This is a genomic window from Caballeronia sp. ATUFL_F1_KS39, from assembly GCF_023630985.1.
GTDB classification, from domain to species: domain Bacteria; phylum Pseudomonadota; class Gammaproteobacteria; order Burkholderiales; family Burkholderiaceae; genus Caballeronia; species Caballeronia zhejiangensis.
Genome location: NZ_JALQDZ010000036.1, coordinates 56,637 through 112,944 on the forward strand (window position 1 = coordinate 56,637; position 56,308 = coordinate 112,944).

The window sequence follows — 56,308 nt, forward strand, 5'->3', positions numbered from 1 at the left end:
GAAAGCGTCCAGCTACCGATCAAAGGCACCTTCCATCCAAGCTTGGCCATGCCGTTCGCGATCTGCGCAAGCTCGGGCCCGATGCCGTAAGTCAGCACCGCTTCCGCACCCGCCTCCTTCGCCTTCAGCAACTGGGCCGTCATGTCGACGTCCTTGATGTTGAACTTCTCCACGGCGACGGGCTTCACGCCTTTCGCGGCAAGCGCCTTTTCCAGATCCTCGCGGCCGAGCTGGCCGTAGTTGGTCGAATCGGCGAGAATCGCGACCTTCTTGAAGCCACGCTTCGTCACCGCTTCCTCGACGATCATCGGCGCCTGAATGCGATCGGCGGCAGCGTTGCGGAACACGTAGTTATCGGGCTGATCGTCGAATTGCTTCGTTACCACCGTGCCGGTCGCGACATTGTTGAACACCGGAATCTTCGCTTCCTGAAAGAAGCGCTGCGATGCGAGCGCTACGCCCGTGTTGATATAGCCGACAACCGCGACAACCTTCTCCTTGTTGATGAGCTCCTGCGCGATCTGCACGCCGCGCTCGTTCTTCGCTTCGTCATCGCGCTCGACCAGCGCGATCTGACGCCCAAGCACGCCGCCCGATTTGTTGATCTCGGCGGTGGCAAGACGCACGCCATCGCGCATGCTGACACCCATGGAAGACGAACCGCCCGTGAACGGACCATCGACGCCGATCTTGATCGGGTCGGCCGCGTGCGCCAACGAGAAAACGCCGAACGCGAGCGTGCTCGCAATGAGCTTCATCTTCATGTGTGTCTCCGTCGCCTGATTCGTTATTTGAAAGTCCCATGCAACGCGGCGAATTTCGCAATGCCTTTTAAACGCATTCCGCGTTATCGATTACATAGACTGTGAGCGAGTTTAGAAAAATGTAAGGATATGACCATATTCGGACATACCCGAAGAGCACGAGCGTTAGGCCACACCCAATGCATCGCAACTGTGCAAAGCCCGGCATAACCCGGAAAAGATGCGAATTTAGACAGCATCCCAAAGCGTTTTCATGGCTTTCGAAACGGAGAAAACAGCGGGTATACGCGTAACGCCAAAGAAAAAAACGCGCGGCATCCCGGAGGATGACCGCGCGTAACCTTGCGCACTCTTCAGGCTATCGCAGCGATGACAGCGTTTGCGCGATGCACTTGTTATCGCGGCGCACCGGTTTCGATCGCGTGCGCGAACTGACGCAGCACCGCGCCCGATGCATCGGTGACGGCCCAGAACGTCATGCCATCGTGATTCCAGCGCGCGAGCGCGTACCCATCGTCGGATTGCGTGACGACCGGCTCCGTCTTCGCTTCGCCCTTGCGCTCGGGAAATACGTACACGTCGATCGGATGCTTCAGGTAGCGATACACGACGACCGCCACCGGCCGATGATCGATGTAATCCAGCCGTCCGCCGACGAGCGCGAAGCCCGGACCCGCCGGATCGATCACCGGCGGCGCATAGTCGATCCGGCCGTTGAACCACGGCTTAACCGTGTGCTTGTCGCTGGACAACACGTCGATCGGACGATCCGACATCAGCGCGCGCACATGGCTCGACACGATCTCCTGCGCGATGGGCGAGCCCGTCGATACGGACGAGACGAGCGGCAGCGCCTGGAACCACAGCATCGTGCCGAGCACGAGCGCCGAGAGCGTCGCGCCCGCGAATGCGCCGCCGAAGAACGGCCACGGCGCGGCAAACGGATTGCGCGAGCCGCGTTTCGCCGGACGCGCCGGCTCGCGCCTGCACGCCTCTTCCTCGGCCTGAGCCCGCACGCGCGCCAGCACTTGCGTGCGCAGATGCACCGGCGCGCGCTGATACAGCGAACCATCGGTAAGCCTCGCATCGAGCGAGGCAATGTCGTTATTTTCCATTTCCCGACTCCTCTGCGTGACCCGGTCCCGCGCGGCGCACGAGGCGCACGCTCGGCTTGTCCTGCCCGCCCTGGGCCGCGCGCACCGCCCCCGCCAGCATCTTGCGGCCGCGCGCGAGCCGTGACATCACCGTGCCGATCGGCACGCCGGTCACGGATGCAACTTCCTTGTAGCTCATGTCTTCGAGTTCGCGTAACACCAGCACCTCGCGAAAGGCGATCGGCAGCGCCTCCAGCGCGCGATGCACCAGATGAATTTCGTCGCGGCGCACGGCGAGCGTTTCGGGATCGGCCGCGCCTTCCTCCGACCATCCCGGCAAGGCTTCGTCGCCGCCCAGTTCCTCGTCGTAGGGCGTCGCGTCGGCGAGTTGCACGCGCCGCCGCCACTCCGTGAACCACGTATTGCGCACGATCGCGAGCAGCCACGCACGCGCGTTCGCCTCCTCGCCGCCTTCGAATCCGCCGAAGAAGCGGAACGCGCGCAGATAGGCTTCCTGCACGACATCGTCGGCATCGTTCGCGCTTCCCGACAGCCAGCGCGCGAGGTTGTACGCGGCGTCCAGATGCGGCATCACCGTCGCTTCGAAGCGCGCGTGGACCGCCTCGGCGTCCGCCTGGCCGCGGCGCCCGGACCTGTCTTCTTTCGACCTGCCTGGCCACATCGCGCGGGTCTCCTTTCCACAATCACGTTCGGAAAACTTCGTTCGGGCGCGGCGGCATCGCTTTTCCGCGCCTTCCCATCCGTTACTCCTCACGCGGGCGCTTTATTCCCGTTTGCAACGGCGACTCAAAAAAATATAGCGGGAATATCCCGCCGCATTCGCTGGTTCGATGGACGGATGCCAACGCGATCCTGCCCGCCGCAACGGGCATCGCCGGCTTCGCGCCCATGCACCGAGCCGCCGTGGGCACGACTTCACCGATTCGAACGACAAGAACCGCGGCCGTCATCATCAAAGGAACCATCATGAAACCCGACCCGAACGCACTGCCGCCCGCGCAGCAACGCGACGAACTCGACGAGCACGGCAAGCGCCGCCGCACCGCACTTTCGTGCATGGCCTGGGCGGGCGCCGGCGTCATCTGGACGGTGAGCGGCGGCGTGCCCGTTTCGCGCCTGATCTCGTCGGCGGAAGCGGCCGAGCAGACCGGCTCGTTTAGCTTCGTGCAGATCAGCGACAGTCACATCGGCTTCAACAAGGATCCGAACACGGAGCCGACGAGCACGCTCGAAGAAGCCATCAACCGCGTGAGCGCGATGGAAAAACGCCCCGCGTTCATGATCCACACGGGCGACATCACGCATCTGTCGAAGCCCGCGCAATTCGACACGGCGACGCAGATCATCGGCAAGTCGGGCATGGACGTGCATTACGTTCCCGGCGAGCACGACGTGCTGGTCGAAGAAGGCAACGCGTTTTTCGACCGCTTTTCCGGGCAATACGGCAAAGGCAGCACGCGTCACTGGTACAGCTTCGATCAGGGCGGCGTGCATTTCATCGGCCTGACCAACGTGATCGACCTGAAGGGCGGCGGCCTCGGCTTTCTCGGCGATGCGCAGCTCGCGTGGCTCAAGGCGGATCTGCAGGGCAAATCGAGCAGCACGCCGATCGTCGTGTTCGCGCACATTCCGCTGTGGGCGTTGTATCCGCAATGGGGATGGGGCACCGACGACAGCGCGCAGGCGCTCGCGCTCTTGAAACGCTTCGGCTCGGTAACGGTGCTGAACGGCCACGTCCATCAGGTGGCGCAGAAAGTGGAGGGAGAGATGCGCTTTTATTCGGCGATGTCGACGGCGTTTCCGCAGCCCGCGCCGGGCGCACCGTCCGGTCCGGGGCCGATGAAAGTGCCATCCGAACAATTGCGCACGATGCTCGGCCTGCGCGAAGTCACGCATATCGCGGGACGCGGGCAACTTGCCGTCACCGATACGTCGCTCGCGGGGGTGCAGTCATGATCGCATCGACGATTGCGCACTACGTTTCGCCCGACAATCTCCGCCCGCTCGCCGGCAAGCTGCTGCGCCAGGCCGCGCTTGCGCTGGTCGTGAAAGGCGTCATCGGCGTGGCGATTCCGTCGGCGTGCGCGGCAGAACCCGCGCAACAGGTCGCGCTGGCGAACGCGCCGACCGTTTCCATCGACAACTTCGCGTTCAATCAGGCGACGATTACCGTGCCCGTCGGTACGAAGGTGACGTGGGTGAATCACGACGACATGCTGCATACCGTCGCCGACGAGGGAAAGAGCTTCAAGTCCGATCCGCTCGACAGCGGCGACAGCTTCTCGCATGTGTTCGACAAACCGGGCACGTACAAGTACTTCTGTTCGCTGCATCCGCACATGACGGGGACGGTCGTCGTGCAATGAGTCGCGTCAGCCGCGCGCCTTCGCGATCGCGGCGAGATTGCCCTCGCCGAATCCGTGATGCCCGCGCCGCTCGACGATCTCGAAGAACATGTCGCCGGGCTTGCGCTCGACGAACGTCTGCAGAAAAAGCTGCGGCGTGCCGTCTCCGAGAATCTCGCCGTCGACGAGAATGCCGCGCGTGCGCAGCTTTCCGATGTCGAGACCGTGGCCCGGCAGACGCTCGTCGATCTCGTCGTAATAGCGCGGCGGCGGCTGCAGGAAGCGCACGCCGCGCGCCATCAATGCATCGACGGAAGCGAAAATATCCGCCGATGCCAGCGCGATATGCTGCACGCCCTCGCCTTCGTGATCGGGCAGATATTGCTGCATCAGATCCGTGCGATAGGTGCCTTCCTCGTACACCGGAATGCGGATCGAGCCGCACGGCGAAAGCGTGACGGCGGAATCCTGCGAGACGTGCCAGTCCGGATGCACCTGATGAATCTCCGAGAAGTGCAGCACTTCCCGATAGAAATCGAGCCATTCCTGAATGCGGCCTGCGCCGACCGTCTGCGTGAAGTGGTCGACTTCGAGCAGGCCCGTGCCGTTGAGATCCGCGCGTGCTCCCGGAATCGGACGAAAGTCGATGTCGTAGATCGATGTCTCGCCGCTGTTCTTGCCTGGCCAGTGATCGACGAAATAGATATGCGAATCGCCGATGCCTTGAATCGCCGGAATCGCAAGCTCGTTCGGGCCGATTTTTTCGCCCTCGAAATCCCACGCGCCGTATTCGAGCGCGCGCTCGTGGGCGACCTGCGCATCGAGCACGCGAATGCCGATCGCCGCGATGCCGACGCCATGCGACTCGGCAAAGCGCGACGCGAACGAATCCGGCTCCGCGTTCAACAGAAAATTCATGCTGCGCTGGCGAAAGAGCGTCACCGCCTTGCTGATGTGCTGCGCGACGGGCACGAAGCCGAGCGTCTCGAACAGTCGGGCGAGCCCTGCAGGATCGGGGCTGGAAAACTCGACGAACTCCAGCCCCGCGATGCCGAGCGGATTGTCGCCGAGGTTCGAATCGGGCGTCGCGCGGGCGGAGGAAGAGGAGTCGGGCTGGGTCATCGGCAATACCTCGAAAATGTACGATCTGGTTCACGGACGCAAAACTACCACGACCTGCTGCTTCCGTGCGACCGGCGGCTTCATCCAAATGGCCGCGACGATGCGCCTAGAGTAGCGGCAGCGGGATTGCCGTGTCAAAGCCGGGGCCGCCCGACGCGTCCCGGCCGATCGTACGCGCCTTCAGGCGGCGAGGCGCGCCGCGCTCATCGACGGACGCTTCGCTTGCGGCGGAAACACGTTCCAGGTGCCGTCGTCATGGCGGAAGAAGATGATCGCGAGCGGGCCGCCCGGATGCTGCGCCTCGATGCAGACGTAGCGCGCGCCGGTGACATGCGAACGGCACAGACGCACGACGCGTGCCGGATGCGCGGCAGTCGGGGCGAGCCATTTGTCGACGGCCCAGTGCAGCGAGTTTTCGGTGGTTTGCATGATGGTCTCCTCGGAATCGATCGGCAAAACGTGAGGTTCAGGCTGCGAGCGCCACATTCATGCGGCGGCGGCGTTCGGCGGCGACATAGGCGCGGAAGAGTCCCGCCACGGCTCTGACGGCCGCGTGGGGATCGATGAAGCACGCTTGCACCTGACGGCTGCGGGCGCGGCCGTCGAGGCACCACGTAACGAAGTGCTCGCAGTTGTTGGTGAGCAGGTGATAGTTGTCTTCGCCGAGGCGGCTGCGGGCGCGGCGCACCGCTTCCATGCCGACGAACTTCGCGGCCGGGTTCTGGCGGATCGTGACTTCATGACCGGCGGCGAACTGCTCGACCGGGACTTCCTCGACCGGGCCGCGATGCAGCGACTTCGCGAAACCGGCATAGTGGATGACCATGCCGTTGCCGGCGTAGATGCCGTGATGTTCATAGCCGGAACGGCGCGTGACGAGTTCGGTGCCGAGCGCGGGTTCGTCGTCGAGCGAGAAGCCGTTCGCGGCGGCTTGCTGTTCGATCAGTCCGATTTGCTGGTTGGTTGACATGGCTGGCTCCGATTTTTCTTTGCCTGGCGCCAGGTGTTTGTTCGGCGCCGGGTTGCCTAGCCTTTTGCATCTTCCTTGCCAGTTTCGATAAGCCATTGATTACGTGTGGTTATTGCGGAATCGCGAGCGTGTTTCGACGGCGTTGTGTTTTTCATGGGCCAACAGTTTTCTTGCGTGTTTGTTGGACCTGCTGCACCAGAATTCGCGTCGTGCGGGCCGATCGGACGCGCGCCGCGTGTGTTGGTTATGCGGCGCGACGCCAACATCGCTTGTTGGCGACGATCCAACGGATGCGATTCGGCACCCTGCCATTTCGTTTGCGCCGATGCCGCCAGAACGCCGTCCCATCGGCGATTCGGACGCAATCTCCGCCATTTGGCGTGCGTCGGCATGGGCCTTGCATTGATCCGTGCGTCCTGCTCACAGGCCATCCCGGAGAAACGACATGTGCGCCTTGACCGTCAGCGATCTCGAATACGACCGCGTGCTGGATCACGCGGCGATGTCGGCCATCAGCGGCGGAGGCGGTGCGCCGTGGGTGTTCGGCTGGATCACGCCTTTCGTGGAGCGTTCATCGGGCGGCGGGGCCGCAGCCGGCGCGATTACCCTGATCGATGTGACCAACAACATCTACGCGGTCACGAACAACATCACCAATAACGTGACGAACATCACGGTCGGCCAGATGGTCAATCAGTTTCAGAACGTCGCGGTCAGCAATACGGGCAACGGCGCGACCCTTACCGTCAGCCCGAATTCGGTCGCGGGGAATCGCGCGGGCTAAAGCGGTGCAGATCAAGATTCGCTTCGGACGCGCGTTGGTACACAATGAGCGGGATCGTCCGCAAGGCCCGCCCGACGCCGCGTCACCCAGCATTCCGGAGGTTGCCGTGACCTTCACCACCGAGTTTCGATGGACATCCGCCGCCCGCACCGACACCGGCTGCGTCCGGCAGATCAACGAAGACGCGCTGCTCGATGCGCCCGAGCGCGGACTGTGGGCCGTCGCCGATGGCATGGGCGGCCACGCGGTCGGCGATCTGGCGAGCCGGATGGTGATCGAGAGCCTCGCGAAGGTATCGCCGGCGAACGATCTTGCGGGCACCATCGCCGCTGCCCGCGCGCGTCTTCTCGACGTGAACGACAAGCTGCGTGCGGAAGCGGCGCGGCGCCAGGTGTCGCGCATCGGCAGCACGGTCGTCGTGCTCGCTGCGCGCGATGGCGCGTGCGGTTATGTATGGGCCGGCGACAGCCGCATCTATCTGCTGCGCCAGGGACGGCTCGTGCAGCTCACGCGCGATCACAGCCACGTCGAGGAACTGAAGGCGCGCGGGCAACTCACGGCGGAAGAAGCGCTGCATCATCCGGCGCAGCATCTGATCACGCGCGCGGTCGGCGCGCTCGATGTGCTCGAACTCGACGAGAACACGCTCGCCCTGAACGACGGCGATACGTTCCTGCTATGCAGCGACGGTTTATCGAACGAAGTCAGCGAAGCCGAAATGATGAGCGAGCTCGCGCCGGGCAATTGCGATGTCGCCGCGCAAAGGCTGCTGGAAATCGCGCTCGCGCGGGGCGGGCGCGACAATATTTCAGTGGTCGTCGCGCATGCGGTCGATTTGATGGCGACGGATAAGACGCAGGTGAATCCGTCGATTTAAAGGCGGCTCAACCGCCCGCCTCCTTGTTCTTCTGCGCCGCCGCTCGAAACTCCTTCGAATGCAGCCCGTGCTTTTTCAAAAGCATCTGCAGATGCGAGCGGTTCATCTCGTACCGTCTCGCAAGCTCGGCCACCGTTCCGCCGGTTTCCTGCAAGCCTCGTTCGAGAAACGCGCGCTCCGCTTCGTCGCTGGCGACGCGCTTCGCTTCCGCGAGCGAGCTCGCCGTCGCGATTCCGTTTCCGCTCGCCGCCGGCCCGCCCATTGCGAGCGAGAGCGATGACTTCGGCCGTATATCGACCGGCAGATGATCGATGTCGGCCATATCGCCCGCAAGACACGCGAGGCGGTACACCACGTTCCGCAACTCGCGGATGTTCCCCGGATAGTCATAGTTGCGCAGAAAATCCCGTAGCCGCGGCGACAACTTCACCGGCCGGCGCTTCAATGTCGCGGCCGCTTCGTCGCCGAAATACGCGAGCAGCAGCGGAATTTCATCGCGCCGTTCACGCAAAGCAGGCAGCGTCAGATGAATGACGCTCAGCCGATAAAACAGATCCTCGCGAAAACGCCCCTCGTCGCAGAACTTGCGCAAGTTGCGATTCGTTGCCGCGACGATGCGCGTATCCACCGCGATGGGCTCGTCCGAACCCACGCGCTGAATTTCATGCGCTTCCAGCACGCGCAACAGCTTCACCTGCCCCTGCAAAGGCAGTTCGCCGATCTCATCGAGAAAGATAGTGCCCGTGTGCGCGCTTTCGAATTTTCCCTTGCGATCATTGCTCGCTCCGGTGAACGCGCCCTTGCGATGCCCGAATAGTTCGGACTCCAGCAGATTGTCCGGAATCGCGCCGCAGTTCACCGAGATATACGGCTTGTCGGCACGCGATCCGTTCGCGTGAATGACCTTCGCCATCAATTCCTTGCCGGTGCCGCTTTCGCCATCGATCAATACCGGCAAGTCCGTCGGCGCGGCTTTTTCCGCGATTTCCAGCGCTTCCAGCAACTTCGGGTTATCGCCGAACGTGCCTTCGAATACGAAGCTGCGTTCGATCAGCGCCTGCCGCCGCGCGCCCGGCGGAAGATCGCGCTTCGGTTCGGCGGCCGCCGCCTGCACGAAGCGCTCCTTGTGCGACAGTTGCATGACTTCGTCGCGCAGGGTGCTCGCCTGCCGCAACAGCTTTTCGATCTCGGGACGCTCGAGCCGCGAGGTCCATCGAAGCGTCGAGCGCAAGATCTCGATCTTCTCGATGAGCCCCGCATACGAAATCGCCGATGACGCGGGCGCGCTGCTATCGCTTTCCGGTTGGTCGAGTATTTTCATGCTGCGCTCAGTTGCTTTTGCACGAGTTGGTAGTACATGCCCTTTCTCGCGACGAGTTCGTCATGCTTGCCCTGTTCGACGATGCCGCCTTCGTACAGCACGAGAATCTTGTCGGCGCGCATGATCGTCGAAAGGCGGTGCGCGATGATGACCGCCGTGCGCCCTTTCAAAATCTCCTGCATGTTGCCGAGAATATTGCTTTCAGATTGCGTATCGAGCGCGGACGTCGCTTCGTCGAATACGAGCAGACGCGGATCGTGATACAGCGCCCGCGCGATACATAAGCGCTGAATCTGTCCGCCCGACAACCCTACGCCGCGCTCGCCGACCACCTGCTCATAACCGAGCGGCATCTTCGCGATGAACGCGTGCGCGTCGGCCATCTTCGCGACTTCTTCGATACGCCTTCTGTCCGGCGCTTCATCGCCGCTCGCGATGTTCTCCGCGATCGTCCCCGAAAACAGCAGGTTGCTCTGCATCACATAGCCGATCTGCGCGCGAAAGAACCCTTTATCGACGACGTTGATATCGTAGCCATCGACGGTCATCTTGCCTTCGCTCGGCGCATAGAAGCCGACGAGCAGTTTCGCGAGCGTCGTTTTACCGGAGCCGCTGCGCCCGACGATCGCAATCAGCTCGCCCGGCTTGATATCGAAGCTGATGTTCTCCAGCACGTAGGGCGCATCGCCTTCGCCATAACGGAAGTACACGCCGTTGAAACTGATATCGCCCTGCAGGTCGGGCAGCATGACGCGCTGCTGCATGTCTTCGGGCTTCTGCTCCGGCTCGATATCGAGCACGTCGCCGAGCCGCTCCATCGCGACGCCCGCATCGTTCAGCAGGCTCCACAAGTTGATGAGACCCATCAGCGGCGCGAGCACGCTGCCCATGTAGGCATTGAACGCGATCAGTTGCCCGATGGTCAGTTCGCGCGCAAGCACGAGATTCGCGCCGACCCATAACACGCCGATGGTCGTCGCCGCATTGAGCAACTGGCTGCACAAGCCCACCACGATATTGAAGCGCTGCGACTTGTATTGCACTTCGAGCGACTTCGCATACTTCTTTTCCCACTTGAGACGCACCGCGCGCTCGATACCCATGCCCTTCACCGTCTCGACGCCGCCGAGTGCTTCCATCAGATACGAACGCGCATCCGTTCCCGCTGAGAACGTTTCGCGCGCGTTCTGCTTGATGCGCGGCGTCGCGACGACCGTGAGCACCATCATCGGGATGACGAACGCGATCAGCAGCAACGTGAGCTTCACGTTGTAGAGGAACATGATCGTGAAGTAGATGAAGATCATCAGCAGGTTCAGCACGGTCGATACCGTCGATTCGGTGAGAAACGCGCGAATCGTGTGATTCTCCTGAAAGCGCGCGAACACATCGCCGGTCTTGCGCTTCGCGAAGAAGCCGAACGGCAGCGAGAACGTGTGCCTGAAGAACTGCGACATCATCGCGAAGTCCATGTTGCGGACCATGAAGTTCGCGAGATACGCGCGTATCGTCGTCATGAGCTGCGTGAACAGGCTCGCGATGATGAGCCCTGCGATCAGCACATGAAGCAGGTTCACGTTCTGATGCACGATCACGCCATCGAGAATGTTCTGGATGATGAGCGGCGGTATCACGCCCAGCACTTGAATGACGAAGGTCGCGAGAAAGAGATGCAGCAGGATCTTCTTGTACGGCTTCAGATAGCCGACGAAACGCAGCCACGGCGAACGCGACACGGCCTTTTGCGTAAGATCCTGCCCCGGCGTGAAAAGCAGACACGTCCCGCTCCAGCCGCGCTCGAACTCGCCGACAGTCATCTTCCTGAAGCCGATCGCCGGGTCCGCGACCCATACGTTCTCGCTCGACACGCCATAGACGATGATGTAGTGGTATCCCTCCCAATGCGCGATGAACGGCATCTCGAAGCCGCGCAACGATTCGAACGTGCACTGCACGCCGCGCGTCGTGAAGCCGAGCGATTCGCCGGCGCGTGCGAGTGAATCCAGCGTCGCGCCGGATGTCGTGACGTTGGCCAGTTCGCGCAGCTTGCCGAGCGTCATGTTGATGCCGTAGTGACGGCAGATCATCGCGAGACAGGCCGCGCCGCAATCCATCTCCTCCGCCTGCTCGATCCACGCGAAGCGCTTGATGACGCGCTCGCCCAGTTCGGGCTTCGTGTGCAGATCGAGCATTGCGGGCAGCTTGCGGCGCTCGGTGATCTTCTTCTGCCGCTGCAATTCGCGCTCGGTGAAGCGGATGCGCTCTTCGAGCACTTCGCGCAGCTTCACGTTTCGCTCGATGATGAAGTGCACGGTCTTCTCGGGAATCACGAGCAGGCGCGTATCGGTGCTCGCGATGGCGGAGGCCATCTGCTCCTGGCGCATCACGCAGGCCTTCTCGCCGAAGATCTCGCCGGGACCGAGCGTCGCGAGCACATGCCGCTCGCCGCCCTCTTCGCGCACGATCCGCACTTCGCCTTGCCGCACGACATAGAGACGCCGGTCGTCGCGCGACTCCTGCTTGAGAATCTCCTTGCCTTCCGCGACACGCTTCACGCCGACGCTGCGCACGCATTCTTCGAGTTCGGCCTTGTCGAGCTTGCCGCGCAGATCGAAGAGCTTTGCGACGAAGCCGCCCGCCGAGTTAATGGCGACATAGCTCGTGACGAAGGCGAGCGCGGCGGGATTCTTCGCGATGACGGGGTCGATCGCCGTGCGCGGGATGAACAGCAGCTCGGTCTTGCCGGAGGAGCGCACCGACGACTCATGGCGATAGTCGCGCAGCATCGCGATATCCGCGAAGGTCTCGCGCTCCTTCTTCACCCCCATGCTGATTTCCTTGCCGTGCTCTTCGGTGAAGATGCGCACGGACCCCGCTTTCACGATATAGAGTCCATCGGCCGCATCGCCCGCGTTGCACACGGTCTCGCCGAAACCGAAGCGCCGCGACTCCGCTTGCGCCGCGAATTGCTCGATTTCCTCGCGCGTGAAGGGCGAAAGAATCTCCACCGACGAAAGAAAGTCGGCAGGCGAATCAAGGCTCGATGGAGCGTCCATGTCGTGTCGCGTTCCGGTCGATCAGCGTGCTTCGATGACGTGTTCCTGCGCACGCGCCATCATCCAGTCTTCGCGCAGCAGGCGGCGAATTTCCGCGGACACGTCCTCGTCGAGCTTCGCCGGATACTTCGCCGTCACCGCGAAAATCTCATACGATGCGCCGTCCGCCGATACGAACGGCCCGAGCAGATCGCCGACCTCCGCGTTGAAGACTTTCGCCTCGACGTCCGGTTTCATCTGTCCGCGCATCACGCGGCCGATCACGCCGCCCGCGTCGCGCGTGTCGGCGAGCGAGTGCTCGCGCGCCATGTCGGCGAAGCTGTCGGGATCGTCGTTCAGATACGAGATCATTTCCTTCGCGCTGCCTTCGGTGTCGAGCAGGATATGACTGACTTCGATGCTGTCGAACTTCGGCGAGTTGAGCTGGAAGTACTCTTCGATCTCGCGCGCCGTGCCTACCTTGTCGAGCATCTTTTCCTGATACAGCGTGTCGGTGATGAAGACCTCGAACTCGTCGAGGCTCACATGCAGCGCATCGAGATAATTGTTCATGTCCGCCGCGCGATGCAGACCGCGAATGCGCCGGAACTGATCGGCGCGATTCTGGATTTCATCGTCGCTCACGGCGATACCCGACTTCTTCGCCGCGCGCACCGTGAGCTTGTCGCGCACGAGCTGCTCGATGAGACTGTCGAACTGACCATTCAACTTCAATAACCTGATGAATTCGCCGACGTCGACCACTTCGTCGTCGATACGCACAATCGCCGTCATATCGTTCTCCGTTCGGTTCCATGTTGAATTGCGCATCATGTTCGCGTTGCGGCGCCCGTGTAACCCCCCATATTTATCCCGCTACATTGCGGAACGGATCCAGCCCGAGATCGATGAGGCGCCGCTCGCGCACGACGATCTCAGCGGTCGCGGTCATGCCGTAACGCAGCGGATACTTCGTGTCCGCGATCTGATAGGAATCGCGATCGAGCGTCACGCGTCCTTCGTAGACGGGTTGCTTGCTCGTCGGGCTCGGCTTGGTCGCGGGCGAAATGAACGCGAGCGTGCCCTCGATCACGCCATAGCGCTGATAAGGAAACGCATTGAACTTGAGCTTCACCCGCTGCCCTTCGCGCAGAAACGCGCGGTCGTGCTCGGCGATCTCGATCTTGAGCACCGGCTTCGCATTGGCCGGCGCGATGCCGCCGAGCGGCGTGTTCGCCTGTATCTTGTCGCCGGGCTGCGTCGATGTCACGTCCGTCACCACGCCGGACACCGGCGCGAGAATCAACAGGAAATTGTCCTTGTCGATGTTCTCGAACTTGATGCGCGCGGCCGCATCCGCGACGAGGCGCGCGGTCTGTAGTTGCAAACGCAACTTGTCTTCGGTGCTCGCGACTTCGCGCATCGCGGCTTCGTATTGCAGACGCAGGCTCGTCGCTTCCTGACCGCTCGTTTCCAGTTGACGCTTGGCCTGCGTGAAATCGTGACTCAGACGGAAGTCGAGTTCCGCGAGCCGCGATTGCTCGACGCGATACGCGCCGTCCGCTTCGAGATAGGCATTGCGTTTCTGATCGACCTGCGCTTCCGCAATGCCGCCGCCGCCCGGCAACGCGAGCAGACGCTGAAAGCGGTCGAGTTCGACCTTCGCGGCATCGCGGGCGCGGCGCGCGTTTTCGAGCGTGCTGCGCGCTTCCTGCAACTGCGCCTTCTGACCTTCCGCGAGCTTGCTCGTGCCTTCGGCCACGCGCTGCTGATGTTGGTGCTCTTCCACATCCATCTGATCCTTGAGCGCGGCGATCTTGCGCTCCATCAGCAGCTTCTTTTCGGGGAACTGCTTCCATTCGCGCTCGGCATCGTCGAGCTTGAGCTGCGCTTCGAGCGCATTGGTCGCCGCTTCGATCGCACCGCGCGCATTCAGGCGCGCGACGACATCGTCCTTGCGCACGGGCTGCCCTTCGGCGATATAGAGATCGGCGAGCTCGCCGTCGATCGGCGCATAGAAACGCCGCACTTCCGATTCCGGCGCGAGCGTGCCTTGCGCCGTCACCATCACGTCCGCATGGCCGACGAACGACCACACGAGCGCCGACGCGACGAGCGCCACCATCGCGAAGACAAGGCCCTGCGTGAGCCGCGCGGGTTCCGCCGTGAGAATCGCGATGCCTTCGGCGCCGTGTTCGCCTAGCGCCTCCGACAGCGGCTTAAGGTGTGCGTCTCTCTTCACTGCTCGTGCCTCCGCCGATCAGACTCAGCTTGGTATTGAGAAGCCCCGGTTCGAGCACCATCCGCAGATCCTGCAGCGAACGCCGTTGCAGATCCGCTTCGGTGTCGATCTCATTGGCGAGCGCGGTCCACTTCGCCGTCGCGCTGTCCGCCTTCACCTGCCGGAAAATACGCATGCCGCGCGTGGCCGCGTCTTCCGCGTCGGACAGCAGCCGTGCCTGCGTCCGGAACACATCCGACACGCCCGATTCGAGCCGCTGCGATCCGCCGATGCCGCCGTTCGTCCGATACTGCTGCCACGACGTTTGCGCCTGCGTCATCAACGCTTGCGCGCGGGCCGTCGCCCTGTCCTTCAACGCGGTGAATTCGGGCGCGACGGCTTTCGCGTAGAACGCGTCGCTCTCGAGATCGAGCGTCTCGTAGAACGACAGCAGCGCGTCTTCGTAGCCCTTCGAGCCGCGCGCCTTTTGCAGCTCGGCGAACTGCGCGGCCACGGCTTTCTTGTGCGCGAGTTCCTTCTGCACGGTCTGCGTCCACGAGCCTTGAGGCAGCTTTTGCAGCGCGTCGATCGCCTGCGCGCTCTGTCCGCGATTCCATGCATCCGCGACGCTCGTGTATTGCGCGAGCACGTCGGGCGGCGGCAACTGGCTCGCGGTCATCTGCCGAAATTTTTCCTGGAACGGCGGCGTCGAGAAATGGGCCTCGCTGACCGAACCCGCGAGCGGCGCGAGGCTCGCACCGTTGATGCTGCGTCGCAAGCCCGCGTAGGCATCGAGATCGGCGCGCACGCGATCGAGACCCGCGAGCCGCGGATACTTGTCCGCATATTCCTTCAACGCCGCGCCGATCGCATCGGGATCGTCCTGGCCGAGATTCTTCGCGATGCTCGCATCGAGCCTCTCGATGGCCGCGAGATACACCGAATCGTCGCTTTGCAGCTTGCGCAGATGACTCAGCGCGAGCGCGTACGGATCGCGGAACTCGGGCACATAGCCCGCGATGCGGTCCAGATCGCGCTGATGTCCCGCCGCGTCCGCTTCCCAATGCTTCAGGATTGCGCCGATGCGCGGCTCGTCGCCGTACATGCGGATCGGCGCTTCGGCGCCGCCACGGCTCATCACAAAACTTTCCAGCTTGCCGATCCATTCGAGTTCGTCGATAAGCGAATGCACGTCTGCGTTGTGCTCGCTGAGCGAACGCATCTGCGCGATGATCGCGTCCGCGTTCGCGAAATCGCCCTTTTTCAGTGCAGCAAGCCAGCGCGGCACGTTCGACTTGAGCACGGCCTCGGTGTTCATCGACGTGAACGGCGCGTCCTTCGGATGCGTCTTCAGATATTCGTTCGTGACGGCCGCGGCCTCGGCGTACTCGCCGTGCTCCATCAGCGATTTGGCCTCACGCTCGTTCGAACCGCTATAGAAAAGCGCGCCGCCGACTGCAACGAGCGCCGTCAGCACGCACGCCACGATGATGCGCGTGCGGCGCGCGGCGCGCGCATCGTCGTTCGCGAGCACACGGCGCAACTCCGACACGAAGAGCCCGAACTTGCTGCGCTTCGCGGCGCGCGCGTCCGGGCGCTTTTCCTCGGCGGGTGTCGGCTGCGCCTCTTCGTTGACTTCATCCTCGCGCGCCGCGGCCTGATCGACGCAGAAGATGTCGAGAAACGAATGCGCCGAGCCGACGAAGGTCGTCTTGTCGCTGTCGGATTCGTCGTCGTGCGATGGCGCGGCGACCTGCGCGACAATTTCCGTGAGCGTCGATTCGCTTTCGTCGCCGTGCAGATGCACCACGTACGCGAAGTGCGTTCCGCCGAACGCGACGGTATCGCCGTTCTTCAGTTCGACCGCCGACGCGCCGAGCCGCTCGCCGTTCACGAACGTGCCATTGGTGCTGCCGAGGTCTTCGACGAACGGCGCGCCGCTCTTGATGAACACATGCGCGTGGCGCCGTGACACGTAATTGACCTGATGCGGATACTCATCGCGATAACGCGAAAACGTGTCGTCGGTCTTGCTGACGAGAAACGGAAACTGCGCGAGTTCGATCGGCCGAAGACCGAGATCGTCGCGCTGCGGCGTAAGCGTGAGGCCGATTGGTTTCGGCGCATTCGGACGCCGCGCGCGCGGCGCGAACTGCACGCGATACGACAGCTTGCTGCCGAACGAAATGACATCGCCGCTTCGCACGCGCGCGGGCGTCTCGCGCACGGGCGTGCCATTTACGGCCGTGCCGTTCTTGCTGGCGAGATCGGCGATATAGACGAACCCGTGCTCGATGAAGATGCGCGCATGACGGCGCGAGAGCTGCGCCACGGCTTCGGGCGGACTCGTATCGAACGGCGCTTCGGCGCGGCCGATAGCGAAGAGATTTTCGTCGATACGGATCTCCGTGAGTCTCTCCGCCAGCTCGCGCGCAAGCTCGCCATGCGGCGCGGGCTTCAGGACGACGTCGAACGCCTCGCCCACGCTCGGCTGCGGATCCGCCACGGAAAAGCCTTGAGCCATGTCCATGTCACGAGGTACGTCCAGCCGCTGCCGCCGACGCGCCAGAGGATTGCCCGGCAACGTCGGGCGCATGGACAAGTTGGACCGCGCCGTAATCGAAGTCATTTGCAGCCGGCGGCTGTTGAGAGTTTAAGTCACGCATCGTCGTAGTCAATCGTGCTGCACCGCTGCATCACGCCATCCATGAGCGATTCGGCACGATCGTTAGCAATTCATATTATTAATTTGGTGCACATTATTCATGGAGTGCTTCACTTCAATCCGTCCTTGCTTGCGCTTTGTACATCGACGGTCGGCCAGCCGCCGCCGAGCGCCTTATAAAGCGTCACCGTGTCCGACAGAATTTGCTGATGGTTCGCGAGCAGCGCGAGTTGCGCCGCGAGCAGCGTGCGCTCCGTCTCGAACACCTGAAGCTGCGAGATCACGCCCTCTTTCAGTTGCGCGTCGATCTGCGCGGCGACGATCGTCAACTGGTCCACTTCCTGTTGCAGCTCGACGCGCTGCTTCGTATGCGAATCGAGATTGACCAGCGCGTTCTCCACTTCTTCGAACGCGTTCATCACCGTGCTGCGATATTGCTGTTCGGCCACCGTCGTCTGCGCCTCGGTCGTCTTGACGTGAGCGCGCACGGACGGATCTAGAATCGGGATATTGATGCTCGGCACGAAACTCAGCGTGAAGATCTTCAGGAGATCGGTCAGTTGAAAGCTTGCAGTGCCCGCGCGTCCAGTCAGGTTGATGGTCGGCAGTTGCGCGAGCTTCGCCTGGCCGACGAGGTCATACGCTTCGAGCACGCGATATTCGGCCGCGATCAGATCGGGGCGACGCGCGAGCAACTGCGATGGCAATCCCTCCGGCACCGGCGGAATCTGCACACGCTTTTGCAGCTTGCCGTCGGGCATCCGGAACTCGCCTGCCGGCACGCCCATCAGCGTCGAGAGCGCGTTGTTCGCGAGATCGCGCGAGCGGCGCAACTCCAGCAACTCGCGCGTCAGCCGGTTGAGTTCGGCGCGCTGCGTGAGCACCTGCGTCTTCGGCACGAGGCCGTTCTTCTGCATGCCTTCGAAGATCGTCAGGATCTGCTGGTTGGTCGCGATGGTCTGCTTCTGCTGATCGATCTGATCGTCGAACTGGAGAATCTGGAAGTACGTCGTCGAGACGAGTGCGACGAGTTCGAGATAACCGGCGCGCCAGTCGGCCTCGGTCGCGCGGAATTCGGCTTTCTGCGCCTGCACGCCCTTCTCCACCGAGCCCCAGATATCGATGTCCCAGCTCACCTGCGTCGCCAGGTTGTACTGCTTCGAGAACTGCTGGCCGGTCGTCTTCTCGAAGCTCGCGCCCGCGCCGAGATCCATCGACGGCAACGCGCCCGCGCGCGCCTCGCCGATCTGCGCGCCCGCCACCTGGATGCGCGCGGCCAGCACCTTGATGTCGAAGTTGCCGCTGATGGCCTTTTCAACCAGCGAGTCGAGATACGGGTCGTTGAACTGCTTCCACCAGTCGGGCCGGATCGTGTCGGATGCGGCGACCTTCGCTGCGTCGGTCTTCGTGAAGGCGGTTTTCTCGGGCGTGTCGGGCCGCTGATACGTCGGCGGCGTCACGTCGATGCAGCCCGAAAGCAGCGCGGCTGCAACCAGCCCTAACGATGGCAACAAGGCTCGCACGATCTCGCTCCCGGTGAACGCGCACCGACGGTCAGTTTCATAGGTGAGAAGCACGGCGCCGGCCGTCCGGTCATTCAAGTAAATCACACGGCGCGCCGCGACTCCATACGGGTTAAGTCACGTTGCGCGCGCGTGCTCTTGAGGCACGTCGCGCGTCGTCGTGACGCGGTCCGGCGACGGATGCGACCCGCGCGCGAACCACTACGCCCGATGCTGAGGGCGGTGTTACGGCGAAGCTCCCCGCGCCCCGCCTTTGCTGCGACTACCTCGATGCTTACCGCACCGATATCCGGTTCATTCCTCGCGACGTTTCGCTTATGCGAGATCGCCCGCGATGCCGAAGTTCACGTTGGCGATGTTCTTCGCGCTCTGCGTCGGCGTGACTGTCGACTGCGACTTCAGCGCTTCGGCGAAGGCGATGTTGCTGCCGTTCTGATTGAACGTCGTCTGCGTCTGATTGATGATCTGCTGCGGATTGAACGGCATCGAGAGCGTCGTGCCGTTCATCGAGATGAAGCCGGGAAACAGGACCGCGGAGCCGCCGCGCACCGCCGACATCGCACGCGTGTCGAGATCTTCGGTGACGGGAAGGTCCTTGATGGTCAGCGTCTTCATTTCCGCTCTCCTTGGGTGCGCGTCGCGCATTCGGTGGTGGCTCGGAGCAACTTGTCTGCTCGCCGCCATTCAATGCACAGGCTGTGCCAATCGCGTCATACGTCATGCGTTTTTCTCTGCGCGCCGTGCTGCATATGGGCTGCGCCGATTTACGCTGCATCTGTCCTTCTAAGCCGATGATGCTGCCCGCCCGACACTTCCGATCTTCACTGTCGGTTGCCCGGCGACACCCGTGCGATTTGCAGGGGACGAACGACCCCCTCCGCGATACGCACGCGGATACGAGTTGGATGAAAGCAACCGGGAAAGGCGCCGCTCGATGCATCACGCGGCGCCCGGACTTACTTGACGTAGATCGTGATCTTTCGGGAATAGACGGGCGGGTTATGCGGTATGTGCTTGTCATCGCCCATCAAAAGCTGAAGCGTGTGCTTGCCCGGCGGCAGTTCGATCATCGTTTCGGTTTCACCGGCGCCGTAGTGCAGATGATTGCGATCCGATGGAATCTCCTGATCCATCGGCGGCAGGTCCACATCGATCAGCAAATGATGATGCCCCGTGTTCGGAAACTTCACGCCGCGCGGCGCGACGCCCATGAAACGCAGCCCGAACCAGACGCGGAACGGCTTGCCCGCGGGCACGGTCTGGCCATCGTTCGGAAAGCCGATGTACGCATACGCGTTGGCCGGCGCGGGCGTCGTCCCGGCGAGTGCATGAGGCGCGGCGAACGCCGTCGCGAGCGTGGCGGCGACGAGGAGCGAACGCGGCAGCGCGAGCGCATCAGCGGATCGTTTTTTCATGTCATGTGCCCTCGGCAAGTGCACAGCTCATTTCACGATGATCGTGATCTTCTTCGAATACACCGGCGGGTCGTGCGGAACGTGGTTGTAGTCGCCCATCAGCAACTGCAAGGTGTGCTTGCCCGGCGGCAATTCGAGGCGAGCATCGGTTTCGCCCGCGCCGTAATGCAGGTGATTGCGATCGGACGGGATCTCCTGATCGAGCGGCGGCAGATCGGTATCGACGAGCAGATGGTGATGCCCCACGTTCGGCAGATCGACGCCCTTCGGACATACGCCCATGTTGCGCAAGCCCATGCGCACCCATAGCTTGCCGCCCGTGATCACGGCCCCGTCCGGCGGCCAGATGATGTAGGCCTCGGCGTTCGGCGGCGCGGGCGTGCGGGCACGCGCGGCGGAAAACGACGAATCGGCGGCCAATGCGGCCAGGGAAGCCAGCGCGCCAAGCACGGTTCTTCTCAGCATGTTATGCACGCCTCTCTCGTTGAAAGGCCTCGCGGATGGGCCAGGGAAATCGCTCCGGGCACGGACGAACGCTCGTGCTCGAGCGCGATGCGGATTACCTGATGCTGCGTCGCTGGTTTTTAGATTAGGACGTAACGTTTAAAAAAGATACGGTCACGCGGGGGGCCTGATTAACCTCATGACGGATACCTCCTTTCAGGGGATTAAGCGGCGTCTGAGCGCGTGCTATCGTTGTTGATGCCGTACCCGAAGCGTTGGCATCGCACGCGAATGCAGTGCGATGCCCTCCACTCAAAGCCGGACGGACAGGGTGTGAACATGTGGCGAACTCTTCTTATCGCGAGCGTTGTCCTGACGATCGGCCAGACGCTCGTCTCAGCGAACGCGGCATCGGTCACAGCGCCGCCCTCTTCCCCGATCTCGACGATCGCACACGCGCCCCGTCATCTCGCGCTCGTGATCGGCAATGCCGACTATCTCGATCAGCCGCTCGCGAGCGCATCGCGCGATGCCGACGACATGAGCATCGCCCTGAACGCGCTCGGTTTCGACGTCACGCGCCGCACGAATCTCGACGAAGCCGCGATGCGCCAGGCACTCGATGCGTTCGCCGCGCGCCTCGGCCCCGACGATACGGCGCTCGTCTATTTCGCCGGCCACGGATTGCAGGCGGGCGGCGATGCGTGGCTCGTGCCGCTCGACGCGCGCGAGCAACGCCCCGCGACGCTCGTGCGCGATGCGATTTCCGCGCGGGACATCGTCGAGCGCATTACGCGGGCGCGGCCGGACGCGGCGAACATCGTCGTGCTCGACATGTGTCTCACCGATCCCTTCGAGACAACGCGCGCGCGGACGTGGACGCTGCCGCCGCGCACGCTCGTCGCGTATGCGGCTGCGCCGGGCGATGCCGCATCCGAAGACGCGCGCAACGGGCGCTATACCGCGGCGTTGCTGCACGCGTTGGGCGCGCGGTCATCGGTGACGCCGGCGGCGTTCGCTGCGGCGGCATCGGATGTCGCGCGGGCATCGCATGGCGCGCAGCGGCCGTGGGTCGCGTCGACGCTCGATGACGGCTTCGCCATCGCCGATACGACGTCGAACATGCGTATAGCGGACGCGACCGCCATCGTGCCTGCCGAATCCGCCAGCATCGTCCGCACGCGCGGCATTCTGCCGAAAGACAGCAACGAGCAGTACGAACTGACGTTCTGGGATTCGATCAAGGACAGCACCTATCCGAGCGATTACGAAGCCTATTTGAAGGCTTATCCGAACGGCCGATTCGCGGCGCTCGCGAAGGCGCGCATCGAGCGTTTGCGCGCAGCCGGAAATGCAAAGCCCGCCGCTTCCGCGCCACCTGCCGCGACCGCCGCACCGGCCGCACCCGCACCCGCACCCGCGCCGAAGCCGACGCCCGCGCCGTCCGCGCCGGCTACCGCTGCCGCGCCTGAAAAACCGCGCCCGAGCACGGCGGCAGCGCCTGCCGCGCCGCCCGCCGCCGTGACCACCAAACCGGCCGCCAAGACGGCGAGCGGCGGCGAGATCAAGGATTGCCCGGCGTGCCCTGTGCTGATCCCGATCGCGGCGGGCAGCTTCACGATGGGCAGCAACAACGACGATCCCGCCGAGAAGCCGCCGCATCGCGTGTCGGTCGGGCGTGCGTTCGCCATCGGCAAATACGAAGTCACCGTCGAGCAATGGAACGCCTGCGCCGATGCGGGCGCATGCACGCGCGTCGCGCCCGAAGGCGAATCGACGCCGCCCGGCAACGCGCCGATGCGCAACGTGAGCTGGGACGACGCGCAGGTCTACGTCAAATGGCTGAGTAAGGTGGGCGGCAAGCCGTATCGCTTGCCGACGGAAGCGGAATGGGAATACGCCGCGCGCGGCGGCACGCAATCGACGTACTGGTGGGGCGATCAGATGAAAAAAGGCACCGCCGACTGCAAGGATTGCGGCGATCCGTACAAGCCCGAAGCGCCGACGCCGGTCGGATCGTTCGCCGCGAACCCGTACGGCCTCTACGACATGAACGGCAGCGTCTGGGAATGGGTCGCCGACTGCTGGCACAGTTCCTACAAGAACGCGCCCGCCGATGGCCGCGCCTGGGACGATCCGTCGTGCAGCGTGCGCGTGATTCGCGGCGGCTCGTGGCGCGAAGGCGCGGCCTACATGCAGTCGGCGACGCGCTTCAAGTACAGCTCGAGCGTGCGGCAATCGCAGAACGGCTTTCGCGTCGCGCGGGACATGGAGTGAGGTCTATCCGCCCAGCGCTTTCAGGATGATCTGCGCCTGCGTGTCCCGCTCGATTTTCTTGAGCAGCGGCAGCGCCGCCCGAAAATCGTCGGGCGTGCAGACTTGCTTGCCGAAGCGGGCGTCGAGCGTGCGCGATATCTGGATCACGTTGGTCGACGGATCGAACACATAGCGCGCGCGATAACGAAAAACATCGCTTGTCAGATCGAGATCGTCGGGCACTTCGGCGACGTGCGTCGTCTTCGGCAGCGTGATCTGCGCGGTTTCGTCGAACGTGCCGCCGATGCACAGATACGGCTGCGTGCGCGTGCGCTCGGCGAGCCAGTTGCGCACCGCGGTCGCGATGCCGCCCGACAGGCTCGACAGCGCGGGCAATGCCGTCGTGCCCGTCGGCCAGACGATGTCGTCGAGCGTGCCGCGCAGCGTCGTCGCGAACGGGCCGCCGGTTGCATCGACGTCGCTCGTCGTCAACGCCCCCGCGCCGCGCAGATTCGTGTAACGGAGCCGGTCCGCCGCGATCTGGTCGCGCCGTTGCGCATTCGCGAGACGCAGGTTGATCCGCTCGATTTCCGCGCTCCATCCCGCGTCCTCGACCCAGTAGGCGAAATTCGCCTCGCCCTTGTCCGCGACCTCGATCTGCAGCCGTGCCGTGCGCGCGAGCGGCTGCGTCGCGGGCGTGCGGGCCAGCGCGCCGGTATTCACGAGCAGCGCGGGCCGGTCCATGTCGGCGAGCGGCAGAAAGCCGAATTCGACGCTCGCCGCCGTGCTGTCCGCGAACACGTTCAGATCCGGCAGCCAGGTGACGATGTGGTTGATCGCGCCCGATCCGTAACCCGGCACCGACGGCAGCGTATAGACCGAACCGAGCCCGATGAGCGCGGGCTCGTTGCGAATGCCGACGGCATCGAGCAGCGCGCCGTAGAGCGCGACGTGATCCTTGCAATCGCCGTAGCGATTCGCGAGCACGTCCGTCACGCGATGCGGCACGGCCGGACTCTGCCCGATGAACATCGCGACGTAGCGGATATGGTGACGCACCCAGTCGTAGAGCGTTTTGGCTTTGGCGCGGTCGTCGGCGGCGTTTTGCGTGAGCGATTGCGCGAGCGCGCGGATCGCGGGATCGGTCGCGCCCGGACCGGCGGCGGCGTCGCGGTAGGCCTTCGCGAAGCTCGCGTAATCGGGAAAGGTCGTGACCATCAGCCGATCGCCGTATTGCGCATAGCCCACGGAGCCGCTTTCGATGCGCGCGAAACGATCGTGCCGGTACGTGAACGCGTAACGCGTGCGCCCGTTCGCCGTGACGGGCGGCTCGGCGACATAGCCGCGCGCATCGGCATAAAGCGGCTTGTCGGCGGGCAGATCGAAGACGAGCGTCTGCTGCACGACGGGCCGCTGCCCCGGATCGACGTAATAGTTGAATTGCCCGGGAATGACCGCCGCCGCCTGGCTCTTGCGAAAACGCAGATGCACGGTCGAGCCGATGCCCATCGCCGGAAAGATCACCGCGCGCAGTTTCGCGTCCTGAAACGTCGGCGCGCCCGCCGAGCGCGGCTCCTGAACGTCGCGGATCTGATCCGGCGAGACGTCGTGGCGCGCGCCGCTCGCATCGATCGAATAGGCCTCGACGATCTCCACCTTCGACACGCTCTTGTCATACCAGACGTAGCGCTGCGCGATTTCGTCGACGCCCGCCGACGTGTTCGCGCGCAGCACGGTGATGTCGTCTTCGGTGAGCGAGCCGTCGCTCGCGACGACGAACTCGTGAACGTCGCTGACGATCGTCGACGGGTCTTCGTCCGCCGCGACCGCCGCGCACGGCCACGCGCACGCGAACGCGATGTAGCACGCCATCCGGGAAATGTTGCGACGTGCCATGTCGAAGTGTCCGCGCCGCGCAAGGGAAAACTCATCGTACAGGAGGACATGGCGGCCGCGCACGCCCGTTCAACCGGATCAAAAGTGCGACGAATCCTGGGACGAATCGAAGCGCGCGACAATTTGTATCATATTGCGATACAATTTCACGATTGTCGCACGCTTGCTTTTCGCGCCCTCGATCCGGCCAGCCAGTGTGACCTTCCACTGACTCTTCCCGGAACGCTGAAAAGTGACGCGTATCGCATTGCTTCGCTGGCTCCAAGGCTTTCTTCCCGCTCCGGTCACGCTGCGCTGGACCGAGCGATTGCGCGCGGGGCTCGGCGCGCTGATCGGCATTGCGCTGACGGGCGGGCTGGCGCATCTGCTGATCGGCGATGCATCCGCGATTCCGTATCTCATCGCGCCGATGGGCGCGTCCGCCGTGCTGCTCTTCGCCGTGCCCGCGAGTCCGCTCGCGCAGCCGTGGTCGATCATCGGCGGGAACATCGTGTCGGCGACGGTCGGCGTCAGCTGCGCGATGTTCGTTCACGATCCCGTCGACGCTGCCGCGCTCGCCATCTGTCTCGCGATCTGCGCGATGTTCGCGCTGCGCTGCGTGCATCCGCCTTCGGGCGCGGTCGCGCTGACCGCCGTGCTCGGCGGGCCGTCGATTCACGCGCTCGGCTATGGCTTCGTGTTCGCGCCGGTGGCGATCCAGTCGGCGGCGCTGCTCGTGTCGGCGATCGCATTTCACGCGCTCACCGGGCATCGCTATCCGCACGGCCACGCCGCGCCGAAACCCGCGGTCGCGCCGCCCGGCGCCGACTCGTTCACGCGCGCCGACCTGCAGGCCGTGCTGTCGCGCCGCAGCGAATTGCTCGACGTCGATCCGGACGATCTCGAAGCGCTGCTTCGCGAAGCGCAGTTGCAGGCCTACGCGCGCCGGTTCACGGAGTTCACGTGCGCCGACATCATGTCGCGCGCGATCGTCTCCGTCACGCCCGAGACGAGCGCGCAGGCGGCGCTCGCGCTCATCGACAGGCATCAGGTGAAGGCGCTGCCGGTGATCGACGCGACGCGCCGCGTGTGCGGCATCGTCACGCGCGCGGACCTGGCGCCGGTGCGCCGCGACGGCATCGGGCAACGCGCGCAGCAGGCGATCGAGCGGCTGATGCGCGGTCCGTCGACGACGCCGCCGCTCGTCGCCTCGCTGATGACAACCGACGTCTGCACCGTGAAGACGAGCACCGCCATCGCCGATCTGGTGCCGATGTTCGCGCACTTGGGGCATCACCACATTCCGGTGGTCGGCGCGCACGATCAGCTCGCGGGCATGATCACCGAAGCCGATCTGATCTCCGGCCTCTATCGACAATCGTTCGCGGGCGAGCGCAAGACCGCCTGAGCGCGTCCACTGAAATCCGATGAACACTCCGCGCAAACTCGACAAGCCGGACTTCGAGCAACTGTCCGAATTCCGCTATCAGATGCGGCGCTTCGAGCGCTTCTCCGAGCAGGCCGCGCAGAACGAAGGCATCACGCCGCTGCAATATCTGCTGCTCCTGCACATCAAGGGCTATCCGGGCCGCGAATGGGCAACGGTCGGCGAACTCGCGGAGCGGCTGCAATCGCATCATCACGGCGTGGTGGCGCTGGTCACGCGCTGCGAGGCGGCCGGGCTCGTGCGACGCGCGCAGAGCGAAGAGGATCGCCGTCAGGTGCGAGTGCATCTCGAAGCGCGCGGCGAAGAAGTGCTCACGCGCCTCGCCGCGCTGCATCGCGCGGAGATCAAGTCTCTCGATGGCGCGTTCCGCGTGCCGCAGATCGATTTCTGAATTCCTGGAGCGCCTTCATGGACCATCACAAACGTGACTTTTCGGTCAACGACCGGCTGCTGAAGATATGCGGACTCGCCGCCGTCATCGGCGGCATCGCCACGCTCGCGGCCGTCGTGCTCCTTGCGCTCATCCATCTGTTCACGAACCTGTTTTTCTTCGGCACGCTTTCGCTCGAGGACAACTCGCCCGCGCTCAATACGCTCGGGCCGTGGGTGATCGGCATTCCGGTGATCGGCGGACTGATCGTCGGCATGATGGCGCGCTTCGGCTCGGACAAGATTCGCGGACACGGCATTCCGGAGGCGATCGAGGCGATCCTGTTCGGCAAGAGCCGCATGTCGCCGAAGGTGGCGATCCTGAAGCCGCTGTCGTCGGGGATCGTGATCGGCAGCGGCGGGCCGTTCGGCGCGGAAGGCCCGATCATCATGACGGGCGGCGCGCTCGGCTCGCTGATCGCGCAATGCATCGACGTGACCGCCGCGGAGCGCAAGACGCTCCTGGTCGCGGGCGCAGCGGCGGGCATGACGGCCGTGTTCGGCACGCCGGTCGCGGCGGTGCTGCTCGCGGTCGAACTGCTGCTGTTCGAATGGCGGCCGCGCAGCTTTCTGCCGGTCGCGCTCGCTTGCGCGGTCGCGGGCTTCGCGCGCGCGGCGGTGTTCGGTACGGGCGCGCTCTTTCCGCTCGAAACGCCGCCGCCGCACATGATTTCGCTGCTTTCGTGCCTCGTGGCCGGGCTGTTGTCGGGCGCGCTGGCGTCGGGGCTGTCGGCTGCGCTCTACAAGCTCGAAGACCTGTTCCACAAGCTGCCGATTCACTGGATGTGGTGGCCGGCGCTCGGCGCGGTGATCGTCGGTATCGGCGGATATCTCGAGCCGCGCGCGCTCGGCGTGGGCTACGACGTGATCGGCGATCTGCTGCATCAGCACATCGCGATTCAGGTGGCGCTGTCGATTCTCGCCGTGAAGGCGATCATCTGGGTCGTCGCGCTGGCTTCGGGCACCTCGGGCGGCGTGCTCGCGCCGCTATTGATGCTCGGCGCGGGCCTCGGCACCGCGCTCGGCGCGATCCTGCCCGGCCACGACACCGCGCTCTGGCCGCTCGTGTGCATGGCCGCGACGCTCGGCGCGACGCTGGGCGCGCCGCTCACCGCGATCGTCTTCGCCTTCGGCCTCACGCACGATGCGAACGCGCTCCTGCCGCTGCTCGCCGCGACGCTCGTCGCGCACGGCTTCGCGACCGTCGTCATGAAGCGCTCGATCATGACCGAGAAGATCGCGCGGCGCGGTTATCACATCTATCGCGAATACGGCGTGGATCCGCTGGAGCGCCATCACGTCGATGAAGTCATGACGCGCGACGTGCTGACGATCGACGCCGCCACGCCGCTTTCCGACGTGCTCGCGAAGCATTTCGGGCCGCAACAGGTGCATCGGGCGTATCCGGTGGTGCGCGAAGGCGTGCTCGTCGGCATGCTGGACCGGGCGTCGCTCGCGACGTTGATCGGGGCGTCGCCGGTGGCGCAGTCGGGCGTCAGCATCGGCGATGCCTTGCAGCGCATGGAGCACGGCGCGCCGGCGTTCGCGCTGCCGGGCGAGCCGTGCCGCCTTGCCGCGACGCGTCTCGCCGTGCATGAACTGGAGCGCCTGCCGGTAGTCGCGGACGAGGCGTCGCGGCGGCTCGTCGGCATCGTGTCGCGCAGCGATCTCGTGAAGCCCGCACGCGCGCACTTCGACGAGGAACATCGGCGCGAGCGCTTCAGGGGCTTTCGGCGGACGGCGCCGGCGCTGAAGAAGCACTGAAGGATACGAGGTCGGCGCAGAGATCGGCGAGCGGCTGCGTCCAGTCGCCCAGTTCGGTCTGACGATAGAGCCGCATCGACGGATACCACGGCGTGAAGCGCTGACAGTCGAGCCAGCGGCTGTCGCAGGCCCGCGACAGCAACACCCGCACCGGCCGATTCAGCGCGCCGGCGAGATGCCCCGTGCCTGTATCGATGGTGACGAGCAGATCGAGCTTCTCCAGCACGCGGGCCGTGTCGCCGAAGGTCGAGAGATGCGGCGCGATATCGGTCACGCCGTGGCGGTTCATGATCGCGCGTTCGTCGTCGCCGAGTTCGCCGACTTGCAGCGAATAGAACTGACAAGCCTGATTCGTCAGCAAGGATTCGAGCCGCTGAAGCGGCATCGAACGATACGGTTCGTGCCGCACGCCGCTCGCGCTTCTCCAGATCAGGCCGATTTTCGGGCGCGTCGTTTCGACGTTCAGCAGCGCATTGGCGTCATCGGACAAACGCTTGGCCGGATCGATGGCGATGCGCGCGGCGGGATTTTCCATCGGAAAGTATGGCGAGCGTTGATAGCGCGCGTAGAGACTGAAACCGAAGGTCACGCGATCGCAGCACGCGAGTTCGGCCGCGCGCTGCTCTTGCGTCGCCATCGACAGCCTGACCTGCTCGCTCTGTCGGAAGACTTCCTCCCAACCCGAAAATTGCTCGGAGACGATCATGCTCGCCCCTTCGCGCAGCAGCGCGTCGATGTAGCGCGAGAACTGCACGAAATCGCCGAAGCCGCCCTCCGCGGGAATGAAAATTCGCTTGCCCGCGACGGACTCGTCCATGCCGAGCAGCTTGTCCGGGAGCGCGCCGGCCCAATCGGGATCGGATTCGAGAACGAGTTGATGAAAGACTTCGGCATACGATCTGCCGCGGATCGTGCGATAGCGTTGGTTCGCCTCGTGAAACTTGCCGAGGGCGAACTGCACCATGCATAGCTCTTCGGTCAGCGCGTATCGATTGGCCTGCGAAAGCGGCTCTTCGAGTCCGAGCTTCAGGAATTTCTCGGCTTGCGCGTGCATCCCGAGAAAGCTGAGGTCGACGCCGAGTTGGGCAAGCCAGCAATCCGGGTTCGCCGACGCGGCGAGTTGCGCGGCGAGCGCACAGGCTTCGGCGGCGCGTCCTGCTGCTCGCAAAGTGCGGATGAGGTCGAGCGGCGCCATGTCTCGTATGTTGTCGATATCGGCCATGCTGATTTTTTGTAGGAAGGCTGCGGGCGGGAGGCGGTATGTTAGTTCCCCGATGCATCGCGAGCGCAAAAAAGCGTCAATCCAAGGTAGATGTATCGGCCCAATGGGGGAAGGCACTTTGCGTCAAAAGGCGTTTCGGGAAGAGAAAGAATCGTGGGTTGCACTGGGCTGTGCCGATGAAAGCATCGGCGTCGGATTGCGCGTTCGCTGACGAACGTTCGAAACGGATCGCCCGATGTTCTCTACTATGCAAACTCTCCCGCTGACATCGCCCCGCCCATGCCCAACCGCCGCGCTTTCCTCCGCCTGACCGCCGCCGCGCTCGCCACGCAGGCATTCGACACGGCACAGGCAGCCCAACCCATGCACACCCGCCCGATCCCGTCGACGAAAGAGCCTTTGCCCGTCATCGGCTGCGGCACCTGGCGCACCTTCGACGCCGGCGACGACCCCGCCCGCCGCCGCGAGCTCGCCGAGGTCCTGCGCGCGCTTTTCGCCGCGGGCGGCTCGGTAATCGATTCATCGCCGATGTACGGCTCCTCCGAAGCCGTCGCGGGCGCGCTGCTCGCGCAATCGCATACGCGCGACAAAGCGTTCATCGCGACGAAAGTCTGGACCGACGGACGCGAGGCCGGCATCGCGCAGATGGAGCAATCGCTGCGCTTGTGGCAGACCGATCGCGTCGATCTCATGCAGATTCACAATCTGCTCGACTGGCGCACGCATCTCGCCACGCTGCGCGACTGGAAAGCCGCCGGCAAGGTCCGCTACATCGGCGTCACGCATTACACGTCGAGCGCGTTTGCGCAGGTCGAGGCGGTGCTGCGCTCGGAGCGCATCGATTTCGTGCAGATCAACTACGCCGCCAACGACCGCGATGCCGAAGCGCGCCTTCTGCCGCTCGCCGCCGAGCGCGGCGTCGCGGTCATCGTGAATCAGCCGTTCGGCGGCGGATCGCTGCTCGCGGGCCTGCGCAACCGGCCGCTGCCGGATTTCGCGCAGGAAATCGGCTGCACGTCGTGGGCACAGCTCCTGCTGAAGTTCGTGCTGGGCAACCCGGCCGTGACCTGCGTGATCCCCGGCACCGGACGCCGCGAATACATGATCGACAACGCGCGCGCGGGCATCGGCAACTATCCCGATGAAGCGATGCGAAAGCGCATCGCCGATGCGGTCGCGTAAGGAGATGAGCATGAGCGATCCGTACGACCTGCAGCGTTTCGTCGACGCACAGGAAAGCGTCATCGACGACGTGCGCGCCGAGCTTTCCGCCGGCCACAAGCGCACGCACTGGATGTGGTTCGTGTTCCCGCAGATCGTCGGCCTCGGGCACAGCGCAATGGCGCAGCACTACGCGATTTCGTCGCGCGACGAAGCCCGCGCCTATCTCGCGCATCCCGTGCTGGGCGCGCGGCTCGTCGAGCTGACGCGTATCGTCAACGGGCTGCAGGGACGCACTGCCGGGCAGATTTTCGGCTATCCGGACGACATGAAATTCCATTCGTCGATGACCCTTTTCGCGCACGCCGCCGACGATCCCGCCGTCTTCGAAGAAGCGCTGCGCCGATATTTCGACGGCCAGTCCGACGAGGCGACGCTTTCCCGCCTGACATGACGGGCATGGCCGTTGCGCTTCGGGAAACGTCGACTTTTTCCGGGAGCGCAAGCCATGGGCCAAGCCTTCAAGCTGCACGATCACGTCCGCTGGAATACGCCGCAAGGCGAAACGACGGGCCGCATCGTGCGCATCGTCACCGAGCGCGCGACGCTCGACGGCCACACGGTCAACGCATCGCACGACGATCCGCATTTCGAAGTCGAAAGCGACAAGAGCGGCAAGCGCGCCGTTCACAAAGGCGACGCGCTCAAGCGGATCTCGCATTGACCGCGCGCACCGCACGTTCGCACTATTGCAGTGCGCGCGACGCCACCTGACACCGTTCCTGCAGAAACCATGATAAACGTTCAAACTTCTACCGCGCTGGAAGCTTGAATCGCGCATTTCAATTGAACCGGATTGCCCCAATCCTTTGAGGAATCGAACCAATGAAATCGAAACTCGTGGCACTGCTCGTTGCATCGTCGGCACTTGGCCTGACTTCCACGGCATCGTTCGCCCAAGTCGCAGGCACGCAGCCGCTCGGCGTATCCGTCGAAGTATCGACCGCCATCATCGATGGCTGGAGCATCAAGAAATCCGTGTTGAACAAGCCGGTCGTCAACGAACAGGGACAACGCGTCGGCGTCATCAACGACATCATCGTCGCGCCCGACAAGTCCGTTTCGTTCGCGATCATCGCCGCTAACAAGTTCCTCGGCGTGGCGCGTCACGACGTCGCGATTCCGATCGAGCAACTGGACGTGAAAAACGGTCAGTTCGTGCTCGCGGGCGCGACCAAGGAGGCGATCAAGGCGCTGCCCGAGTTCCAGTACAACAAGGTGAAGGCGACGCCGATCCCGCGCGCGCAATTCGAGCATCATTGATTCGCCGTAGTGCCTGACGGGGCGGCCGCGCGCCGCCTCGCCCGAACTCAACCGGAGCCAGCCGATGTTCAAAGCCCTCATCCTCGACAAACAGGACGACCGCACGGTCGCGTCCATTCAGTCGATCGACGAAGCCCGACTCGCTTCATCCGGCGATGGCGGCGACGTGCTCGTGCGCGTCGACTTCTCCACGCTCAACTACAAGGACGGACTCGCGATCACCGGCAAGGCGCCCGTCGTACGCACCTGGCCGATGGTGCCGGGCATCGACTTCGCGGGTGTCGTCGAGACGAGTTCGCATCCGGATTACAAGCCCGGCGACAAAGTCGTAATGAACGGCTGGGGCGCCGGCGAAACGCATTGGGGCGGGCTCGCGCAGAAGGCGCGCGTGAGCGCCGCTCATCTGATCGGGCTGCCCGCGAACATCACGACGCGCCAGGCGATGGCCGTCGGCACCGCGGGCTATACCGCGATGCTTTGCGTGCAGGCGCTGGAAAAGCACGGCATCGGCGCACAGGACGGCGACGTGCTCGTGACGGGCGCGAACGGCGGCGTCGGCAGCTTCGCGGTCGCGATTCTGGCAAAGCGCGGCTATCGCGTGATCGCGTCGACGGGCCGTCCCGAGGAAGCCGCGCGGCTGCGCGAACTGGGCGCGGCGGATATCGTCGAGCGCGCGACGCTTTCCGAGCCGGGCAAGCCGCTGCAGAAAGAGCGCTGGGCGGCGGCCGTCGATTGCGTCGGCAGTCACACGCTCGCGAACATCTGCGCGAGCCTGCGCTATGGCGGCGCAGTCGCCGCGTGCGGCCTCGCGCAAGGCATGGATCTGCCGGCGTCGGTCGCGCCGTTCATCCTGCGCGGCGTCGCGCTGCTCGGCGTGGACAGCGTCTACGTGCCGCGCGAGCGGCGCATCGCGGCGTGGCGGGCAATCGCCGATGAAGTGCCGGTCGCGACCATCGAAAGCGTCGCGACGACGATCCCGCTCGCCGATGCGCCCGACGTCGCCGCGCGTCTGCTGCGCGGCGAGGTGAAGGGGCGCGTGATCGTCGACGTGAACGCCTGAAGCGGCGTCAGAACGTGCTCCAGCCGTCGGCGGTGGCGGGCTGCGCCACGGCCGCTTGAGCGACGCGCGGCGCGGGTTTCGCAACCGGCGTGCGCGGCGCGTGCGCCACGCGCGGCGCGGCCTGCGTGATCGCAGCCGCCGCGCCGTCCACCGTGAAGAACGCGACCGCCTCGTTGAGCCTGCGCCCCTGCTCTTCGAGCGACGTCGCGGCGGCGGCGGCTTCTTCGACGAGCGCGGCGTTCTGCTGCGTGACCTCGTCCATCTGCGTGATCGCGAGATTCACCTGCTCGATGCCGCGCCCCTGCTCCGCGGACGCCGCCGCGATCTCCTGCATGATGTCCGTCACGCGCGCGACGGCCTGCGTCACTTCGGCCATCGTCGTGCCCGCTTCGCTTGCCAGCAGCGAGCCGTCGCGCACCTTGCCCACCGAATCGGCGATCAGTTCCTTGATTTCCTTCGCCGCCGTCGACGAACGCTGCGCGAGGCTGCGCACTTCGCTCGCGACGACCGCGAAACCGCGGCCCTGCTCGCCCGCGCGCGCCGCTTCCACGGCCGCGTTGAGCGCGAGAATGTTGGTCTGGAACGCGATGCCCTCGATGATGCCCGTGATATCCGCGATCCTGTCCGAGCTGTCGCTGATGCCGTTCATCGTGTTCACGACTCGGCCGACGACATCGCTGCCCTTCTTCGCGATATCCGACGCGTTCGATGCAAGCGAACTCGCCTGCTGCGCGTTCTCGGCGTTCTGACGCACCGTCGACGTGAGCTCTTCCATGCTCGCCGCCGTCTCCTGCAGGGAAGCGGCCTGCTCTTCGGTGCGCTGGCTCAGATCGGTATTGCCGGTCGCGAGCTCCTTTGCCGCGCCGCCGACCGCGCCGCTGCTTTCGCGCACGCGGCTCACGATGTCGGTGAGGCGCGCGTTCATCGTGGCGAGCGCGCGCAGCAAATCGCCCGTTTCGTCCTTCGTATTCGCGACGATGCGGCTCGTCAGATCGCCGCGCGCCACCGTCTGCGCGATGCCGACCGCCTCGCCGATCGGCGCCGTGATCGAGCGCGTGACCAGCACGCCGCCGATCACCGCGAAGAGCGCCGCCACCACGCATAGCGCGATCAGCACGTTGCGCTGCGTCCGATAGCTCGCCTGATCCGCGCGCACGATTTCCTCGCGGCGCGTCGCGGTGTAGGCCGCGTAGTCGTCGGTGGCCTTGACGAGTTGCGCGAGCAGCGGACGGCACTCGTCGTCGAGCGCCGTCACCGCTTCCTCGTGCTTGCCCGCGAGCGCCAGCCCGGCGATCTTCGTCGCGACGGGACCGTACAGCGCCTCCACGCGCATCATTTCGGCGGCGAGACTCTTCGCCTTGTCGCTCGTATCGCTCGCGCTGGCGAGCATGTCGTTGAGTTGCTTCAGGCGCGCCTGCACGTCCTCGTGGGCGCGCGTGGCTTCGGCTTGCTCGAGTTCGATATCGGACGGTTTCGTGACGAGCACGAGATTGCGCGCGGCGATCGCGCGGCGGTCGACGGCCGTGCGAATCTGACCGGCGACATCGGCGCGCGCGTTGATGCCGTTGACATAGTGCGCGAAGCCGTCCGTCGCGACGGACAGCGCGCGCAGCGACATGCCTGCCACCAGCACGACCAGCACCGCCAGAATGCCGAAGCCAGCGATCAGCCTGTTCTTGATCGTGATGTTCTTGAGGTTCATTTTCAGGGTTCTCTCAGGGTCCGTTCGGGGGACATACGGCGTCCGTGTGATCGCTTCGCGCGGCATACTGCTACGCGAGCGAACGATCGAGCGCAAAAGATGCGCGACGCTCTAAAGCTGATTACGGCTCACGATTTTTGGACTGAAGGGAAAAGATGCAAATAGTCTGCACTTTGTCCACGACGTTCGGTAATACCGTTACCATACAGATGCGCGAAGTTAGGTAAGCATTTCATTTTCTTTCCACGAACTTCTACATTCCGATGCCCGAGATCCTCGATCACCGCACGCCCGGATTCGCCGATGCGCTCGCGACGCTTCCGCCGACGCCAACCGCCGGTCTCGCCACGAACGAACGCTACTGGGATGCGGTGCGCGCGCTGTGGCGTCACTCCGACGAGCTCATCAACCTTGAGAACGGCTTCTGGGGTGCGATGACCGAGCCGGTCAAGGCGATGTTCCATTACTGGACCGAGCGCGTGAACCGCGAGACGACGCTTCTGATCCGCCCGCATCTGATGTCGCTGTATCAGGGTTTGCGGGAGCGCGTCGCGATCGAAATGGGCTGCGCGGTCGAGGAGATCGAGCTGACGCGCAACGCGACCGAAGCGCTGCTCGCGCTCATCAGCGGCTACAACCGCCTCGCGCCGGGCGACACGGTGCTCTACAGCGATCTCGATTACCCGTGCGGCAAGGACGCGATGGAATGGCTGCGCGAGCGGCGCGGCGTCACGCCCGTGCGTATTACGATGCCGGAGCCCGCGACGCGCGAAGCGGTGCTCGACACCTACGCGAAGGCGCTGCGCGCGCATCCGCGCACGCGGCTCGTGCTGTTGTCGCACGTCTGCTTCGCGACGGGCCTCGTGATCCCGGTCGCGGAGATTTCGGCGATGGCGAAGGAAGCCGGCGCGGACGTGATCGTCGATGCCGCGCATTCGTGGGGGCAACTCGCTTTCGACGTGCCCGACTTGAACGCGCCGTTCGCCGCGCTGAACTTGCACAAGTGGATCGGCGCGCCGCTCGGCTGCGGCGCGATCTACATCCGGAAGGGACACGTCGCGTCGATCGATCCGTATCTCGGCGACCGCTCCTGGCCCGCCGACGATATCCGCGCGCGCGTGCACACCGGCTCGCCGAACTTCGCCGCGTGGTTCACGCTGCCGTCGGCGCTGGACGTGCATCGGCGCATCGGTGCGAAGGCGAAGGAAGCGCGTCTGCGTGCGTTGCGCGATGCCTGGGCGAAGCCCGCGAGCGAGCTTCCCGGCGTGCAGATCCTGACGCCGCACGATCCGTTGATGACCGCCGGCATCACTGCGTTCCGCCTGAACGGGCGCGCGACGAAAGCAGGTTGCGATGCGATCGTCGCCGCGCTGCGCGATCGCTTCGGCGTCTTCACGGTGACGCGGCCCGGCCCCGACGCGGGCGAAGTCGTCCGCGTGACGCCCGCGCTCTTCTCGCGCATGTCGGATGCCGAGCGTCTCGTCGAAGGCATCGCGGCGCTTGCGCGCGAAGCGAAGTAAGCGTCAGCGCGTCACCGGCCGTGCGTCGAGATGCTCGATCAGGCGTTCGAGCGCGTCCGAGCACGGCGCTTCGACTTTCAGCGCGAGGAGCGCGTCGGCGCGTGTCTTGCCGATGTTGATGGCCGCGATCGGCTTGCCGCTTTTCGCGGCCCACTCGCAAAAGCGATAGCCCGAATACACCATCAGCGATGAGCCGACGACGAGCATCGCATCGGCGGCTTCGAGCGAGCGTGCCGCGTCGTCGACGAGCGCGCGCGGCACGCTCTCGCCGAAGAACACGACGTCGGGCTTGAGCACGCCGCCGCAGCGCGTGCAGCCGGGCACGTCGAAGGCGGCGAAATCGAGATCTTCGATATGCGCGTCGCCGTCGGGCACCGCGGGCGCCGTATAGCCGACGAAATCCGGATTCGCCGCTTCCAGCATCCGCTGCACGGCCGCGCGCGTATGCCGCTCGCCGCATTCGATGCAGCGCACTCGCCCGATATTGCCGTGCAGCTCGATCACATCGGGATTGCCGGCGCGCGTGTGCAATCCGTCGACATTCTGCGTGACGAGCCGATGTACCCGGGAACGCGCGGCGAGCGCGCGCAGCGCGTGATGCGCGGCGTTCGGCTGCGCGTTCTGCACGACCGGCCAGCCGATGAGGCTGCGCGCCCAATAACGCCGGCGCGCGTAGTCCGAACCGAGAAAGTCCTTCAGCAGAATGGGCGTGCGGCCCGTGCGCTGGCCTTCGCGATCGCGATAACAGGGAATGCCCGATTCCGTGCTGATGCCCGCGCCCGACAGCACGAAAAGCCGCGGATGCCGCTCGACGAATTCATGAAGCTGCTGCACTTGCCGTCCTTTTTTCGCTTGTCCGAGCGATTTGCTCTGGTGGAAATATAAGGCGAAACCGCCCGCGCCGCTGGCTGCGCATCCGGCCTTACCACTTTTTCGATATTGAAATTGGCTTGACCAAATCGGCGCGCATCGTTAGATTGACGGACGCCCCACTCCAACGACATATCGAGACATCCAGCATGCTGACCGTCATCTGCGAAACGCCCGGAACCCTGAAAGCCGAACAGCGCGAGAAACCGCAGCGCGCCGACAACGAAGTGCTGCTGCGCGTGAAGCGCGTCGGCGTGTGCGGCACGGACCTGCACATCTTCACCGGCAATCAGCCTTATCTGTCGTATCCGCGCGTGATGGGCCACGAGCTGTCGGGCGTGATCGAGGAAGCGGACGCATCGAGCGGGCTGAAGGCGGGCGACACCGTCTACGTGATGCCGTATCTGTCGTGCGGCAAGTGCATCGCGTGCCGTCAGGGCAAGACGAATTGCTGCGTGAACATTCAGGTGCTCGGCGTGCATCGCGATGGCGCGTTCACCGAATATCTGAATCTGCCCGCGCAATTCGTCCATAAGGCCGAGGGCGTCACGCTCGATCAGGCCGCGATGGTCGAATTCCTCGCGATCGGCGCGCACGCCGTGCGTCGCGCGGACGTGCAGCCGGGGCAGCGCGTGCTGGTTGTCGGCACGGGTCCGATCGGCATGGCGGCCATCACCTTCTCGCGGCTGCGCGGCGCGAACGTCACCGCGCTCGATACGCGCGAAGACCGGCTCGCGTTCTGCAAGCGCGAACTGAAAGTGGACGCGACCGTGCAGATCGGCGAGCAGGACAAGGAACAACTGTCGACGCTCACGAATGGCGAATTCTTCGATGTGGTGTTCGACGCGACCGGCAATTCGCGCGCGATGGAACGCGGCTTCGAATTCATCGCGCACGGCGGGAAGTACGTGCTGGTGTCGATCGTGCCGGATCGCATTTCCTTCGCCGATCCGGAGTTCCACAAGCGCGAAGCGACGCTGCTCGCGAGCCGCAACGCGACGCCCGAGGACTTCGAGACCGTGCTCGCCGCGATGCGCAAGGGCGAAGTGCCGACGGATGCGCTCAACACGCATCGTCTGACGCTGAGCGATGTGCCGACGCAGTTCTCGTCGCTGCTCGATCCGAAAGCGGGCGTCGTGAAAGCGATCGTCGAATGCTGACGGGTTGAATCAGGGCGCGCCGCGTACAAAGCGCGGCCGTCCTTGCGCGTCGTGCCACGGCTCGGCGCTTTTGCACCAGATTTCGTACTGCGGCGGATAAAGGCCGGTTTCATCGAAGATGCCGGTCGGCACCTCGATTTCGTCGACGCCGTCGAACGCCAGATAGACCGGCGATCCGCACAGCGGGCAATGATGCCGCCTGCCCGTCGCGGAGCTCGCCCACGCGACCGTGTCGCCCGTCACGGCAAACGCATGGCGCGGAAAGATCGCGTAAACGCCGAACGGCGCACCGTGGATGCGCCGGCACGTCATGCAGTGACACAGATTCACTTCCTTCGGCGCGCCCGCGACGCGCACCCGCACCGCGCCGCACGCACATCCCCCTTCGTGAAGCGGCTGATTCATCGGGTGAAGTAGCCGCGGTTCTGCATGCATTCGCTGTAGGCGCGCCAGTAGCGCGTCATCGGCGGCTCGGGCGGCGGCAGCGGCGGCATCTTCATGTCGCCGCCGTAGATCGCGTCGGATGCGCCGGATGCGCCCGCCGCCATCGATGCGGGCATCGCCGGCATGCCGGGCATCGCGCCGGATGCGGGATGCGGCAAGGCGGTCACGCCCGTCGCGCCGGACGCACCCGACGCGGCGATCGCCGCCGATGCGCCCGATGCAGGCGCCGCCGCAGACGCCGCGAGCGCACCCGATGCGCCCGCCGCACTCGCCGGCAACGGCGGCTCGACCGGACGCGGCGGCGTGAGCGTGCGCGTGTCGCGCTGCGCCTGAGCGTCGCGCGATGGCGCTTGCGACTCGCGCGCCATGTTCACTTTGGTCGTCTGATTGGCGTAGCCGTAGCAGGCGGCGTTATCGATCGATTGCTGCCACGCGCTCTGGCTGCGGCCTGGCACGGTGAGCGGCTGTTGCGCGAAGGCGGCGCCACACGCCGCGAGCAAAACGAATCCCGCGTAAGTGGAAGGTCTCATTGGCTTGCAGTTCCCCGATGCGGTTTTATTAGTCGTTGCAGTTTCTTGCGCCGCTCGGACACACTTCGAGCGACGCGAGTCTGCGCCGGGCCTGCTGTCAAGGATACCGCGCCCGCCGAACCGTCCACGCCAGAAGCACTGGCATCTTCCGCCAACTTTCAGACGATGCGCGGCGCGGCGCACATTTGCCGCGATGAACCGCGCATCAGAACTTCATGCCGACGCCAAGGCCGATCACCCACGGATCGATCTTGAGCGAGCCGAGATCGGCGCCGCCCGCCGATGCGCTCGTTCGCATCCAGATCTTCTTCACGTCGGCGTTGACGAACAAATTCTTCGCCACCTGTACGTCGACGCCCACCTGCAACGCCGGGCCGAAGCTGCTGTGCTTGATCGACACGGGCGTGTCGCCCGCCTTGAGCTTGTCGTTGTAGAAGTACGTATAGTTCACGCCCGCGCCGACATACGGACGCACGCGCCCCGCGTGATTGAAGTGATATTGCAGAAGCAGCGTCGGCGGCAGCACGCCTACGCCGCCAAGCCCGCCGATGTTCGACGTCACCTGATGCCGCGACGTGCCGAGAATCAATTCCACACCGATGTCATCGCGGATCATGTACGTGAAATCGAGCTCCGGCACGATCGCGTTGTTGACGTTGACACCGAGCGTGCCGAGCGTGCCCCCCGCTGTCACATCGGGCTGAATGCTGATCGCGCGCAGGCGAACCAGCACATCGCCGGCGTGGATGCCGCCCATCGCATCGCTCGACGATGCATCGCCTGCCGCCTGCGCCGCGCCCGCGAACAACGCCGCGCATGCCATGACGATTGCCCCGAGACCCTTTCTCATTTTTAGCTCACTCACGTTAAAAGTGAGAATTGTCCGAGCGAGGGTCGGTCGCGCCTTTGACCACAATCAACGCGCGCCAGACGCGCGCCGCCTATCGCGGCAAGCCTTGCGCGCGGACAAGCATGCTTTACGCATCGGCGGGTCTGCGACCGCGCGCCACTTGCGGGCGGGTCCGCGCCTTGCTGAACGAAGAGAACGTGCAGAACAAAGGGAGGAAGCAGATGAGACCCACAATCGGCACACTCGGGCGCATGACGGGGATTCTGCTCGGCGGCACATTGGCCGTCGTGGCGAGCGCGCAGCAGGCGCCGCAAAAACCGAACAAGCTCGATTACGACAGTACGCCCGCGTATCAGGAGAAAAACGTGACGCCGCCCGCTGCGGCCGCCGCGAATGCCAGCGATGCGCTGAAGACGCGGCCGGGCAAGACGTCATCGGGCAAGGGCGCAGCGCCCGACCGGCCGAACGGACTCGGCTTCGACTCGGGCGCGAGCGGCATGAGCAAGAAGCAGTAGATCACGCGTCGGCCGGCTTGTCCGGCCACGGCCACGTCGAATAGCGCGACGGCTTTTCCGCTTCCGCTTCCGCTGCCGGCGTGGCTTCGTGCGCAGGCGCCGCGCTCGTTGCGACTTCGGGGAGATCCTCGCCGAACCACGGCACTTCCTTGCGCCGCTCTTCCATGTAGGCGTTCCAGCCCTTCGCGTTGTCCGCGAAGAGATCGTGCTTCACGGTGTTCGCCAGCATCGGGCGATTCAGCGTTTCATCGAGCAGCGCTTTCGGCCAAACGAAAAACGCGCCCGATGCACGGCGGATGAAATCGCGCGGCGGCATGGTCGCGTCGACGAAGCCGAGCAGCGTGAAGCCCGCGAGCGCGTCGTTGCCCTTCACCGCTTCGCCGATGCTCGCGTATTCGTCGGCGCATTGGCTCAGGCAAAACACGGACTCCAGCACGTCGCCGAGATGCAGCAGCAGTGCGCGTCGTTCGTAGGGATCTTGCGTGGCGGTCTCTTGTTTCGTCATTCGCTGTTCCGATATGTCGAGGGTGGATTCTGCGGCGCGCGCACTGTCGCACGGGCCGCGTTCATCTCGAATTTTAGCGAACCCGGCGTCACGCGTCGGCGCGCCAGCGCCCCGATCACTTCACAAAGCGCGTGCGAAAGCTCAGTCGATAATCATTCGGCGATACACCGAGCCGCCGCGTGAACACGAGCCGCATGCGGTCCGCCGTGCCGAAGCCGCAGTCGTAGGCGATGGTTTTCAGCGGCGTGTCGCTGCTTTCGAGCATATTGCGCGCCGCGTCGACGCGCGCCCGTCCGACGAACTCGTGCGGCGTCAACTGCGCGAGTTGCACGAAGGCGCGCGCGAAGTTGCGCTCGCTCATGCCCGCGACGCTCGCCATGCGCGCGACGGACAGCCGCTCGCCGATGTGCTCCATGACGTACGCCTGCACTTTCGCGACCGGCGACGTGTCGTCGGCGGGGGCGCTCAGATACGGGCTGAACTGTGATTGTCCGCCGCGCCGCTGCGCGCTTTCATCGACTCACATTCCGGAGCTTCAAACATGAGCGAAATCATCGCAGGCATCAGCATTCCCGACAGCCAGATGGCGCGCGAAGCCACGCAACTCGTACGCGATACGGAACCCGACCTGCTCTATCATCACTCGCGCCGCGTGTTCCTGTTCGGCGCGCTCGCGGGCGAACGCAAGCGGCTGAAATACGATCCCGAACTGCTTTATATCGGCGCGATGTTCCACGACATGGGCCTCACCGATGCATACAGCAGCCCGCACGACCGCTTCGAAGTCGATGGCGCGAACGCGGCGCGCGATTTCCTGCGCGGGCATGGCATCGGCGAAAGCGAGATCGAGCAGGTGTGGGATGCGATCGCGCTGCACACGACGCCCGGCATTCCGCAGCACAAGAAACCGGTGGTCGCGCTCGTCACGGCGGGCGTCGAGATGGATGTGCTCGGTCTCGCCTACGACGAGTTCAGCGCCGATCAACGCCGGCTCGTCGTCGCGGCGCATCCGCGCGAGGCGAACTTCAAGGAAGGCATCATCGACGCCTTCGCCAAAGGGACGATCGCCAAGCCGGAATCCACTTTCGGCAACGTCAAGGCCGATGTCCTCGCGCTGAAAGACCCGAACTACAGGCGCCTGAACTTCTGCAGCATCATCCTCGGATCGGCGTGGAACGATCAGCCGCACGATCATGCGACGTGCCGCAATCCTTCGCATCGACACGCGTAGTTCAGCGACAAACGCGATACGGACCCATGTCGACGTGAAAGTGCGTCTTGTGCAAGGCGTTGTAGTCGGGGCCTAATGTGGTATCGAAGGCATGACACGCGCCTTCGTGAACGCGGCGCAGGAACTGGCCGTCGGGCGACGCGGCATCGTCCCAACGAGCGAGCGTGATGCGGCGTCCGTCATCGAGCACGAAGCCGGTCAGATCGATGGCGTTCGCGCTCGCGTGCTGGCTCAGCGCCGCGTCCTGCTGATGATTCACATTGCGGCAAGCATAACTTCCGACATGCTCGATGCGCGCGATGCGCTCGCCATACGTATCGAGCGCGGCCGCCTGAAGATATTGATGCTCGAAGTAGGCGATGCCGAGCGCGAGCGGACACGTCGCGAGAAACGGCGCGCTGAAGCGCACGTCTTGCGATTGCGTGACGCGTACGACGCTTTGGAGCGCGCATCCGCCCGGTCCGGTCGCATCGGCCATCTCGCGATAGACGAGACCCGAGCGTGCGAGCGCGGCATCGCAGCGTTGCGCGTCGTGCATCGTGCGCCATAGTTTGAAGCGCGTGAGCGGACCTTGCGGCGCGCGCACGTCGAGCGGTGCGAAAGGATCGTAACGCTCGGGCAGCACGATGCGTTTCGAATAGACCGCGTAGCCTAACATCGCCGCGCCGGCGAGCAACGCGAGCAACAGCCATCCGACGATGCGTGCGATCACGCGTGATCGGCCGTGTGCGCCGCGCTCACGCGCTCGGCGAGCTTGGCGTCGTAGCTCGAATGTACATGCACGCGCTTTTTCTCGGGATACGCGTACGAATACGCCTTGCGCAACGCGAGCGACGCTTCGTGAAAGCCCGACAGAATGAGCTTCTGCTTGTTCGGATAGTTGGCGATATCGCCGACTGCGAAAATGCCCGGCCGCGACGATTCATAGTTGGACGTATCCACTTCGATGCGGCCGCCGCGCACGTCGAGATTCCATGTCGCGATCGGCCCGAGCTCCGACACGAGACCGTAGAGCGCGACGATCTTGTCGACGGCCAGATCGGTCGAGCCTTCCACCTGCTTGATGCGTGCGCCGCGCAGCACGCCATCGGGCGCATCGAGCGATTCGATCATGCCGACGACGAACGACATCTCACCGGCTTCGACCGCGCGCTTCATCGTCGCGACGGAATTCGCGGCTGCTGAAAACCCGTTGCGCCGATGCACGAGCGTGAGCTTCCTGGCGATGTCCTTCAATGCGAGCGCCCAGTCGAGCGCCGAGTCGCCGCCGCCCGCGACGATGATCTCCTTGTCCGCGAAATCGGCCGCGCGCGAGACGCTGTAATGCACGTCGCGGCCTTCGAGCGCGGCGGCTTCGGGCAACTGCAGACGCTGCGGAACGAACGCGCCGTTGCCCGCGGCGATGAGGATCGCGGCGCAATCGAAAGTCATGCCGTTTTCGGTAGTCACGGTCCAGCGATGATCGTCATCGCGCTGCGTGACGGATTGCACGCGTTGATCGAGGTGGATCGGCACGTCGAAGGGACGAATCTGTTCCAGCAGGCGATCGACGAGCTCGCGCGCGGTGCATGAGGGAATCGCGGGGATATCGTAGATCGGCTTGTCGGGGTAGAGCTCGATGCACTGTCCGCCGATGCGGCCGAGCGTATCGACGATCTGGCACGAGAGGCCGATGACGCCCGCCTCGAAGGCCGCGAATAGCCCGACCGGGCCCGCGCCTATGATCAACACGTCGGTTTTTATCGCTTCGCTTTGAGGTTCCATTTCGGGGTTCTTTCCTTGGCCTGCTGACTTTTTCAGCATTCTTCGGGCCACGATACAGAAAGCGTTCTCTCGCGGCAACGAAACCCCTTGCGGCTTAGCGGCGATTGCTTTCAGGCGTCAGGCGCGGGCATCGAAGGCTTCGTCGAAAGAAACGGTTCCGGCGGGGACTTTTTCGCTGAAAGCTAACGCCTGGAAGTATTCGGCGGGCACGCCGGGGAGCGTGAGCGCGGATTCGGGTCGGAAGCCGAAGCGTCCGTAATAACCTGGATCGCCGAGCACGACGCAGCCCGCGGCGCCATCGCGCTTCAGGTGCGCGAGCGCTTCCTTCACGAGTTCGCCGCCGATGCCTTCGCGTTGACGCGCGGGCGTCACGGAAAGCGGACCGAGGCCGAACCAGCCGCTCGCGGTTGCGCTGATGCTGATGGGCGAGATCGCGATATGCCCAATGATGTCGCCGTTTTCCACCGCAACGAGGGATAGCGTGAGGCGGCCCGTTTTGCGCAATGCGTTGACGATGAACTGCTCGGTGTGGCTCGAATAGGGCATATCGAGAAATGCGGCAGTGGTCAGTATTTCGATCGCGTCGATGTCGCTGAGTTGCTCGTGGCGGATTGTTGTGGATGCCTTCATAGCGTGCTCTGTCTTGCGGTGGTGAGGCGTGCATTCTAGCTCTGGGCTATGTCGCCGGATCCCGTTTTCGTGTCGGTCTGTTGGCGTTGCCCCTGTGCGGGGCGGCACTCACTTTCTTTGCCGCTGCAAAGAAAGTAAGCAAAGAAAGCAGCTTTTCAGGCCCGCGGTCACACGCAATTTGGGTAGTTCTCTCATCGCAGATGGCACTCGTCTAAAGAGTGCCCTCATAGGCCCAATCCAGCTTGGATCGCGCACGGTCTGCCGCCCGAATGCGTTGAGCGCGCTGGTTCAGCACGAAAAAGCATCGGCACAGCGCTACGCGCTGCCGCCGGGCATTCAAGGGAAACCATCGGTTTGCGCACGCAGTGCGATAGCGATGTCACTAGCGAAGCACACGCATCCCCGATTGCCAAATCGCGCATGACCGCGGGCCTATCAGTAGCTGCTTTCTTTAGTTTTAGTTACTGCAGCCCCGCACAGGGGAAGTGCCAATAGACCGACGCGTAATCGGATTTGATAGAAGCCGAAGGCAAACCAAACATCACTTCGCATTCGCCCCCGAATTCAACTCCCGCGCGTAATACATGGCAGCAGCATCGATCTCCTCGGGCGTCATGTTGCGCGCGACATTGCGCATGACCCCATCGATATCGTTGGCCCGCGTCCCATTGGCAAACGCCAGCAACTGCGATTTGGTGTAAGCCGCCGGCAGGCCATCGAGCCACGGACTCCCCGCCTTCGTATCGATGCCCCCATGACACACCGCGCAAGGAGCGATATTTCTCATCGGCGCACCGTGCGCGACGATCGGCGGCGCAAGCGCACTGCTCACCTTGCGCTGCGCCGGCGGCCGCGGCAAGTTCGCGTAATACGCAGCGAGATCGCGCATGTCCTGATCCGAAAGATTCATCGCCATCGGCGACATCACCGCGTTGTTCCGCGCGCCCTTCTGAAAATCGATCAATTGCTTGTAAATCACCGACGCATATTGCCCCGCCAGATTCGGCGAGTTGGCCTCGCTCATGCCACGCTCGCCGTGACACATCGTGCAGCGTAGAGCCAGCGTCGCGCCACGTCCGATCGAATTCGCGCTCACCTTGTCGAGCAGTTGAGGCGTCATCTCCACGCTCGTCAGCTTCTCTTTCGGCTCGACCGCCGCGCCGCCCGCATACCACTCGCGCGGCACGCCCGCCGCGCTGCAGATCGCATTCCAGATGCCGGCGAACTGCGCATCGCGCTGCACCGAAGGCAGCCACACGAACCCTATCAGCGCCGATACCACCGCAACCGCGATCGTCCCCAACACGCTGACCGTGAACCAGCGATTGCGAAATGTGAAGAGGCGTTCGTCGCTCATCGCTGCGCTCCGATCGGCACCGCAGGCACCGCCGTGTCCGAACGCGCCAGCAACTGCGCAATCGGATAGCCGTAGTTGACGAGCGTAAGCCCGATCATCAGCACGAGCCACAGCGCAAAGCTGTTCAACGCCACCGGAAGCGTGCGCGGCTCATGCACCGCGCGGCTGAAGCGGAACGCCTCGGGCTGCACCAGCGGCGCGCGATGTCCCCTTATCAGCACGATGAAAAACAGCACCGCCGACACAACCAGAATCAGCCCGCCGACAACCGATATCACGACGGACAGCGCCTGCGCCGCAAGCGCCGGATCGTTGTAGTCGTAGAACGCCATGCGTCGCGGCATGCCAAGAATGCCGACGAAATGCCACGGAAAAGTCAGCACGATCATGCCGATGAACCACAGCCACAATTGCCAGCGCATCAGCTTCACGCTCTGCAATGCGCGGCCCGTCAGATGCGGCCACAGATCGTAGGCGATCACGAAGTACATGATGACGATCGCGCCGCCGAAGATCAGATGGAAATGCCCCGTCACCCATTGCGTGTTGTGCACGGTCGAATCAAGCTGATAGCTCATGTTGATGAGCCCGCCCGCGCCGCCGAAACCGAGCATCACGAACGAGAACGCGAGCGCAAGCATCATCGGGTTGTCCCACGGCAACGCCTTGATCCAGCCGAGCGGGCCGCGTCCGCCGCGCAGCCGCGCCGCAATCTCCACCGACGCGCAGATCGTGAACACGGTCAGCAACGTCGGCACGGCGACGAGCGTCGTAAAGACCGAATGCATGAACTTGAAGCCCGAGCCGACTTGCGGATCGGCAAACAAGTGATGAATGCCGATGGGCATCGACACGACGAGGAACAGGATGAACGAGATGCGTGCCATCGCATCGCTGTAGAGACGGCCGCCGATCGCGCGCGGAATGATCGTGTAATACGCGATATACGCCGGCATCAGCCAGAAGTAGACGATCGCGTGCAGCGTCCACGAGAAGAACACGCGCGCGAGTCCCGCGTCGATGGTCGTCTTCCAGCCGATCGCGACAGGCAGAATCATGAACAGCACTTCGATGGCCGCGCCCACCGCCGTCCAACCCCACAGATACGCGCCCGCGACGGTCGCGAACATCGCGAGCGGGATCGGCTTGCCGCGATTCTCGCGCTTCCACGACGCGAGATTCACCGACATCAGCGCGACCCAGACCCACGATCCGACCACGACGAACACGACGCCGACGTAATAGAACACGTTGCCGATCATCGGCGGATAAAAGGTATAGAGCACGGATGCGAGACCCATCGCGACGGGCACAGTAGCCGTCACCGCGCCGATCGCGACGAGCCAGAAGCCGAGCCACGCGAAGCGCAAACCCACGAGCGGGCGCTTCAACGCAAGCTCGCTGACCGCATAGCCGAAGCCCATCGCGATGAGCGTCGGGAACGCGTAGCCCATCACCGTGCCGTGCTCCGTCACCGAGCGATAGTAAAGCTCCGGATTCTGCAGCCACGGATGCAGCGGACTGCGCACGAGCATCTGCCATGCGCCGAGCAGCAGCGCGACACCGAAGGCGATGAACGCCAGCCAGAAATGCGCGAGGACGAGGCGCTTGCTATTGAACACAGGACACTCTCCGCGAATTGGCCGGCATCTTGTCGGCCATCTGCATGAATTCGGCGCGATCCACCACCTTCACATGCGCCCACATGTTCTGATGCCCGGTGCCGCAATACTCGTGACAAGGCATCAGATGGTCGCCCGGCTTGTCGAAGGTCGTCTTGAAGGTCGAGACATAGCCCGGCTCCAGCATCGAATTGATGTTCGTGTCGGTGATCAGAAAGCCGTGCACGACATCCGAACTCGTCGCGCGGAACGTGACCGGCACGCCCGCCGGCACGACAAGACATTGCGGCGTGAACGAATACTGCTGCGCGACGATACGCACCGTCACGGAGCCGTCCGCCTCGGGCGCGCTGCCGAGATTGCTTTCGATGAATTCGCCCGATACGTGCAGCGTTTCCGGGCGGACCGTCTCGACGCGCGAGGGCGGCATCATCGCCCAGTGCACGCCGGTGTAGACGACCATGCCGACCAGCACGACGACGATCGCGAGCACGAGAATCGCCCAGCGCCGTTCGACCCGTTCGGCGACATCGTGCGAGCTTGGATGGATGGCCATATGCGACGCCTTAATGAATCACTGGATCACGCCGCGCGGCAGGAACACGGCGAAGTAAAAGATGAACCAGATGCCGATCACGATCGCGGTCGAAATGCCCGCGAGCGCGATCGCGCCCGACGGGCCGCGCTTCACGATCTCGTCGAGTTGCGCGTCTTCCTTCGCGAGTTCATTCGGGTCTTCGGTCATGGTGTCGTCGATGCTCAATAAAGTGGCGCCGAACGCAGCTCGTTCACTTCCTTCACGGAAACCGGCGTGCCGTGGTTGCCCCACGCGGTGCGGATATACGTGACGACCGCCGCGACCTCGACATCCGAGAGCGACTGCGCGAACGGCGGCATGCCGTAAGGCTTCGGGTTCTTGAACGTGCCCGGCGGATAGCCGCCGTTCAGCACCATGCGGATCGGATTCACCGACGAGTTCATCACGATCGATTGATTGTTCGCGAGCGGCGGGAAATCGGGCGGCTTGCCCTGGCCTTGCGTCGCGTGACATTCGGCGCAGTGCTGGTCGTAGACCTTCTTGCCGAGCGGCGCGAGATCCGAGCGCGCCTCGACGGCCGCCTGGCTCGGCGGCGCGGGCTTGTCGCCGGAACGCGCGGGCAGCGCCTTCAGATAGACGGCCATCGCGCGCACGTCTTCCTCGCTCAGATATTGCAGACTGTCGTAGACAACTTCGGCCATCGGTCCATACACCGCACCGCGATTCGACACGCCCGCATGCAGCAGGCCGACGATGTCCTCCATGCTCCAGTCGCCGAGACCCGCTTCCTTGTTCGACGTGAGCGACGGCGCGTACCAGTTCTGGATCGGGATCAGCCCGCCTTCGAACGCCTTCGATTTCACATTGCCGCCGAGCGCGTTGATCGCGGTGTGGCACATCGAGCAATGACCGAGCCCTTCGACGAGATACGCGCCGCGGTTCCATTCCGCCGATTGCGTCGCGTCCGGCTGATACTCGCCCTCGCGAAAGAAGAGCGAACGCCAGCCGTACAGCAGCTCGCGTCGGTTGAACGGAAAACGCAATTCGTGCGGCCGGTTCGGCTGATGCACCGGCGGCGTGGACATCAGGAATGCATAGATTGCGTCGGAGTCGGCGCGCGTGACTTTTGTATAGGACGTATAGGGCATCGCGGGATAAAGCAGCGAGCCGTCGCGTGACTTGCCCGAGTGCATCATCGTGTAGAACTCGCCGGCGCTCCAGCTGCCGATGCCCGTCTCCTTGTCCGACGAGATGTTGGGCGTGAAGAGCGTGCCGAAGGGCGTGTCCATCGGACGGCCGCCGCCGAACGTCTTGCCCGCCGGCAGCGTATGGCACGCGATGCAATCGCCCGCGCGCGCGAGATATTCGCCGCGCTTGACGGTCGCGGCGTCGGCGCTCTGCGCGATGGCATGTTCGATCGGCGCGGCGCACGCCGCCATGAAGACCGCGACGGTCAGCGCTCGGAATGGGCGAAAACGGAGCACGTCGGGTCCTCGCTTAGTTGTGGACGCTGCCGCACGCGAGCGGCATCTTGAGCGAACCGGCGGCGACCGGCACCGGATCGGCCGGCGCGGGCAGCGTCGCGAGGTAGGCCGCGATCGCGGTGATGTCGCGGTCGGAGAGCAGTTTCGCGACCTGCCCCATGCAATCCGGCGCGACCGTCGAGCGCGTGCCGTATCGCCATGCGCCGAGTTGCGCGCTGATGTAGTCGGCATGCAGGCCGAGCAGACCGGGAATCGCCGGCTCCATGCCGGTCATCGACGCGCCGTGGCAGCTCACGCAGGCGGGCACGTTGCGCGTAGCGTTGCCCTTCGTGACGAGCGTCTTGCCGAGCTCTAGCGTCTTCGAATCGACGGTGACGGGCGACGGCGGCGGAAACGGCGGATGTTCGCTCGCGAAGTATTCCGCGATCTGCTTCAAATACGCGTCGGGAAGATACGCGAGCAGGTAATTCATCGGCGGATACTTGCGCCGGCCGTCGCGAAAAGCGAGCAGTTGGTTGTACAGATAGCCGGCGGGCTTGCCGGACAGACGCGGGAAGTAGTCGTTGTCGGTGCCCTGGCCCTGCGAGCCGTGGCATGTGGCGCATCCCATCACGCGGGCCTGCATCGTGTCGGGCGCGCGCTCCAGCGGCGCGTTGTCGGCCGCGAACGCTCCGATGCTGAAAAACGCGAAGAGCGCGGACCAAAAGAATGTGCCGAGCTTTGCCACGTTTCGCACGTAACCCCCGTTGTCGATTTGCCGTGTTCGATGTGCCGGGCGCGTGCTGCTCGTCCGGCTCGGTTCTTCAAGGCGCTGCAATGTTCTTGCTGCAGATGGGTTGCGCTAGGCTTTTCTGATCTTAGAAGAGATCGCCCGTTTTTCCCAACTCAGAGATTGTCTCAATCTGTCACATCGATGCGCGTGACAAATCCAAGTGTTTTTTGCGTTCGAACAATGAACCGCATCTTTTTGAGACGAGCAACGACGTCGACCCGATCTGCTAAGGACTGTAGATAGTCGCTTTGCGCGGCCATGTCCATCATTTCGAGATGAACGAGGTGTTGCTTATTTGAGCCCGAGGCGCTTGGCGAGGCGATTGAGATTCGCGCGATCCAGACCGAGCTCGCGCGCCGCCGACGCCCAGTTCTGGTTGTGACGCTTCAACGCGTCGAGGATGAGCGTGCGTTCGTAGGCCGTCACGGCGTCGCGGAAGTCGGCGCCCGGCGCGGGCAGCGGCGCGGCTTCGACGCGCGTCGCGGCATCGGCGGCCAGTGCGGTGTCGCCGGCGAGCGTGAGGTCGGCGGCGGTGAGCGTGAGGATGCGCGGACGTTCGCGATGCGCCGCGAGCGCCTTCAATGCGCTGCGTCCGATCAGATGCTCCAGTTCGCGCACGTTGCCGGGCCAGCGATACGCGAGCAGCGCGGCTTGCGCATCGGCGGAAAGACGCAGGCTCAGGAGGCCGAGGCGCGAGCGGTTCTCTTCGAGAAAGTAGCCGGCGAGCAGCAAGACGTCGCGTCCGCGTTCGCGCAACGGCGGCACGACGAGCGGATACACCGACAGCCGATGATAGAAGTCCGCGCGAAAGCGCCCTTCACGCACTTCCTCGGCGAGATCGCGATTGGTGGCGGCAATGAGCCGCACGTCGACCTTGTGCTCGCTGTCCGAGCCGATCCGCTGCAACTGGCCGTTCTGAAGCACGCGCAGCAGCTTGGCCTGCACGGGCAGCGGCAGCTCGCCGACTTCATCGAGAAAGAGCGTGCCGCCATCGGCGAGTTCGAACTTCCCGCGCCGGTCCGACGACGCGCCCGAAAACGCACCGCGCACGTGCCCGAAGAGCTCGCTTTCGACGAGCGTATCGGGCAGCGCCGCGCAATTCAGGCTGACGAGCGGTTTGTCGGCGCGCGGCGAAAGCGCGTGAATCTCGCTCGCGACGAGCTCCTTGCCGACGCCCGTCTCGCCGGTGATGAGCACGGTCAGATCGCTCGACGCGACGATCGCGATCTCGTCCTGCAAGCGGTTATGCGGCTCGCTGCTGCCGATCATTTCGCGCCTTCGCGGCCCGCTCGCCTGCCGATACACCTCCGCACGCTGACGCTCGGCCTCGCTCGATTTCGCGAGCGCATCGATGCGCTCGGCGACGCTCACGGTCGCCGCCGCGAGACTCAAGAACGCCTGCAGCGAAGCCATGTCGATGCCGTCGAAGCGCGCGGGATCGAGCGCGTCGAGCGTCAGCAAGCCCCACGCGCGCCCGTTGATGACGAGCGGGCAGCCGAGACAATCGTGCACCTCCAGATCGCCGCTCACGCCCTTGACCAGTCCGTCGTAGGGATCGGGCAAGTCCGAGCCGGCGGCGAAGCGCGTCGGTTCAGCGCGCGCGAGAATGCGTGCGAACCGCGGGTGGTCGCTCACGCGAAAGCGCCGGCCGAGCGTATCGCCCGAAAGACCGTCGATGGCGAGCGGCACGAGCGTGTCGCCGTCGAGCCGCAACAGCGCGGACGCATCGCTCGGAAACAGCGCGCGCGATGTGTGCAGCAAACGGCGGTAGCGCTCGGTGTCGGGCATCTCGCTCGACAGGTCCTCGATAAGCGGAACGAGCGCATCGAGCAGCACGCGTGAAGTCATTGCGACTACGTCAGCAGTCCTTTTGACTAGAGTCGAATCGACCATGTTTGATAATAAACGATTGATTTATCGACGATTCTACTCTGGCACGGATCGTGTATAGATTCTGCCGAAGAATTCAGACGCGAAAGCGCCCCGCTTTCGCCTTTATCACACGAGGAAACGAACAATGCTGTCAGCAGAACACCGTGCCATCGTCAAAGCGACCGTTCCCCTTCTGGAAAGCGGCGGCGAAGCCCTCACCACGCACTTCTATAACAAGATGCTCAGCGAGTATCCCGAGGTCCGCCCGATGTTCAACCAGGCGCACCAGGCAAGCGGCGCGCAACCACGCGCGCTCGCCAACGGCGTGCTGATGTACGCACGGCACATCGACGAACTCGAGAAGCTCGGCGGGCTCGTCGGCCAGATCATCAACAAGCACGTCGCGCTGGACATCCAGCCGGAACATTATCCGATCGTCGGACGCTGCCTGCTCGCGTCGATCCGTGAGGTGCTCGGCGCGGAAATCGCCACCGACGCCGTCATCGAGGCGTGGGCCGCGGCCTACGGGCAACTTGCGGATCTGCTGATCGGACTCGAGGAAGGCATCTACAGCGAGCGCGAAAACGCGCCGGGCGGCTGGCGCGGCACGCGGCGTTTCGTCGTCGCGCGCAAGGAGAAGGAAAGCGACGAGATCACGTCCTTCTATCTCGTGCCGGAAGACGGCGGCGCGCTGCTCGACTTCCATCCGGGTCAGTACATCGGCTTGCGCCTGTTCATCGACGGCGAGGAACTGCGCCGCAACTACTCGCTCTCGGCCGCACCGAACGGCCGCGAATATCGCATCAGCGTGAAGCGTGAGGCGAATGGCAAGGTGTCGAATTTCCTGCATGAACACGTCGGCGAAAACAGCGTGCTCGATCTCTATCCGCCCGCAGGCGACTTCAAGCTCGAACACAACGACAAGCCGCTCGTGCTCATCAGCGGCGGGGTCGGCATCACGCCGACGCTCGCGATGCTGCAAGCCGCGCTCGAAACGCAACGCCCGGTGCACTTCATCCACTCGGCGCGGCACGGCGGCGTGCACGCGTTCCGTGCGGCGATCGAGGAACTGGCGGCGCGCCATCCGCAACTGAAGCGCTTCTACTGCTACGAGCACAAGCGCGATGGCGATCTCGATGCGCACGGCATCGGCTTTGTCGACGAAAAGCTGCTCGATACGTGGCTGCCGAAGAACCGCGATGTCGATGCCTACTTCCTCGGGCCGAAGGCGTTCATGAAGGCGGTGAAGAAGCATCTGAAGGCGCTCGGCGTGCCCGAAGCGCAGAGCCGCTACGAGTTCTTCGGCCCGGCCGCCGCGCTCGACTGATTCCGTGCGTGGTGCGGCCCTCTCGACCCGCGGCGCATTTGGCCGCGGGTTTTTTTGCGCGTTCCAGCCTTTGCAAGTGGTTACCTCGATTTTTTAGAAACCGGTCATTACAAAAGGCCAGCCAGACGCCTAATCTGCTCTTGCCGCGCCGATCTGGCGCACTTTCGGAACCCAGGCAAAGAGGATACGCAAATGGAACCCCGTCTCGACTTCTACAAAGCCAATCCCGCAGCAATCAAGGCGCTGGTCGGCGTCGAGGAGCGCATCGCGAAGTCCGCGCTCGAGAAATCGCTGACCGAACTGGTACGGCTGCGCGCATCGCAGATCAACGGCTGCGCGTTTTGCGTCGACATGCATACGACCGATGCGCGCAAGGGCGGCGAAACTGATCGGCGGCTGGCGACGGTCGTTGTCTGGCGCGAGACGCCGTTCTTCACCGATCGCGAACGCGCCGCGCTCGAATGGACCGAGGCGTTGACGCTGGTGTCGCAAGACCACGTACCCGATGCCGTGTGGGAAGCCGTGAAGCCCCATTTCAGCGACGATGAAATTGTCGACCTGACGCTGCTCGTTTCCGCGATCAATAGCTGGAACCGTTTCGCGATCGCTTTCCGCAAGCTGCCGGCGTGAGGGCATCGACATGAGAAAGCGCGAAATTCTCGTGCTGGCGGCCGCGCTGATGATCGGTGCAGCGAGCGCCGGCGCGCACGACGCGGCGGGCGCGGAACTCGTCACGCCGATGATCAAGCAGGCCGTGCCGGAAGTGGCCGGCAAGAACGTGCTGATGGCGACCGTCTCGTACAAGCCGGGACAGTCGTCGGAAGCGCACAGGCATCCGGGGTCGATCTTCGCTTACGTGCTGGAGGGCCGCGTGACTTCGCAGCTCGAAGGCGGAAGCGCGAAGACGTATGGCCCCGGCGAATCGTGGTACGAACCGCCGGGCGCGCATCACATCGTGTCGAAGAATGCGAGCGCGACGAAGCCGGCAAAGCTGCTCGTGTTCGCGATCGTCGGCGATGGCGATCCGGTCAAGCAGCCGATCCCGCATTGAGGACAACATGAAGATCGCAGAACCCGACACCGTTTTCATCGCGACGCCGCAGAAGCGTTCGCCGGAGCATCGGCCGCGTTTCGCGCTGTTCGATCTCGGCTTCCGGCCGTTCTACCTGTGCGGCGCGGCGTTCGGCGCGCTCTCGGTGACGGTGTGGCTACTGGTGCTGTCGGGCGTGCCGCTCTTCGGCGGCTATCTGCTGCGCGCGGATCCGGTCGCTTGGCACGCGCACGAGATGGTGTTCGGGTTCGCGGCGGCGATCGTCGCCGGCTTTCTGCTGACGGCCGTGCGCGCGTGGACCGGACGCGACACGGCCAAGGGCGCGACACTCGCATCGCTCGTGCTGCTGTGGCTCGCCGGGCGCGTGCTCGTGTGGAGCGGCCCGGCGCTGCCGGCGGCGATCGTCGATAGCGCGTTCCTGCCGGTCGCCGCGATTCTGCTGCTGCGGGTGCTCGTCGAGGCGGGCAACCGGCGCAACTACTTCATCGCGGTCGTTGTGTTCGCGTTCGGCGCGCTGAACGCCGCGTTCCACGCGTTCGCGATCGACGCGCGCCCCGATCTCGCGATGCGCGCGGTGTGTGCGTCGGCGGGCATCGTCGTGTTGCTCGTCGGCGTGATCGGCGGACGCGTGATTCCGATGTTCACCGCCAATGCAATGCCCGGTTTCATCGCACGGCGCTGGCGCTTCGTCGAGTTGATGGCCGCGCCGCTCACGATAGCGGCGTTTGTCGCGGACGCCTTCGCGCTCGATGGCGCGATCGTCGCGCCGATCGCCTTGCTGGCCTGCGGCGTGCATCTCGCGCGGATGATCGGCTGGCGCTCGTACGCGGTGCGCGGCCGGCCGATTCTCGCGATCCTGCATCTCGCTTATGCGTGGCTGCCGCTCGGCTTCGCACTGCTCGCGCTGTCTGCGCTCGGATGGACACGCGTGCCGCACAGTCTCGCGATGCATGCGTTCGCGGCTGGCGCGATCGGCGGCGCGATTATCGCGATGATCACGCGCACCGCGCGCGGGCATACCGGACGGCCGCTCGTCGCGGACACGCGCGATGTCGCGTGCTACGCGCTCGTGATGTCAGCGGGCGCACTGCGCGTGCTCGGGCCGCTCGTCGCGCCTTCGTGGCATTCGACGTGGGTCTTTGCGGCTGGGTCGTGCTGGGTTCTTGCGTTCGGGCTCCACGTCGCCGCTTATGCCGCGCCGCTCTTCAAGCCGCGTGCGGATGGCAAGCCAGGTTGAGACGGCGACGGATTTTGACATCGGGAAGCGAGGGTTCCGCGAGAATCGCGTCCGGCTTTCCCGATTCCGATTCCGATCCCGCCATGAAGCACCTTCGTTCTCTTTGCGCCGCGGCGACGCTCATCGCCGCTTTGCTCGCCGTTTCCGGCTGCGGCCTCTTCGGATGCAGCGGCTTTGCCACCAACGGCG

54 protein-coding genes and 2 pseudogenes (2 of these 56 only partly in view) are annotated in these 56,308 nt (G+C 64.3%); 22 read left to right on the top strand and 34 right to left on the bottom strand.

Annotation, left to right across the window (positions count from 1 at the left end; genetic code table 11):
* The 3 genes from NCR93_RS17405 to NCR93_RS17415 form a co-directional block, all read right to left on the bottom strand.
* A protein-coding gene (locus NCR93_RS17405) for an ABC transporter substrate-binding protein (RefSeq protein ID WP_175979378.1) crosses the window boundary here: on the bottom strand, positions 1-764 show its 5' portion. It extends 448 nt beyond the left edge of the window; the window shows 764 of its 1,212 coding nt (coding positions 1-764); its start codon is at positions 762-764; the stop codon falls past the left edge of the window.
* A gap of 395 nt (positions 765-1,159) precedes the next feature.
* Entirely contained in the window at positions 1,160-1,879 is a 720-nt protein-coding gene (locus NCR93_RS17410) for an anti-sigma factor family protein (protein WP_175979379.1), read from the bottom strand.
* On the bottom strand, positions 1,869-2,540 hold the full coding sequence (locus NCR93_RS17415; RefSeq protein ID WP_008353267.1) for an RNA polymerase sigma factor: 672 nt from the start codon (positions 2,538-2,540) through the stop codon (positions 1,869-1,871). Before NCR93_RS17415 ends, NCR93_RS17410 begins: the two co-directional genes overlap by 11 nt.
* A gap of 305 nt (positions 2,541-2,845) precedes the next feature.
* Between NCR93_RS17415 and NCR93_RS17420 the strand changes: the two genes are divergently transcribed.
* Positions 2,846-3,835 (top strand): metallophosphoesterase family protein, encoded by a 990-nt coding sequence (locus tag NCR93_RS17420; RefSeq protein ID WP_175979380.1) that lies wholly within the window; start codon positions 2,846-2,848, stop codon positions 3,833-3,835.
* Positions 3,832-4,245 (top strand): cupredoxin domain-containing protein, encoded by a 414-nt coding sequence (locus tag NCR93_RS17425; protein WP_008353264.1) that lies wholly within the window; start codon positions 3,832-3,834, stop codon positions 4,243-4,245. Before NCR93_RS17420 ends, NCR93_RS17425 begins: the two co-directional genes overlap by 4 nt.
* A gap of 6 nt (positions 4,246-4,251) precedes the next feature.
* Here NCR93_RS17425 and NCR93_RS17430 read toward each other — a convergent pair whose 3' ends face one another.
* From NCR93_RS17430 to NCR93_RS17440, 3 genes are all read right to left on the bottom strand, one after another.
* Positions 4,252-5,346, bottom strand: coding sequence for a 4-hydroxyphenylpyruvate dioxygenase family protein (locus NCR93_RS17430; protein WP_175979381.1), 1,095 nt, complete (start codon positions 5,344-5,346; stop codon positions 4,252-4,254).
* Positions 5,347-5,526: 180 nt separating this feature from the next.
* Complete coding sequence (locus tag NCR93_RS17435) at positions 5,527-5,775, bottom strand: hypothetical protein (protein ID WP_033537064.1); 249 nt, start codon at positions 5,773-5,775, stop codon at positions 5,527-5,529.
* A 37-nt stretch (positions 5,776-5,812) separates the two neighbouring features.
* A complete protein-coding gene (locus NCR93_RS17440; protein ID WP_008353261.1) occupies positions 5,813-6,316 on the bottom strand; it encodes a lecithin retinol acyltransferase family protein in 504 nt (167 codons plus the stop codon).
* 445 nt (positions 6,317-6,761) lie between these two features.
* Between NCR93_RS17440 and NCR93_RS17445 the strand changes: the two genes are divergently transcribed.
* Positions 6,762-7,100, top strand: coding sequence for a hypothetical protein (locus NCR93_RS17445; RefSeq protein ID WP_175979382.1), 339 nt, complete (start codon positions 6,762-6,764; stop codon positions 7,098-7,100).
* 106 nt (positions 7,101-7,206) lie between these two features.
* The gene (locus NCR93_RS17450) at positions 7,207-7,977 is read left to right on the top strand and encodes a PP2C family protein-serine/threonine phosphatase (RefSeq protein WP_175979383.1); all 771 of its coding nucleotides are present in this window, start codon (positions 7,207-7,209) and stop codon (positions 7,975-7,977) included.
* A gap of 7 nt (positions 7,978-7,984) precedes the next feature.
* On the opposite strand, the gene NCR93_RS17455 is transcribed toward NCR93_RS17450, so the two are convergent.
* From NCR93_RS17455 to NCR93_RS17495, 9 genes are all read right to left on the bottom strand, one after another.
* Entirely contained in the window at positions 7,985-9,298 is a 1,314-nt protein-coding gene (locus NCR93_RS17455; protein WP_175979384.1) for a sigma-54 interaction domain-containing protein, read from the bottom strand.
* Positions 9,295-12,354: a peptidase domain-containing ABC transporter gene (locus NCR93_RS17460; protein ID WP_008353255.1), complete on the bottom strand. Its 3,060-nt coding sequence runs from the start codon at positions 12,352-12,354 to the stop codon at positions 9,295-9,297. Before NCR93_RS17460 ends, NCR93_RS17455 begins: the two co-directional genes overlap by 4 nt.
* 21 nt (positions 12,355-12,375) lie before the next feature.
* Positions 12,376-13,128, bottom strand: coding sequence for a peptidylprolyl isomerase (locus NCR93_RS17465; protein ID WP_008353254.1), 753 nt, complete (start codon positions 13,126-13,128; stop codon positions 12,376-12,378).
* Positions 13,129-13,201: 73 nt separating this feature from the next.
* Complete coding sequence (locus tag NCR93_RS17470; protein ID WP_008353252.1) at positions 13,202-14,575, bottom strand: beta-barrel domain-containing protein; 1,374 nt, start codon at positions 14,573-14,575, stop codon at positions 13,202-13,204.
* The gene (locus NCR93_RS17475) at positions 14,553-17,078 is read right to left on the bottom strand and encodes an FHA domain-containing protein (protein ID WP_175979385.1); all 2,526 of its coding nucleotides are present in this window, start codon (positions 17,076-17,078) and stop codon (positions 14,553-14,555) included. Before NCR93_RS17475 ends, NCR93_RS17470 begins: the two co-directional genes overlap by 23 nt.
* A 251-nt stretch (positions 17,079-17,329) precedes the next feature.
* A complete protein-coding gene (locus NCR93_RS17480; RefSeq protein WP_239294402.1) occupies positions 17,330-18,742 on the bottom strand; it encodes an efflux transporter outer membrane subunit in 1,413 nt (470 codons plus the stop codon).
* Between the two features lie 315 nt (positions 18,743-19,057).
* Entirely contained in the window at positions 19,058-19,357 is a 300-nt protein-coding gene (locus NCR93_RS17485) for a hypothetical protein (RefSeq protein WP_008353246.1), read from the bottom strand.
* A gap of 341 nt (positions 19,358-19,698) precedes the next feature.
* A complete protein-coding gene (locus tag NCR93_RS17490) occupies positions 19,699-20,157 on the bottom strand; it encodes a DUF4399 domain-containing protein (protein WP_372492482.1) in 459 nt (152 codons plus the stop codon).
* 27 nt (positions 20,158-20,184) lie between these two features.
* A complete protein-coding gene (locus tag NCR93_RS17495) occupies positions 20,185-20,622 on the bottom strand; it encodes a DUF4399 domain-containing protein (protein WP_033537047.1) in 438 nt (145 codons plus the stop codon).
* A 318-nt stretch (positions 20,623-20,940) separates the two neighbouring features.
* Between NCR93_RS17495 and NCR93_RS17500 the strand changes: the two genes are divergently transcribed.
* Positions 20,941-22,878, top strand: coding sequence for an SUMF1/EgtB/PvdO family nonheme iron enzyme (locus NCR93_RS17500; protein ID WP_175979386.1), 1,938 nt, complete (start codon positions 20,941-20,943; stop codon positions 22,876-22,878).
* 3 nt (positions 22,879-22,881) lie between these two features.
* Here NCR93_RS17500 and NCR93_RS17505 read toward each other — a convergent pair whose 3' ends face one another.
* The gene (locus NCR93_RS17505; RefSeq protein WP_175979571.1) at positions 22,882-24,729 is read right to left on the bottom strand and encodes a DUF3857 domain-containing transglutaminase family protein; all 1,848 of its coding nucleotides are present in this window, start codon (positions 24,727-24,729) and stop codon (positions 22,882-22,884) included.
* Positions 24,730-24,985: 256 nt separating this feature from the next.
* Here NCR93_RS17505 and NCR93_RS17510 point away from each other — a divergent pair, with 256 nt between their 5' ends.
* The 3 genes from NCR93_RS17510 to NCR93_RS17520 are packed head-to-tail and all read left to right on the top strand — an operon-like array spanning position 24,986 to position 28,372.
* Positions 24,986-26,140 (top strand): HPP family protein, encoded by a 1,155-nt coding sequence (locus NCR93_RS17510; RefSeq protein ID WP_008353239.1) that lies wholly within the window; start codon positions 24,986-24,988, stop codon positions 26,138-26,140.
* A gap of 19 nt (positions 26,141-26,159) precedes the next feature.
* Entirely contained in the window at positions 26,160-26,570 is a 411-nt protein-coding gene (locus NCR93_RS17515; protein ID WP_008353238.1) for a MarR family winged helix-turn-helix transcriptional regulator, read from the top strand.
* A gap of 17 nt (positions 26,571-26,587) precedes the next feature.
* Positions 26,588-28,372, top strand: coding sequence for a chloride channel protein (locus NCR93_RS17520; RefSeq protein ID WP_175979387.1), 1,785 nt, complete (start codon positions 26,588-26,590; stop codon positions 28,370-28,372).
* Here NCR93_RS17520 and NCR93_RS17525 read toward each other — a convergent pair.
* The gene (locus tag NCR93_RS17525; RefSeq protein ID WP_250532267.1) at positions 28,329-29,594 is read right to left on the bottom strand and encodes a glycosyltransferase family 9 protein; all 1,266 of its coding nucleotides are present in this window, start codon (positions 29,592-29,594) and stop codon (positions 28,329-28,331) included. The genes NCR93_RS17520 and NCR93_RS17525 overlap by 44 nt on opposite strands.
* Positions 29,595-29,873: 279 nt before the next feature.
* On the opposite strand from NCR93_RS17525, the gene NCR93_RS17530 reads away from it, so the two are divergent.
* The 5 genes from NCR93_RS17530 (at position 29,874) to acuI (ending at position 33,138) form a co-directional block, all read left to right on the top strand.
* Positions 29,874-30,776, top strand: a complete 903-nt coding sequence (locus tag NCR93_RS17530) for an aldo/keto reductase (protein ID WP_008353233.1) — start codon at positions 29,874-29,876, stop codon at positions 30,774-30,776.
* Between the two features lie 10 nt (positions 30,777-30,786).
* Entirely contained in the window at positions 30,787-31,209 is a 423-nt protein-coding gene (locus NCR93_RS17535) for a DUF1810 domain-containing protein (protein WP_175979389.1), read from the top strand.
* A 54-nt stretch (positions 31,210-31,263) separates the two neighbouring features.
* A complete protein-coding gene (locus tag NCR93_RS17540; RefSeq protein ID WP_250532268.1) occupies positions 31,264-31,479 on the top strand; it encodes a hypervirulence associated TUDOR domain-containing protein in 216 nt (71 codons plus the stop codon).
* A gap of 161 nt (positions 31,480-31,640) precedes the next feature.
* Positions 31,641-32,078: a PRC-barrel domain containing protein gene (locus NCR93_RS17545; protein WP_008353227.1), complete on the top strand. Its 438-nt coding sequence runs from the start codon at positions 31,641-31,643 to the stop codon at positions 32,076-32,078.
* A 64-nt stretch (positions 32,079-32,142) separates the two neighbouring features.
* On the top strand, positions 32,143-33,138 hold the full coding sequence (gene acuI / locus NCR93_RS17550) for an acrylyl-CoA reductase (NADPH) (protein ID WP_175979391.1): 996 nt from the start codon (positions 32,143-32,145) through the stop codon (positions 33,136-33,138).
* 7 nt (positions 33,139-33,145) lie between these two features.
* Here acuI and NCR93_RS17555 read toward each other — a convergent pair whose 3' ends face one another.
* Positions 33,146-34,840 carry a methyl-accepting chemotaxis protein gene (locus NCR93_RS17555; protein ID WP_175979392.1) on the bottom strand — a complete coding sequence of 565 codons (1,695 nt, stop codon included), beginning with the start codon at positions 34,838-34,840 and terminating at the stop codon, positions 33,146-33,148.
* A 263-nt stretch (positions 34,841-35,103) separates the two neighbouring features.
* On the opposite strand from NCR93_RS17555, the gene NCR93_RS17560 reads away from it, so the two are divergent.
* Positions 35,104-36,360 (top strand): aminotransferase class V-fold PLP-dependent enzyme, encoded by a 1,257-nt coding sequence (locus NCR93_RS17560; RefSeq protein ID WP_250497278.1) that lies wholly within the window; start codon positions 35,104-35,106, stop codon positions 36,358-36,360.
* 3 nt (positions 36,361-36,363) lie between these two features.
* On the opposite strand, the pseudogene NCR93_RS17565 reads toward NCR93_RS17560, so the two are convergent.
* Positions 36,364-37,200: pseudogene (locus NCR93_RS17565) on the bottom strand (NAD-dependent protein deacetylase); the annotation flags it as partial.
* 179 nt (positions 37,201-37,379) lie between these two features.
* Here NCR93_RS17565 and NCR93_RS17570 point away from each other — a divergent pair.
* On the top strand, positions 37,380-38,390 hold the full coding sequence (locus NCR93_RS17570; RefSeq protein WP_008353221.1) for a zinc-binding alcohol dehydrogenase family protein: 1,011 nt from the start codon (positions 37,380-37,382) through the stop codon (positions 38,388-38,390).
* A gap of 9 nt (positions 38,391-38,399) precedes the next feature.
* Here the strand turns inward: NCR93_RS17570 and NCR93_RS17575 are convergent, their stop codons facing one another.
* The 3 genes from NCR93_RS17575 to NCR93_RS17585 form a co-directional block, all read right to left on the bottom strand.
* On the bottom strand, positions 38,400-38,795 hold the full coding sequence (locus tag NCR93_RS17575; protein WP_175979395.1) for a GFA family protein: 396 nt from the start codon (positions 38,793-38,795) through the stop codon (positions 38,400-38,402).
* The gene (locus NCR93_RS17580; protein WP_033537049.1) at positions 38,792-39,364 is read right to left on the bottom strand and encodes a hypothetical protein; all 573 of its coding nucleotides are present in this window, start codon (positions 39,362-39,364) and stop codon (positions 38,792-38,794) included. The genes NCR93_RS17575 and NCR93_RS17580 overlap by 4 nt, the downstream gene beginning before the upstream one ends.
* 205 nt (positions 39,365-39,569) lie before the next feature.
* The gene (locus NCR93_RS17585; protein ID WP_175979572.1) at positions 39,570-40,187 is read right to left on the bottom strand and encodes an OmpW/AlkL family protein; all 618 of its coding nucleotides are present in this window, start codon (positions 40,185-40,187) and stop codon (positions 39,570-39,572) included.
* A gap of 248 nt (positions 40,188-40,435) precedes the next feature.
* On the opposite strand from NCR93_RS17585, the gene NCR93_RS17590 reads away from it, so the two are divergent.
* Entirely contained in the window at positions 40,436-40,729 is a 294-nt protein-coding gene (locus tag NCR93_RS17590) for a hypothetical protein (protein ID WP_144403815.1), read from the top strand.
* 1 nt (position 40,730) lies between these two features.
* Here NCR93_RS17590 and NCR93_RS17595 read toward each other — a convergent pair whose 3' ends face one another.
* Together NCR93_RS17595 and NCR93_RS17600 are read right to left on the bottom strand one after the other, a co-directional pair.
* Positions 40,731-41,234, bottom strand: coding sequence for a hypothetical protein (locus NCR93_RS17595; RefSeq protein WP_175979396.1), 504 nt, complete (start codon positions 41,232-41,234; stop codon positions 40,731-40,733).
* Positions 41,235-41,349: 115 nt separating this feature from the next.
* Positions 41,350-41,742: pseudogene (locus NCR93_RS17600) on the bottom strand (helix-turn-helix domain-containing protein); the annotation flags it as partial.
* 33 nt (positions 41,743-41,775) lie between these two features.
* Between NCR93_RS17600 and NCR93_RS17605 the strand changes: the two are divergent.
* On the top strand, positions 41,776-42,465 hold the full coding sequence (locus NCR93_RS17605) for an HD domain-containing protein (protein ID WP_175979397.1): 690 nt from the start codon (positions 41,776-41,778) through the stop codon (positions 42,463-42,465).
* 1 nt (position 42,466) lies between these two features.
* Here the strand turns inward: NCR93_RS17605 and NCR93_RS17610 are convergent, their stop codons facing one another.
* The 10 genes from NCR93_RS17610 to norR all read right to left on the bottom strand — a co-directional run bounded on the left by NCR93_RS17610 (position 42,467) and on the right by norR (position 52,525).
* Positions 42,467-43,177 carry an extensin-like domain-containing protein gene (locus tag NCR93_RS17610; protein WP_175979398.1) on the bottom strand — a complete coding sequence of 237 codons (711 nt, stop codon included), beginning with the start codon at positions 43,175-43,177 and terminating at the stop codon, positions 42,467-42,469.
* Positions 43,174-44,229: an NAD(P)/FAD-dependent oxidoreductase gene (locus NCR93_RS17615; RefSeq protein WP_175979399.1), complete on the bottom strand. Its 1,056-nt coding sequence runs from the start codon at positions 44,227-44,229 to the stop codon at positions 43,174-43,176. The genes NCR93_RS17610 and NCR93_RS17615 overlap by 4 nt, the downstream gene beginning before the upstream one ends.
* Positions 44,230-44,346: 117 nt before the next feature.
* Positions 44,347-44,859, bottom strand: coding sequence for a GNAT family N-acetyltransferase (locus NCR93_RS17620; RefSeq protein ID WP_175979400.1), 513 nt, complete (start codon positions 44,857-44,859; stop codon positions 44,347-44,349).
* A gap of 541 nt (positions 44,860-45,400) precedes the next feature.
* A complete protein-coding gene (locus NCR93_RS17625; protein WP_175979401.1) occupies positions 45,401-46,216 on the bottom strand; it encodes a c-type cytochrome in 816 nt (271 codons plus the stop codon).
* A complete protein-coding gene (locus NCR93_RS17630) occupies positions 46,213-47,838 on the bottom strand; it encodes a b(o/a)3-type cytochrome-c oxidase subunit 1 (RefSeq protein ID WP_008353201.1) in 1,626 nt (541 codons plus the stop codon). Before NCR93_RS17630 ends, NCR93_RS17625 begins: the two co-directional genes overlap by 4 nt.
* Positions 47,828-48,394 carry a cupredoxin domain-containing protein gene (locus NCR93_RS17635; protein ID WP_175979402.1) on the bottom strand — a complete coding sequence of 189 codons (567 nt, stop codon included), beginning with the start codon at positions 48,392-48,394 and terminating at the stop codon, positions 47,828-47,830. Before NCR93_RS17635 ends, NCR93_RS17630 begins: the two co-directional genes overlap by 11 nt.
* Positions 48,395-48,412: 18 nt before the next feature.
* Positions 48,413-48,583 (bottom strand): hypothetical protein, encoded by a 171-nt coding sequence (locus NCR93_RS17640; RefSeq protein WP_033537070.1) that lies wholly within the window; start codon positions 48,581-48,583, stop codon positions 48,413-48,415.
* A 14-nt stretch (positions 48,584-48,597) separates the two neighbouring features.
* A complete protein-coding gene (locus NCR93_RS17645; RefSeq protein WP_008353197.1) occupies positions 48,598-49,815 on the bottom strand; it encodes a c-type cytochrome in 1,218 nt (405 codons plus the stop codon).
* Between the two features lie 58 nt (positions 49,816-49,873).
* Positions 49,874-50,536, bottom strand: a complete 663-nt coding sequence (locus NCR93_RS17650) for a c-type cytochrome (protein WP_033537071.1) — start codon at positions 50,534-50,536, stop codon at positions 49,874-49,876.
* 387 nt (positions 50,537-50,923) lie between these two features.
* Positions 50,924-52,525, bottom strand: coding sequence for a nitric oxide reductase transcriptional regulator NorR (gene norR / locus NCR93_RS17655; RefSeq protein ID WP_175979403.1), 1,602 nt, complete (start codon positions 52,523-52,525; stop codon positions 50,924-50,926).
* 124 nt (positions 52,526-52,649) lie between these two features.
* On the opposite strand from norR, the gene hmpA reads away from it, so the two are divergent.
* The 5 genes from hmpA to NCR93_RS17680 all read left to right on the top strand — a co-directional run.
* Positions 52,650-53,831 carry an NO-inducible flavohemoprotein gene (gene hmpA / locus NCR93_RS17660; protein ID WP_175979404.1) on the top strand — a complete coding sequence of 394 codons (1,182 nt, stop codon included), beginning with the start codon at positions 52,650-52,652 and terminating at the stop codon, positions 53,829-53,831.
* Between the two features lie 192 nt (positions 53,832-54,023).
* A complete protein-coding gene (locus NCR93_RS17665) occupies positions 54,024-54,461 on the top strand; it encodes a carboxymuconolactone decarboxylase family protein (RefSeq protein WP_008353193.1) in 438 nt (145 codons plus the stop codon).
* 10 nt (positions 54,462-54,471) lie between these two features.
* Complete coding sequence (locus NCR93_RS17670) at positions 54,472-54,882, top strand: cupin domain-containing protein (RefSeq protein ID WP_175979405.1); 411 nt, start codon at positions 54,472-54,474, stop codon at positions 54,880-54,882.
* 7 nt (positions 54,883-54,889) lie between these two features.
* Positions 54,890-56,119, top strand: coding sequence for an NnrS family protein (locus tag NCR93_RS17675; protein WP_175979406.1), 1,230 nt, complete (start codon positions 54,890-54,892; stop codon positions 56,117-56,119).
* Between the two features lie 83 nt (positions 56,120-56,202).
* Positions 56,203-56,308: the 5' portion of a hypothetical protein gene (locus NCR93_RS17680; protein WP_175979407.1), read on the top strand. Its footprint extends 38 nt past the window's final position; 106 of the gene's 144 nt are visible here — the first part of the coding sequence; it begins with the start codon at positions 56,203-56,205; the stop codon falls past the right edge of the window.

Coding starts and splice junctions, on each gene's coding strand:
- NCR93_RS17500 (WP_175979386.1), top strand. CDS start 20,941: ATGTGGCGAACTCTTCTTATCGCGAGCGTTGTCCTGACGATCGGCCAG.
- NCR93_RS17460 (WP_008353255.1), bottom strand. CDS start 12,354: ATGGACGCTCCATCGAGCCTTGATTCGCCTGCCGACTTTCTTTCGTCG.
- NCR93_RS17485 (WP_008353246.1), bottom strand. CDS start 19,357: ATGAAGACGCTGACCATCAAGGACCTTCCCGTCACCGAAGATCTCGAC.
- NCR93_RS17420 (WP_175979380.1), top strand. CDS start 2,846: ATGAAACCCGACCCGAACGCACTGCCGCCCGCGCAGCAACGCGACGAA.
- NCR93_RS17505 (WP_175979571.1), bottom strand. CDS start 24,729: ATGGCGTGCTACATCGCGTTCGCGTGCGCGTGGCCGTGCGCGGCGGTC.
- NCR93_RS17580 (WP_033537049.1), bottom strand. CDS start 39,364: ATGAGACCTTCCACTTACGCGGGATTCGTTTTGCTCGCGGCGTGTGGC.
- NCR93_RS17490 (WP_372492482.1), bottom strand. CDS start 20,157: ATGAAAAAACGATCCGCTGATGCGCTCGCGCTGCCGCGTTCGCTCCTC.
- NCR93_RS17525 (WP_250532267.1), bottom strand. CDS start 29,594: ATGGCCGATATCGACAACATACGAGACATGGCGCCGCTCGACCTCATC.
- NCR93_RS17605 (WP_175979397.1), top strand. CDS start 41,776: ATGAGCGAAATCATCGCAGGCATCAGCATTCCCGACAGCCAGATGGCG.
- NCR93_RS17560 (WP_250497278.1), top strand. CDS start 35,104: ATGCCCGAGATCCTCGATCACCGCACGCCCGGATTCGCCGATGCGCTC.
- NCR93_RS17620 (WP_175979400.1), bottom strand. CDS start 44,859: ATGAAGGCATCCACAACAATCCGCCACGAGCAACTCAGCGACATCGAC.
- norR (WP_175979403.1), bottom strand. CDS start 52,525: ATGGTCGATTCGACTCTAGTCAAAAGGACTGCTGACGTAGTCGCAATG.
- NCR93_RS17645 (WP_008353197.1), bottom strand. CDS start 49,815: ATGGCGGCGTGCGCCGCGCCGATCGAACATGCCATCGCGCAGAGCGCC.
- NCR93_RS17535 (WP_175979389.1), top strand. CDS start 30,787: ATGAGCGATCCGTACGACCTGCAGCGTTTCGTCGACGCACAGGAAAGC.
- NCR93_RS17625 (WP_175979401.1), bottom strand. CDS start 46,216: ATGAGCGACGAACGCCTCTTCACATTTCGCAATCGCTGGTTCACGGTC.
- NCR93_RS17635 (WP_175979402.1), bottom strand. CDS start 48,394: ATGGCCATCCATCCAAGCTCGCACGATGTCGCCGAACGGGTCGAACGG.
- NCR93_RS17555 (WP_175979392.1), bottom strand. CDS start 34,840: ATGAACCTCAAGAACATCACGATCAAGAACAGGCTGATCGCTGGCTTC.
- NCR93_RS17530 (WP_008353233.1), top strand. CDS start 29,874: ATGCCCAACCGCCGCGCTTTCCTCCGCCTGACCGCCGCCGCGCTCGCC.
- NCR93_RS17615 (WP_175979399.1), bottom strand. CDS start 44,229: ATGGAACCTCAAAGCGAAGCGATAAAAACCGACGTGTTGATCATAGGC.
- NCR93_RS17665 (WP_008353193.1), top strand. CDS start 54,024: ATGGAACCCCGTCTCGACTTCTACAAAGCCAATCCCGCAGCAATCAAG.
- NCR93_RS17545 (WP_008353227.1), top strand. CDS start 31,641: ATGAAATCGAAACTCGTGGCACTGCTCGTTGCATCGTCGGCACTTGGC.
- NCR93_RS17425 (WP_008353264.1), top strand. CDS start 3,832: ATGATCGCATCGACGATTGCGCACTACGTTTCGCCCGACAATCTCCGC.
- NCR93_RS17410 (WP_175979379.1), bottom strand. CDS start 1,879: ATGGAAAATAACGACATTGCCTCGCTCGATGCGAGGCTTACCGATGGT.
- NCR93_RS17675 (WP_175979406.1), top strand. CDS start 54,890: ATGAAGATCGCAGAACCCGACACCGTTTTCATCGCGACGCCGCAGAAG.
- NCR93_RS17590 (WP_144403815.1), top strand. CDS start 40,436: ATGAGACCCACAATCGGCACACTCGGGCGCATGACGGGGATTCTGCTC.
- NCR93_RS17415 (WP_008353267.1), bottom strand. CDS start 2,540: ATGTGGCCAGGCAGGTCGAAAGAAGACAGGTCCGGGCGCCGCGGCCAG.
- hmpA (WP_175979404.1), top strand. CDS start 52,650: ATGCTGTCAGCAGAACACCGTGCCATCGTCAAAGCGACCGTTCCCCTT.
- NCR93_RS17430 (WP_175979381.1), bottom strand. CDS start 5,346: ATGACCCAGCCCGACTCCTCTTCCTCCGCCCGCGCGACGCCCGATTCG.
- NCR93_RS17575 (WP_175979395.1), bottom strand. CDS start 38,795: ATGAATCAGCCGCTTCACGAAGGGGGATGTGCGTGCGGCGCGGTGCGG.
- NCR93_RS17455 (WP_175979384.1), bottom strand. CDS start 9,298: ATGAAAATACTCGACCAACCGGAAAGCGATAGCAGCGCGCCCGCGTCA.
- NCR93_RS17495 (WP_033537047.1), bottom strand. CDS start 20,622: ATGCTGAGAAGAACCGTGCTTGGCGCGCTGGCTTCCCTGGCCGCATTG.
- NCR93_RS17540 (WP_250532268.1), top strand. CDS start 31,264: ATGGGCCAAGCCTTCAAGCTGCACGATCACGTCCGCTGGAATACGCCG.
- NCR93_RS17585 (WP_175979572.1), bottom strand. CDS start 40,187: ATGGCATGCGCGGCGTTGTTCGCGGGCGCGGCGCAGGCGGCAGGCGAT.
- NCR93_RS17465 (WP_008353254.1), bottom strand. CDS start 13,128: ATGACGGCGATTGTGCGTATCGACGACGAAGTGGTCGACGTCGGCGAA.
- NCR93_RS17595 (WP_175979396.1), bottom strand. CDS start 41,234: ATGACGAAACAAGAGACCGCCACGCAAGATCCCTACGAACGACGCGCA.
- NCR93_RS17570 (WP_008353221.1), top strand. CDS start 37,380: ATGCTGACCGTCATCTGCGAAACGCCCGGAACCCTGAAAGCCGAACAG.
- NCR93_RS17445 (WP_175979382.1), top strand. CDS start 6,762: ATGTGCGCCTTGACCGTCAGCGATCTCGAATACGACCGCGTGCTGGAT.
- NCR93_RS17640 (WP_033537070.1), bottom strand. CDS start 48,583: ATGACCGAAGACCCGAATGAACTCGCGAAGGAAGACGCGCAACTCGAC.
- acuI (WP_175979391.1), top strand. CDS start 32,143: ATGTTCAAAGCCCTCATCCTCGACAAACAGGACGACCGCACGGTCGCG.
- NCR93_RS17435 (WP_033537064.1), bottom strand. CDS start 5,775: ATGCAAACCACCGAAAACTCGCTGCACTGGGCCGTCGACAAATGGCTC.
- NCR93_RS17670 (WP_175979405.1), top strand. CDS start 54,472: ATGAGAAAGCGCGAAATTCTCGTGCTGGCGGCCGCGCTGATGATCGGT.
- NCR93_RS17515 (WP_008353238.1), top strand. CDS start 26,160: ATGAACACTCCGCGCAAACTCGACAAGCCGGACTTCGAGCAACTGTCC.
- NCR93_RS17520 (WP_175979387.1), top strand. CDS start 26,588: ATGGACCATCACAAACGTGACTTTTCGGTCAACGACCGGCTGCTGAAG.
- NCR93_RS17440 (WP_008353261.1), bottom strand. CDS start 6,316: ATGTCAACCAACCAGCAAATCGGACTGATCGAACAGCAAGCCGCCGCG.
- NCR93_RS17475 (WP_175979385.1), bottom strand. CDS start 17,078: ATGGCTCAAGGCTTTTCCGTGGCGGATCCGCAGCCGAGCGTGGGCGAG.